This is a genomic window from Fibrobacter intestinalis, from assembly GCF_900167415.1.
GTDB classification, from domain to species: domain Bacteria; phylum Fibrobacterota; class Fibrobacteria; order Fibrobacterales; family Fibrobacteraceae; genus Hallerella; species Hallerella intestinalis.
In genome coordinates, this window is sequence record NZ_FUWU01000010.1 from 1 (window position 1) to 57,671 (window position 57,671).

General features: G+C 46.9%; 45 protein-coding genes and 3 pseudogenes (1 of these 48 running past the window's edge). 25 read left to right on the plus strand and 23 right to left on the minus strand.

Features of this window, described 5'->3' with window-relative positions; genetic code table 11:
- Positions 1–701: 701 nt before the first annotated feature.
- On the minus strand, positions 702–1,085 hold the full coding sequence (locus tag B5D40_RS04010; RefSeq protein WP_078775913.1) for a VOC family protein: 384 nt from the start codon (positions 1,083–1,085) through the stop codon (positions 702–704).
- Positions 1,086–1,456: 371 nt separating this feature from the next.
- Here B5D40_RS04010 and rnc point away from each other — a divergent pair, with 371 nt between their 5' ends.
- The 9 genes from rnc to B5D40_RS04055 all read left to right on the plus strand — a co-directional run bounded on the left by rnc (position 1,457) and on the right by B5D40_RS04055 (position 11,655).
- Positions 1,457–2,314 carry a ribonuclease III gene (gene rnc, locus B5D40_RS04015; protein WP_095849644.1) on the plus strand — a complete coding sequence of 286 codons (858 nt, stop codon included), beginning with the start codon at positions 1,457–1,459 and terminating at the stop codon, positions 2,312–2,314.
- A complete protein-coding gene (locus B5D40_RS04020; RefSeq protein ID WP_078775868.1) occupies positions 2,311–4,149 on the plus strand; it encodes an extracellular solute-binding protein in 1,839 nt (612 codons plus the stop codon). Before rnc ends, B5D40_RS04020 begins: the two co-directional genes overlap by 4 nt.
- Complete coding sequence (locus tag B5D40_RS04025) at positions 4,139–5,032, plus strand: NAD(P)/FAD-dependent oxidoreductase (RefSeq protein WP_078775869.1); 894 nt, start codon at positions 4,139–4,141, stop codon at positions 5,030–5,032. Before B5D40_RS04020 ends, B5D40_RS04025 begins: the two co-directional genes overlap by 11 nt.
- A 3-nt stretch (positions 5,033–5,035) precedes the next feature.
- Positions 5,036–6,244: a bifunctional phosphopantothenoylcysteine decarboxylase/phosphopantothenate--cysteine ligase CoaBC gene (coaBC, locus tag B5D40_RS04030; protein WP_078775870.1), complete on the plus strand. Its 1,209-nt coding sequence runs from the start codon at positions 5,036–5,038 to the stop codon at positions 6,242–6,244.
- On the plus strand, positions 6,237–7,046 hold the full coding sequence (locus tag B5D40_RS04035; RefSeq protein WP_078775871.1) for a uracil-DNA glycosylase family protein: 810 nt from the start codon (positions 6,237–6,239) through the stop codon (positions 7,044–7,046). Before coaBC ends, B5D40_RS04035 begins: the two co-directional genes overlap by 8 nt.
- Before the next feature lie 191 nt (positions 7,047–7,237).
- Positions 7,238–8,644 carry a replicative DNA helicase gene (gene dnaB / locus B5D40_RS04040; RefSeq protein WP_078775872.1) on the plus strand — a complete coding sequence of 469 codons (1,407 nt, stop codon included), beginning with the start codon at positions 7,238–7,240 and terminating at the stop codon, positions 8,642–8,644.
- Positions 8,645–8,653: 9 nt separating this feature from the next.
- Complete coding sequence (locus tag B5D40_RS04045) at positions 8,654–9,436, plus strand: MlaE family ABC transporter permease (protein WP_073305802.1); 783 nt, start codon at positions 8,654–8,656, stop codon at positions 9,434–9,436.
- A 9-nt stretch (positions 9,437–9,445) separates the two neighbouring features.
- Positions 9,446–10,249: an ABC transporter ATP-binding protein gene (locus B5D40_RS04050; RefSeq protein WP_073305803.1), complete on the plus strand. Its 804-nt coding sequence runs from the start codon at positions 9,446–9,448 to the stop codon at positions 10,247–10,249.
- A 155-nt stretch (positions 10,250–10,404) separates the two neighbouring features.
- Entirely contained in the window at positions 10,405–11,655 is a 1,251-nt protein-coding gene (locus B5D40_RS04055) for a hypothetical protein (RefSeq protein WP_078775873.1), read from the plus strand.
- Positions 11,656–11,778: 123 nt separating this feature from the next.
- On the opposite strand, the gene B5D40_RS04060 is transcribed toward B5D40_RS04055, so the two are convergent.
- From B5D40_RS04060 to B5D40_RS04070, 3 genes are all read right to left on the minus strand, one after another.
- Positions 11,779–11,979, minus strand: a complete 201-nt coding sequence (locus tag B5D40_RS04060; RefSeq protein WP_078775874.1) for a hypothetical protein — start codon at positions 11,977–11,979, stop codon at positions 11,779–11,781.
- A 100-nt stretch (positions 11,980–12,079) separates the two neighbouring features.
- Entirely contained in the window at positions 12,080–13,069 is a 990-nt protein-coding gene (locus B5D40_RS04065) for an Rpn family recombination-promoting nuclease/putative transposase (RefSeq protein WP_078775875.1), read from the minus strand.
- A 390-nt stretch (positions 13,070–13,459) separates the two neighbouring features.
- Complete coding sequence (locus tag B5D40_RS04070) at positions 13,460–16,033, minus strand: efflux RND transporter permease subunit (RefSeq protein ID WP_078775876.1); 2,574 nt, start codon at positions 16,031–16,033, stop codon at positions 13,460–13,462.
- A 318-nt stretch (positions 16,034–16,351) separates the two neighbouring features.
- Between B5D40_RS04070 and B5D40_RS04075 the strand changes: the two genes are divergently transcribed.
- The 6 genes and pseudogenes from B5D40_RS04075 (at position 16,352) to B5D40_RS04105 (ending at position 25,502) form a co-directional block, all read left to right on the plus strand.
- Positions 16,352–17,983: an N-6 DNA methylase gene (locus B5D40_RS04075; RefSeq protein ID WP_078775877.1), complete on the plus strand. Its 1,632-nt coding sequence runs from the start codon at positions 16,352–16,354 to the stop codon at positions 17,981–17,983.
- Positions 17,980–19,027, plus strand: a pseudogene (locus B5D40_RS16300) (virulence RhuM family protein). The gene B5D40_RS04075 and the pseudogene B5D40_RS16300 overlap by 4 nt, the downstream one beginning before the upstream one ends.
- The gene (locus B5D40_RS04090; protein ID WP_078775879.1) at positions 19,011–20,162 is read left to right on the plus strand and encodes a restriction endonuclease subunit S; all 1,152 of its coding nucleotides are present in this window, start codon (positions 19,011–19,013) and stop codon (positions 20,160–20,162) included. The pseudogene B5D40_RS16300 and the gene B5D40_RS04090 overlap by 17 nt, the downstream one beginning before the upstream one ends.
- Before the next feature lie 22 nt (positions 20,163–20,184).
- The gene (locus B5D40_RS04095; protein ID WP_078775880.1) at positions 20,185–21,096 is read left to right on the plus strand and encodes a putative phage abortive infection protein; all 912 of its coding nucleotides are present in this window, start codon (positions 20,185–20,187) and stop codon (positions 21,094–21,096) included.
- A gap of 30 nt (positions 21,097–21,126) precedes the next feature.
- A complete protein-coding gene (locus B5D40_RS04100; protein WP_078775881.1) occupies positions 21,127–22,167 on the plus strand; it encodes a virulence RhuM family protein in 1,041 nt (346 codons plus the stop codon).
- A gap of 11 nt (positions 22,168–22,178) precedes the next feature.
- The gene (locus tag B5D40_RS04105; protein ID WP_078775882.1) at positions 22,179–25,502 is read left to right on the plus strand and encodes a type I restriction endonuclease subunit R; all 3,324 of its coding nucleotides are present in this window, start codon (positions 22,179–22,181) and stop codon (positions 25,500–25,502) included.
- A gap of 65 nt (positions 25,503–25,567) precedes the next feature.
- On the opposite strand, the gene B5D40_RS04110 is transcribed toward B5D40_RS04105, so the two are convergent.
- Together B5D40_RS04110 and B5D40_RS04115 are read right to left on the minus strand one after the other, a co-directional pair.
- Positions 25,568–27,517 carry an LTA synthase family protein gene (locus B5D40_RS04110; protein ID WP_233134285.1) on the minus strand — a complete coding sequence of 650 codons (1,950 nt, stop codon included), beginning with the start codon at positions 27,515–27,517 and terminating at the stop codon, positions 25,568–25,570.
- The gene (locus B5D40_RS04115) at positions 27,518–28,678 is read right to left on the minus strand and encodes a glycosyltransferase (protein WP_078775916.1); all 1,161 of its coding nucleotides are present in this window, start codon (positions 28,676–28,678) and stop codon (positions 27,518–27,520) included.
- A 663-nt stretch (positions 28,679–29,341) separates the two neighbouring features.
- On the opposite strand from B5D40_RS04115, the gene B5D40_RS04125 reads away from it, so the two are divergent.
- The 3 genes from B5D40_RS04125 to B5D40_RS04135 are packed head-to-tail and all read left to right on the plus strand — an operon-like array spanning position 29,342 to position 30,241.
- Entirely contained in the window at positions 29,342–29,581 is a 240-nt protein-coding gene (locus B5D40_RS04125) for a hypothetical protein (RefSeq protein WP_078775884.1), read from the plus strand.
- Between the two features lie 47 nt (positions 29,582–29,628).
- Positions 29,629–29,910: a type II toxin-antitoxin system Phd/YefM family antitoxin gene (locus B5D40_RS04130; protein ID WP_198951038.1), complete on the plus strand. Its 282-nt coding sequence runs from the start codon at positions 29,629–29,631 to the stop codon at positions 29,908–29,910.
- The gene (locus B5D40_RS04135; protein ID WP_078775885.1) at positions 29,897–30,241 is read left to right on the plus strand and encodes a type II toxin-antitoxin system RelE/ParE family toxin; all 345 of its coding nucleotides are present in this window, start codon (positions 29,897–29,899) and stop codon (positions 30,239–30,241) included. The genes B5D40_RS04130 and B5D40_RS04135 overlap by 14 nt, the downstream gene beginning before the upstream one ends.
- 86 nt (positions 30,242–30,327) lie before the next feature.
- Here the strand turns inward: B5D40_RS04135 and B5D40_RS04140 are convergent.
- The 6 genes and pseudogenes from B5D40_RS04140 to B5D40_RS04170 all read right to left on the minus strand — a co-directional run.
- Positions 30,328–30,805, minus strand: a pseudogene (locus B5D40_RS04140) (His/Gly/Thr/Pro-type tRNA ligase C-terminal domain-containing protein); the annotation flags it as partial.
- A gap of 132 nt (positions 30,806–30,937) precedes the next feature.
- Positions 30,938–31,174, minus strand: a pseudogene (locus B5D40_RS04145) (aminoacyl--tRNA ligase-related protein); the annotation flags it as partial.
- A gap of 586 nt (positions 31,175–31,760) precedes the next feature.
- Positions 31,761–32,303: a hypothetical protein gene (locus B5D40_RS04155; RefSeq protein WP_078775887.1), complete on the minus strand. Its 543-nt coding sequence runs from the start codon at positions 32,301–32,303 to the stop codon at positions 31,761–31,763.
- Between the two features lie 6 nt (positions 32,304–32,309).
- Positions 32,310–34,592: a hypothetical protein gene (locus B5D40_RS04160; RefSeq protein WP_095849556.1), complete on the minus strand. Its 2,283-nt coding sequence runs from the start codon at positions 34,590–34,592 to the stop codon at positions 32,310–32,312.
- A gap of 14 nt (positions 34,593–34,606) precedes the next feature.
- The gene (locus B5D40_RS04165) at positions 34,607–35,041 is read right to left on the minus strand and encodes a hypothetical protein (protein WP_078775889.1); all 435 of its coding nucleotides are present in this window, start codon (positions 35,039–35,041) and stop codon (positions 34,607–34,609) included.
- A 29-nt stretch (positions 35,042–35,070) separates the two neighbouring features.
- Positions 35,071–35,610, minus strand: coding sequence for an FISUMP domain-containing protein (locus B5D40_RS04170; RefSeq protein WP_158222139.1), 540 nt, complete (start codon positions 35,608–35,610; stop codon positions 35,071–35,073).
- A gap of 570 nt (positions 35,611–36,180) precedes the next feature.
- Here B5D40_RS04170 and B5D40_RS04180 point away from each other — a divergent pair.
- Positions 36,181–36,705, plus strand: a complete 525-nt coding sequence (locus B5D40_RS04180; RefSeq protein ID WP_078775892.1) for a hypothetical protein — start codon at positions 36,181–36,183, stop codon at positions 36,703–36,705.
- A 1-nt stretch (position 36,706) separates the two neighbouring features.
- Entirely contained in the window at positions 36,707–36,919 is a 213-nt protein-coding gene (locus B5D40_RS04185) for a hypothetical protein (protein ID WP_078775893.1), read from the plus strand.
- A gap of 391 nt (positions 36,920–37,310) precedes the next feature.
- Here B5D40_RS04185 and thrS read toward each other — a convergent pair whose 3' ends face one another.
- The 7 genes from thrS to B5D40_RS04220 form a co-directional block, all read right to left on the minus strand.
- On the minus strand, positions 37,311–39,248 hold the full coding sequence (thrS, locus tag B5D40_RS04190) for a threonine--tRNA ligase (protein ID WP_078775894.1): 1,938 nt from the start codon (positions 39,246–39,248) through the stop codon (positions 37,311–37,313).
- 96 nt (positions 39,249–39,344) lie between these two features.
- Entirely contained in the window at positions 39,345–40,226 is an 882-nt protein-coding gene (gene ribF, locus B5D40_RS04195; protein WP_073305394.1) for a riboflavin biosynthesis protein RibF, read from the minus strand.
- Positions 40,219–41,145 (minus strand): tRNA pseudouridine(55) synthase TruB, encoded by a 927-nt coding sequence (truB, locus tag B5D40_RS04200; RefSeq protein WP_078775895.1) that lies wholly within the window; start codon positions 41,143–41,145, stop codon positions 40,219–40,221. The genes ribF and truB overlap by 8 nt, the downstream gene beginning before the upstream one ends.
- Positions 41,135–41,515 (minus strand): 30S ribosome-binding factor RbfA, encoded by a 381-nt coding sequence (gene rbfA, locus B5D40_RS04205; protein WP_073305398.1) that lies wholly within the window; start codon positions 41,513–41,515, stop codon positions 41,135–41,137. The genes truB and rbfA overlap by 11 nt, the downstream gene beginning before the upstream one ends.
- Positions 41,508–44,456 carry a translation initiation factor IF-2 gene (gene infB, locus B5D40_RS04210; RefSeq protein WP_078775896.1) on the minus strand — a complete coding sequence of 983 codons (2,949 nt, stop codon included), beginning with the start codon at positions 44,454–44,456 and terminating at the stop codon, positions 41,508–41,510. Before infB ends, rbfA begins: the two co-directional genes overlap by 8 nt.
- 28 nt (positions 44,457–44,484) lie before the next feature.
- The gene (gene nusA / locus B5D40_RS04215) at positions 44,485–45,789 is read right to left on the minus strand and encodes a transcription termination factor NusA (RefSeq protein ID WP_078775897.1); all 1,305 of its coding nucleotides are present in this window, start codon (positions 45,787–45,789) and stop codon (positions 44,485–44,487) included.
- 13 nt (positions 45,790–45,802) lie between these two features.
- Positions 45,803–46,285: a ribosome maturation factor RimP gene (locus tag B5D40_RS04220; RefSeq protein ID WP_073305404.1), complete on the minus strand. Its 483-nt coding sequence runs from the start codon at positions 46,283–46,285 to the stop codon at positions 45,803–45,805.
- 91 nt (positions 46,286–46,376) lie between these two features.
- Here B5D40_RS04220 and B5D40_RS04225 point away from each other — a divergent pair, with 91 nt between their 5' ends.
- Entirely contained in the window at positions 46,377–46,592 is a 216-nt protein-coding gene (locus B5D40_RS04225) for a hypothetical protein (RefSeq protein ID WP_078775898.1), read from the plus strand.
- Here B5D40_RS04225 and mazG read toward each other — a convergent pair.
- Positions 46,570–47,391 carry a nucleoside triphosphate pyrophosphohydrolase gene (gene mazG, locus B5D40_RS04230; RefSeq protein ID WP_078775899.1) on the minus strand — a complete coding sequence of 274 codons (822 nt, stop codon included), beginning with the start codon at positions 47,389–47,391 and terminating at the stop codon, positions 46,570–46,572. The genes B5D40_RS04225 and mazG overlap by 23 nt on opposite strands.
- Between mazG and B5D40_RS04235 the strand changes: the two genes are divergently transcribed.
- Both B5D40_RS04235 and B5D40_RS04240 read left to right on the plus strand, forming a co-directional pair.
- Positions 47,390–48,289: a DNA-protecting protein DprA gene (locus B5D40_RS04235; RefSeq protein WP_078775900.1), complete on the plus strand. Its 900-nt coding sequence runs from the start codon at positions 47,390–47,392 to the stop codon at positions 48,287–48,289. The genes mazG and B5D40_RS04235 overlap by 2 nt on opposite strands.
- A gap of 4 nt (positions 48,290–48,293) precedes the next feature.
- Entirely contained in the window at positions 48,294–48,593 is a 300-nt protein-coding gene (locus B5D40_RS04240; RefSeq protein ID WP_158222140.1) for an FtsB family cell division protein, read from the plus strand.
- Between the two features lie 12 nt (positions 48,594–48,605).
- Here the strand turns inward: B5D40_RS04240 and B5D40_RS04245 are convergent, their stop codons facing one another.
- The 3 genes from B5D40_RS04245 to B5D40_RS04255 form a co-directional block, all read right to left on the minus strand.
- Positions 48,606–49,979, minus strand: coding sequence for a hypothetical protein (locus B5D40_RS04245; RefSeq protein WP_078775902.1), 1,374 nt, complete (start codon positions 49,977–49,979; stop codon positions 48,606–48,608).
- Between the two features lie 169 nt (positions 49,980–50,148).
- Positions 50,149–50,976 (minus strand): TIGR02147 family protein, encoded by an 828-nt coding sequence (locus B5D40_RS04250; RefSeq protein ID WP_078775903.1) that lies wholly within the window; start codon positions 50,974–50,976, stop codon positions 50,149–50,151.
- A gap of 375 nt (positions 50,977–51,351) precedes the next feature.
- Positions 51,352–52,665, minus strand: a complete 1,314-nt coding sequence (locus B5D40_RS04255) for a hypothetical protein (protein WP_143394445.1) — start codon at positions 52,663–52,665, stop codon at positions 51,352–51,354.
- Between the two features lie 97 nt (positions 52,666–52,762).
- Here B5D40_RS04255 and mutL point away from each other — a divergent pair, with 97 nt between their 5' ends.
- Entirely contained in the window at positions 52,763–54,655 is a 1,893-nt protein-coding gene (mutL, locus tag B5D40_RS04260; protein ID WP_078775905.1) for a DNA mismatch repair endonuclease MutL, read from the plus strand.
- A 32-nt stretch (positions 54,656–54,687) separates the two neighbouring features.
- Positions 54,688–57,671, plus strand: partial view of a TolB family protein gene (locus B5D40_RS04265; protein ID WP_078775906.1) — the 5' portion only. It continues 523 nt past the right edge of the window; only the first 2,984 of its 3,507 coding nucleotides appear in the window; the start codon lies at positions 54,688–54,690; the stop codon falls past the right edge of the window.

The following is a 57,671-nucleotide window of genomic DNA, read 5'->3' on the forward strand; positions in this document are numbered from 1 at the left end:
TTGCAGGCATTATCTTCGAGGAGACTAGTAGTATTCGTCATTGCGTACCCACCAAGGAGAAAATCAGTCATATTTGAAAGCGACCGTCATTGCGAAACCCGGAGGGGTGAAGCAATCCTTTCCCGCTGACAAGATTGCCACGTCGCTACGCTCCTCGCAATGACGAGGTGCCAGCACAGATTGCTTCGGCTTTGCATCCCTGAAACTTGGAATCTTTGATTCCATAGTTGAAGTATCCCTGAAAGGGACAATTCATCTAAGGGAACAAGTTCCCAAGGCTCATGGGCCGCTTTGTTCCTCGCTGGGACGGATTGTGTACGGGACTGCCTGCTCGCTTGCGTTCCTTGAGCGGGCGGTTGTTTTTACGTCATTGCGAAACCCGGAGGGGTGAAGCAATCCTTTCCCGCAGCCAGGATTGCCACGTCGCTACGCTCCTCGCAATGACGAGGAGCCCATATGAATTGCTATGGCTTTGCATCCCTGAAACTTGGAATCTCCGATTCCATAGTTGAAGTATCCCTGGAAGGGACAATTCGCCTAAAGGAAGCGGAGCTTCCAAGGCTCATGGGCGTAAGCGAGCACCTCGCAGTCTGCGAGAAGAAATTTTCCTTGTGAAAAAGAAATCCACGCTTTGGAAAAAAATTATTTGAGGAAATTTGGAGGAAGATTGTGAACAATTCCCTTATTTTTCCATCCGTTTCTCATTCCGTAATTTCTATTTGATTTCCTTCAAAACCGACAATACAACTTTCATAATATCCATCGCCGGTAATTCTTGGCCCGCTGACAACTTGATAGCCATCGTTTTTTAATTTATCCGTAAGTTCGTTTACCGATTTTTGACTCCCTAGACGAAAAGCGACATGCGTATATCCCGTTTTGGCCAAAGGCTTTTCTTCGTCAATCATATTGGGTCTGTTCATTATTTCAAGCCTTGCGCCATCGTCAAAAGATAAAAAGTACGATCGAAAATTTGTTTGTTCGTTATGATATAGCGCATTCGAAGATGCGTTGAAATATTTTATGAAAAAGTCCTTTGCTTTTTCTAAATCATTTACATACATAGCGATATGTTCTATTTGCATACAAACCTCAATTTTCATTTTGAAAAATGGCAGCTTGTCATTTTCAATTCTCCTTTCAAAATATAATTTTCTCCGGCATCTTCATTTATAAAAATGGATCTCGCCATAAAAATTTATATTCGACGTATTTCTTAATTTGTACAAACGCATTTTAGACTGCGACTCAAAACAGCTTTGGTAATGCTTCGACAAGCTCAGCAACCATGGTTCAGCAACCGGTCCCTGAGTTTATCAAAGGGCGGCAAGCTCACCAACCACTAACCACTGACAACAGATAACTGACAACGAACCACTCTAATGCAACCGATTTTTTGAAAATGAATTTTTAAAGGCGAACTTCAAATGAAATTCAAATTTCTATGTTTTCCACCATGGAAAAGAAAGAAAAAAATGTAATCCGCCGTCTTTTTTTGTGGTTCCGCAAAAAATCAGGAAATGATTTAGAAAACAGTTTGGGATATGAATTTAAAAATCCAGAGTATCTGGCGCACGCCTTGGTGCATCGTTCTTGGCTTTCCGGAAAAGAAATTCCCTATTGGGAAAATAATGAACGCCTTGAATTTTTAGGCGATTCCGTATTGAATATGCTGGTCACGGAATATCTGTATAAGACTTATCCGCATTTGCCGGAAGGCGACCTTTCCAAAATGAAAAGCGTTATTGTTTCTGGTCAGGCTCTCACCAAAATCGCTCGAAGCTGGAACTTGGGTGCTTATCTTCGCGTGGGCAAAGGCGAAGCAAAAACCGGTGGACGACAAAGAGACAGCTTATTAGAAGACGCTTTTGAAGCGATTCTTGGCGCAATGTATCTGGACAGCGATATTAAACAATGCCGAAAATTTTTGGAAAAGCACATTTTCCCGAATGTGCAAGAAGTCATTTCAGAAGCGGATTTTATAAACTACAAGAGCGCACTGCTCGAATATATGCAAGCGCGTTCATTGCCTTCGCCCGATTACGAAGTGATTTCGGAAACCGGACCGGAACACTGCAAAATTTTTGAAATAGCGGTGATGTTCGATGGAAAAGAATACGGCAAAGGAAAAGGCGCGTCTAAAAAGAAAGCGGAACAGGAAGCCGCAAAAATTGCCCTCGCTGAATTTCAGAAAGAAGAAAAAGAAAAAACGAATGCGGCGTTTTTGAATGTGAAACCGCCCAAAGTGACAAAACGTTCTATTGCCCGCGCAGAAAAAGACGCGCAAGACATTGTAAAAGGGAAAAAGAAATGAAAAAAATTGCATCAAGCTTTGCTCGTTTTCAAGTAGCGTCGTCGTTCTTTAAACTCATACTGTCGTCGCTCGTCATCGGGATTTCCCTCGTCGGCTGTAAAACAGAAAAGCAAAGCCATAAAACGGCAAATCCAGAAGTGTGCCCGGAAACAAGCACCTACCCGGCAGATGCCGATGGAGAATTCGATCCGATGGCCGACTTGTCCGCGGTTCCCTGCGGAACGATTCGCCTCTGGGGTTCGGCGATGCCCAAATCTTTTAACATGTGGGAAGATTACAACAGCTTTAGTGCCGGCCTCATGAGCCTCATGTTCGAGCCGCTGGTCTCTTTGCATTCAACAGAAGACCGTCCTATCGGCATTTTAGCGGATCGCTGGGAAATTTCTGCAGACAGCATGACATTTACGTTCCATATCGACCCTCGGGCACGCTGGAGCGATGGCGTGCAAATCACGGCGGAAGACGTTCAATTTTATTACGATGTCATTATGAATCCCCAGAACTTGACACCGATTTTCAAAGTTGGCCTTTCTCGTTTTGAACGCCCCAAAATCATTGATTCACTCACCCTTTCTATTACGGCAAAAGATGTGCATTGGGCAAATTTCTGGGAAGCGGCAGGACTTGTCGCCTTTCCCAAACACGTATGGAAAGACGCCGACTTTAATCAAATCCGCTATCGTTTTTCCGTCGTTGAAGGCCCATATCAAATTTCCGATTTTCGAGAAGAACGCTATGTGGAACTTTCTCGTAATGCAAACTGGTGGGGCTTTCACAAAAACTGGAATCGAGGAAAATACAATTTTGAAAAAATCCGCTATCGTTTTATGGAAGACCGAACCAAAGCTTTGGAAGCTTTCAAAAAAGGCGACTTGGATGTTTACGCCGTGTACACCTCTTCCATTTGGATGAAGCAGACCGATTTTGACGCCGTACAAAAAGGCTGGGCAGTAAAACAACAAATCTTTAACCGCGAACCCATCGGTTTCCAAGGTATGGCGATGAATTTGCGCCGGGATAAATTCAAAGACGTACGAGTTCGCAAAGCACTTTCCTATTTAATGAACCGCCAGCTGATGAATGAGAAATACATGTATAACCAATACTTTCTACTGAATAGTTACTATCCGGATCAATGGCCTTCGCACGATAATCCCCATGCAGAAAACTATCCGTTCGACATGGACAAGGCACGCGCCCTCTTGACCGAAGCAGGTTATATTCCGGGCAACAAAGGAATGTTAGAAAAAGACGGAATTCCATTCACCATCTCTTTTATCACCGCCAGCGAAGATATGCGGCACTTGACTTTTTATCAGGAGACTCTACAAAAAGCAGGCATTCAGATTTCTATAGAACAAATTTCACAAAGTACGCTTCGAAAACGTTTGGACGAAGCCGATTTTGACATGTATTGGATCGCATGGGGAAGTTCCCGTTTGAACGATCCCGAAGCCTCTTGGTCTAGCGCAACGGCAAATGACCCGGGAACGAATAATTTGACAGGAGTTCAAGACCCGATAATCGACAGCCTTATCCATTTACAGAAAACGGAATTCGATTTAAAAAAACGCAACGAAATTTTACGCGCACTTGATACGCGCTTGACCGAAATCGTTCCCTATGTGCTCATGTGGCAATGCGATTTTCATCGGGTTCTCTATTGGAACCGCTTTGGCATGCCTAAAAATGTCTATGCAAAATTCGGACGCGAAGACGAAAGCATTCCGGTTTACTGGTGGCTATCCACAGAAAAAAGACAAAAACTGGACGCAGCCATGGCAGAAGGAAAGGAGTTGCCTTTAGAAGCTTCGGAGGTTCATTATGCGGAATGAATTTGACGTGATCATTGTGGGCAAAGGACCTGCGGGAATTTCAGCTGCCCTGTATGTATTGAGATCCGGCCTGTCTGTTTTACTTTTGGCGAAAGACGCTGGGGCACTTTCCCGTGCGCACCAAATTGCCAATTACTATGGACTAGAAAGCACCATTTCGGGGCAAGAACTCGCACACCGAGGAGAAGAGCAAGCGAAAAAACTCGGCGCGGAAGTAGTGACGGGCGAAGTCGTCGATTTAATGTTCGCAGAAAAATTTCATGCGACCATTAAGAAATCCGACGGGACCGAACAAACTTTTTTTTCAAAAGCGGTCATCATCGCTGCAGGAACAGTCCGTTCCAAAGTTCCTATTCCTGGACTGGATTCTTTTGAAGGTAAAGGCGTTAGCTACTGCGCCGTTTGCGATGGATTTTTTTACCGCAAAAAAAATGTGGCCGTCCTGGGCAATGGCGCATACGCGCTCGCCGAAGCAAAAGAATTGTTACCGCTAGCCTCCAAAGTCACCCTGTGCACTCTTGGTAAAGATCCCGCTGTAGAAATTCCCGAAACCTACGCCGTAGAAAAAGAAAACATCGCTGAAATCGCGGGCAATGATAAAGTCCAAAAAATTCGATTTGCAAGCGGCAAAGAAATCCCTGTAGATGGCATTTTTGTTGCCATCGGAACAGCAAGTGCGGCAGATCTGGCCCGCAAAACAGGAGCCTCTGTTCAACAAAACAAATTGATTATAGATGAAAAACAGATGACGACGGTTCCGGGCCTTTTCGCTGCCGGCGATTGCCTTGGCGGTGTTTTGCAGGTCGCCGTTGCAGTAGGCGAAGGCGCAAAAGCAGGACTCGGTGCTGTAGAATTTGTCCGAAAATCCAAAGCAAAGGAATAAACCATGTTTTTAAAAGGAAAGAAAATTTTGCTGGGCGTTACGGGAAGCATCGCCGCATATAAAGCTTGCGAACTCTTGCGTCTGCTGCAAAAAGAAGGCGCAGAAGTGCGAGTCGCGATGACGGACGCAGCGACAAAATTCGTATCGCCTTTGACCTTCGCCTCCCTTTCCAAATGTCCGGTTTATACTTCGGACGGCAATCCAGAAGGGCGGCCTTTTCAACATATCGATTTTCCCCGTTGGGCGGATATTTTTTTAGCCGCCCCCGCATCGGCGGATTCCATCGGTAAAATGGCAAATGGCATCGCCGACGATCCCGTTTCTTTGTGCTATATGTCTAGCGGCCATGAAAAATGGATTGCTCCGGCGATGAATTCCACCATGTATCTTTCTTGCGCTGTCCAAAAAAATTTGCAAACTCTCCGTTCCTTTGCCGACACGACCGTTCTGGAATCTCCGTCGGGAAAACTCGCTTGCGGCGAAAATGGTCCGGGACGCTTCATGGAACCCGCCGAAATCGTTGCAGCTCTGAAACAATTCCGTTCCAAAGAAAATGATTTCGCAAAATCCGTTCTAATTACAGCGGGCCGCACCGAAGAAGCCATCGATCCCGTCCGCTACATTTCCAATCGTTCCAGTGGGAAAACCGCCGTCGCACTAGCCGAAGCCTTTTGGAATGCGGGATTTCAAGTCATTTTAGTCCACGGACCGATGGATGTAAAAATCCCCAACGGCATTTTGGAAGTCGCCGTCCAAAGCGCACAAGAAATGTACGAATCGGTACTTTCTCGACAGGCAGAAGTAAACGCCATCGTCCACTGCGCAGCCGTAGCGGATTACCGACCCAAAAATATCTCCACTTCAAAAATCAAAGACAGCCGTTCCCAATTCGTCTTGGAACTGGAGCCCAACCCCAATATCTTGCGGGATTCGGTCAAAAATAAAACGGAAAAACAAGTCATTGTTGGATTCGGATTAGAGACCGACGATGTGCAAAAGCATGGCAAAGAAAAATTGGAAAAAAGCGGTGCCGATTTTTTGGTACTCAACACTCCTGTCATGCCCAATGCGGGATTCGGTTTCGATCAAGTTCCTTTTACCATTTTGGAACAAGGAAAATCTGTGCCAGAATTGACAATGCGTTCAAAGCGGGAACTCGCCGCAGAAATTGTAAACAAAGTTCGTCAAAAGCTGGAGGATTTAGGTGCCTGATTTTTCGGAACTTGCAAAGTATTTGTCAGAACAAATAGACTTAGGCGACAGCATTGTTCTTTTAGATGAACCTTGGTCGCCCCCAAAACAACCGCGCCCGATGATTTCTTCAACGGCAACACCAATAAACCCTCCCGTAAAAACGGCGGCATACACACCAAAACCGCCATCCGAGCCGCCTAAAAAAATTGCGCCATTACAGCCTAAAGCCACTCAAATTGTCATTCCCGAATCGGCAAAATCGACAATTCCCTCGGCATACGAATCCGCACAGACTCTTGACGAATTTTACCATCTCGTTTCAACGGAAAAAATCTACGCTAAAACACCTTTCGCCAAAGGTGAAGGAAATCTCGCATCTCCCAGAATTTTGCTGGTCATCTATTCTCCCCAAGAAAAATATCTTGCAGACGGCTATCTCCATTCGGATGTAGGGCAAATGGTCTCCCGAATGTTTGGCAGTTTGAACATTCCTCCCGAAGAAATCGCCATCACATATTTTTGCAAAAAACAAACCGCAAGAATAGTACTTCCGCAGGTCGCCCAGGTTTTGAAAAAAATGCTGGAAAAAGAAGTATCGCTGATTCACCCGAAAACAGTCGTATTTTTTGGCGACAAACTTTTAAAACAGGCGCTTTCCCAAAATTCGGCAAAGATGTTCGACTTTGGTGGCACGCCCTTGGAATTCGCCCAAACACAGGCGACGGCGCTTATTGAACCCGAAGAAATGTTCACAGACAAACAATTAAAATTACTGACATGGAAAATTCACGTTCCCAAATGCGGATTCTTTGCGGGGTGATATACTCTCCATAAAAATCCAAAATAAAAAGCATTATCGAAACAATTTACCAACTCATCCTTTTCCGTTTTGCCCAGCAGCAATAGCGCCTTTCCGCATTCCTTGTAGAATTGTCCATCGACGTTTCCATACGCTCCGAATTTTGTCTATATTAAAAGTCGGATAATCAATACGGATTTTTATCATCGCTTATGGTTCAAGATCAAGAAAATTACGCCTATAGCGGAAGAGCCGCTCCACAGGCATCCGATGCCGAAGTGTTTTTGCTCGGCGGGGTTATGCAGGACGTGAATGTCCTATCGGAAGTCATTTCCCTTCTTTCGCCGGACGATTTTTATCAAGAACGGCACCGCATTATTTGGGAAACATTACAAAAACTTTCGCAGAACAATACCCCAATCGATGTCGTCACTCTTCGCGCAGCCTTGGAACAAGAAAACAAACTGGAATCCGTGGGCGGAGTGGATTACCTGCTCAAACTGATTGAATCCGTAGCCAGTGGTGCGAACGCAGCCTATCACGCCGAAATCATCCGAAAGAAAGCGCTTTTACGCCGAGTGATCAACGTATCCACAAAAGCGATTCGGGATGCCGAAGACCCGACCGCGGAACCAGACAAAGTCATCGCCGACGCCGAAGGTTCTTTCATGACGCTTGCCGAAAAGCAAGTCAAAAATTCTCTGCGTTCCGCCAGCGATGTAGTAAACGAAGTCCTTCGAGGAATCGACAACAGAAAACAAGGACTCTCCGGATGCCCAACGGGATTTTTGGAACTGGACAATCTGACAAGCGGCTTGCAGCCTTCCAATTTGATTATTCTAGCGGCGCGCCCCGGCATGGGAAAATCGGCATTCGCCCTAAACCTGGCTTCAAACGCCAGCATCAATTACGGTAAAAAAGTCGCCTTTTTCAGTTTGGAAATGAGTGCCGAAGAACTGATGAAGCGCATCCTCTGCTCTTTGGCCGAAGTTCGACTTTCCTCCGTCCAAAACGGAAATTTGAGCAGAGATGAATTGGCGAAGCTCCCCGGAGTAGCCAGCCGCATCATCCAGTCCAATTCCCTGTATGTCGATGACAATTTGGATTTGGGAATTATGGAACTGCTTTCCAAATGCCGGAGTCTAAAACGCCAAGTCGGACTGGATTTGGTCATCGTAGATTACTTGCAGCTGATGAAAACGCAAAAAGCAGAAAACCGCGCCGTTGAAGTCGGAGCGCTTTCCCGCGGATTGAAAATTCTGGCAAAAGATTTGAAAATTCCCGTTATCGCTCTGGCCCAGCTCTCCCGTAAATCCGAAGACCGCGCCGATATGAAAAACGGAAAGACCCGACCACAACTTTCGGACTTGCGTGAATCCGGATCCATCGAACAGGATGCCGACATGGTCTGGTTTATTGAACGCCCTTTTTACCGCACCCAAAGCGAAGAGGACAAAAACAAGGCGCAGCTTCTGGTGGCCAAACACCGCAACGGCTCCACTCGGGATATAAATCTCACCTGGCGTGGAGAGTTCACCAAATTCGACAATTACATCGCCGAAGAAGATCCGGACGCCGGGCTGGCGAACTCATTCGGCTCTTTGGGCGATAGTCTCTGAGGCCAGACAATGAAATTTCTCTTGGCGCCATTTCAATTTTTGGGAAAAATCGTTGTAAACGGAATTTCCAGCGTCGGAGAGCTGTGTTGCATTCTGTATTGGACGCTTCGCCAAGTTCCCTACGTTTTCCGAACCTGGGGATTGGTTTTAAAGCAGATGGTTTCCATTGGCGTATCTTCGATGCCGCTGCTTTTTGTCACGTCCATTTTTACGGGAATGGTAGCCACCGTTCAAGCGTCATTTCAATTTCGAGGGCTTGTTGCCGACAAATGGGTGGGAACCGCCGCCTGTAAAATGGTGCTGATAGAACTCGGGCCGCTCCTTACAGCCTTGGTTTTAGCCGGACGGGTAGGCAGCGCCCTTGCCGCAGAAATCGCCTCTATGCGAGAAAAAGAAGAACTGGACGCCCACGAAGTTTTAGGGCTTGATCCTTACCGCTTTCTGGCAATGCCCCGCTTTGTCGCTTTCTTTACGATGGTGCCGTGCCTAACCATCATATCCAATTGTCTGGCGTTAATCGGCGGCTGGATAGTCGCTGTTCTGGCTCTGGATATTTCATCCTATACATTTTACACGGGTATGCAATACCTGTTCAATCCGATGGATCTTTTCGGCGGAGCCATTAAATCTTTTGTTTTTGGCGTTGTCATTTTTCTGCTCGGCTGGTTCCACGGCATCAATGCAGCACCGGGAGCGCGCGGCGTGGGACTGGCGACAAAAGACGCGGTTGTCTCCTGCTGCCTGATGATTTTAATTTTGGATCTGGCAACAGATGCGATGCTTTTTCAATAGGAACGGACTATGCCCAATGTGAACATCGATTCCAACGACATCATGATCCAGCTTCGCGGACTCAAAAAAAGCTTTGGAACCCAGACGGTTTTAGCGGATGTCAATCTGGATATTCGCCGAGGCGAAACCATGGTGATTATCGGACAATCCGGCGGCGGCAAGTCGGTGATACTCAAACACATGATAGGCCTTTTGCAACCGGACGAAGGCGAAGTCGTAGTCGATGGGGTCACTATCAGCACGCCAAAATTTTTCGACACGCGTACGATTCGCAAAAAAATGGGAATGCTCTTTCAAAGCGGTGCCCTCTTCGATAGCATGGACACGGGCGAAAACATCGCATTTGCGCTGCGGGAACATCACCCGGAACTCTCGGAAAAGCGGGTGCAAGAAATCGTTACGGAAAAATTAAAACTGATCAATCTCGTTCCGGAATTTCGCACCAAAATGCCCAGCGAACTTTCGGGCGGTATGCGGAAACGCGTCGCCTTGGCGCGAGCCATTGCCTTAAACCCCGAAATTCTCCTTTATGACGAACCGACGACAGGCCTTGACCCCATTACGAGCGACGTCATCAACGATTTGATTTTGGATATGCAAAGCAAGCTCGGCGTGACCTCCGTCGTGGTAACGCATGACATGGTGAGTGCCTTCAAAGTGGCGGACAGAATCGCCATGCTGTATAAAGGGCGAATCATCGAAGTCGGCACGGTAGAAGAAATCAAGAACACGTCGAACCCCTTTGTGCAGCAGTTCATCACCGGCAAGCGGAAAATCAACCCGGAAGAAACCAGGCCCGTTTCTGGCCAATAGTTGCTAAATTAGCCCATTTCAACGCCAAAAGAGGAAATTCCGTATCAAATATCACGCAAATTCCCCTTTGGTATGCCATAAATATGTTACGATGCGGCCAAAAATGTTTAAATTCACTGTGAGTATTTGTCCTTTACAAGAAAGAGGTCTTTCTTATGCAAAAGAAGTTGGTTTTTGGCTTTGCGGCAGCCGCGCTGGCAGGTAGCCTTTTCATTGCTTGCGGCGATGGGGATGTATCCAGCACTTCTGCGGATGACGAGAGCAGCGCCTTTTTAAACGATCCGGATTATTATAAAACACTGATCGAATCCGCAACGACAGCCTGCAACGACGACCCCAAGTGCGCGGCGAATATCGGCAACATTGTCGTAGAACCCTCTTCAAGCTCGGCAAGCGAAATTACCGAACCGAGTTCGGCTTCCGTTTCTTCCGCATCCATGTCCTCGGCATCAGTCGTGCCTCCGCTGAGTTCCTCCTCTCCCATTGTGAACCTTTCTTCAGCCAGCGTCATCACGTCAAGTGCGAGCGTCATCGTATCCAGTTCTTCGGTTGAAATCAAAGACGATGGAACCGTCAATGGGACCTGCGACCCCGTTCCCGCTAAAATTGAAAAGGGAGCAAGCACAAAGTGGACATTTAAACGGGTTACGCCGCCTGGGATGGCGGGGATGACTGCCCAGCAAAATGCGCTGTTCGACTGGACAATGCCCAACTCCACGGAGGGGACGTTTAGCGAACTTGGCAAAAATGGAGGCAATGCCGCTACCGCAACTTATACGGCTTCGGGTTCTTTCGGGGCAACTCTCCAAGTGGACGGCAATACCATTCAGTGTTCAGAGCTTCAAGTCAACGGTGCTCCGATTACGGGCTGCGTCTGCACGCCGGATGTAGCCAACCCAGATGTCGCCAGCGGTCCCGCCACGGTAACCTGGACGGTTTCCGGCTGTCAAACAACCGGAGCCACCATTACAGGATACGCATGGACCGATGCAACGGGAACAGGCGAAACGGCAACCGCTTCGTTTACGGAAAAGGGTCAAGAAATTACGCCAGTTGTAACCGTTTCGAACGACGACAATACCCAAGAGCAATTCACTTGCGCCGCAGCCAAGGCGGTGAACAGCAGTGCTCCAGAGTATGAAATTTTGAAAGCCAATGACACGGTAATCTTGCCGGGTGCAGGAACTTATACAATTGCCATGGGTGCGACGAATCCTGGCGGTTGCCAGATTTACTGCAAGAGTGCTACTGGTGAATCTTGGAGTGCTTCTGTTAACGGAGGTGCGTCAACTTCCGGAACTTATCACGCGTCTCTAACGACGAAAACTTCGGACTGCGCCGGTTCTATGACTCTCGAATTGACGGGAGCAACATCCAATGTTGAATGTGGTGCTAACTGGTGGTGATAACTGCTAGTGCCAGCATCGTGAACTTCAAAAAAAAAGCCTCTCCCCGGAGAGGCTTTTTCATCCTTTAAAGTTTGCATTTTGAGTGTAGTAAAATTCAAAAGTACAGCAATCTCTAGTATTTTATAGGGAATGCATTCTTCCATAAAATTTTGCAATCCAAGCGAGGACATAATTCCAGCGGAAGGCTCTCTTGTCTATGGCCAAGACTGCAAACAGAAACCAGCAGAAAGCAAAGCCCTCTGTATGGACAACCTCTCCCCGTTTTTGAAATCCTCTATCTCTTCTTTCAGGAGCAGTTTCTTCAAATATAGAAAAGTCCATGAGGAAATTCTCCGCCTCTTCGCGGGGGAAATCGGCTCAATTAATGAGATATGTTACAAAAAAGCCCCGCATAAAGCGAGGCCTAAGTTGGAAATAGAAATTACAAATTTTGGATTTCTTCTTCGGAAAAACCGGAAACATTCGCGATAAGGTCTAGAGATGCTCCATTGTTTTTAAGAGCTTTCGCCATTTCCCTGCGGGCATTCAAGTCGCCCCTTTCCATGCCGATTCCGATGCCTTCGTCGCGCCCTTCCTCGTATCTTGCAGCGAGGGCCTTCTCTTCGGCGTCGGCGATGGTCTCGTAGCCGTAGGCTTCGGATGTCTTGATGAAGTCCATTTTGAATTCCTCTTTCTCTTCCTTCGGGAGCAGTTTCTTCAAATATAGAAAAGTCTGCGTGAGGAAATTCTCCGCTTCGTCCCGGGGCAGTTCCTTCAGCATTTTGACGGCGGCGCGCAAGTGCCTCTGCATCTTTTCGCCGTGGAACACGTATTTCATCGCCACGAGTGCCAGTGCAATTTTCGGGGAGATGTCCCGGATTTCGTTTGTGCTGAAACTATCGCCGATGTCCACCAGCTCCAGGACGAACGGCAGGCCGATGCGGTGGTAGTATTCCGGGTAGTCCGGGAACATGGTTTTGTTTTCCAAGTCCCAGCTTTCCCTGCCGTTGTAGAAGACGATGGCGACGGTGGGGATGCTCCTTTGGTTCTTGACCATGATGTGGTACCAATATTTGACGAGCTGAGCAGTGATGTTCGGGTCTTTCGAGGACTTGTGTTCCTCGAGGATGCCGACGAGGAGATCTGCGGAGCGCTTCGCATTCTCTCTATCTTTTACATCGTTGCTTTCGCCTCCGTCCCCGGCGATCTTGACGGTGAACGCCAGGTCCGCGTAGCCGAAGCTTTCCGTGTCGCTGAAGGATTCGGAGATTTCCGTGAGGGTCGAGAGGTCCACGGTCTTCAGGAATTCGGAAAGGCTCCTGTTGTTTCGGGCGACGAGGCGCAAAAGTTCCGCGGCCCGGTCGGGAGCCTTGAAGACGGAGCGGAAATAGGAGTCGTGCCCAGTGCGGGCGTTAGCGTTGTTTTCTTTCATGGATTTCCTCTTTAGAATGCGGAATTTCCCTATTGAAAGTCCAATTCCTTTAAACGTTTTTGCAGGCCTTTTTTCTACCGCAATTTGTGTAAAATGTTGCTTGCAGGGATAGGGGCGGCTTTTAAGTCAAACCTTGGTTTTGTGCGGCTGCTTGTCCCCCCAAGGCAACCGGCCTTTCAAACGATGAAGCGCACATCGTAGCAAGCCACAAGCAACGTAAAATCGTCATTCAAATGGGTAAAACGCATACCATCATAGCAAGGAGTACCGCGGCGGAAGCTGTCGTTTTCGCCCATTCGGGGCTCTCTTTTAAGAAAAGTTCCAGTTATTTTGCCTTTTTCTTTCGTTCAAACAAGTCTTAAACGGAGAAAAGCGTTTGCCCCAAAAGATTTAATCACGCTTCTTCAGCCAATTCCCGCAAAGACTCATGGAAAAGACAACGCTCGTCACTAAAAATACCGCAATGCCGATGCACGCCAAATGCCCGATTCCCTGCAGACCGCGATGCGTCGTAAAGAGAAAGCCGACAAAACCCGCGATCGTCGTTGTCGAACTCGCCATCACATTGCGCCCCGTCGTGTCCAAGAGGGTGCGCAACGTCAGATTTTTATCGGAAACCCACGCCGAAATAAAGTGAATCGTCGCATCGATTCCAATTCCCAAAGTCATCGGAATCACTATCACGTTATAAATACTGATTTTTCCAAATTCAAAAAAGTGCGTCAAAAAACCGAGCAAGCCCATCGTAATCAAAAATCCCATTCCAAAAGAAATGCCGCCGGTAAGGAACAGTTTCGGTTTGCGGAAAGAAATCGCGAGTGTCCCCATGATGACAATAATAATTGCTCCCGCCAATTTAAAGCTGTCCGCTTTGACCGATTCTATCACGTCGGAAAGGATGAACTGCGAAGAGAACGTGCGAAGATTTTCGCCGTCAAAATTCCAATGGCCGTAGCGTTCCTGAAATTTATGCAAAGCTTTGGCGTCCCAACTGGGGAAATCCCCATAGATAAATCCAATCTTTCCATAGGATCCGTCCTTTTCCCTCAGCAAATCCAAAGTCCACGACGGAATGTCTTCGGCGGTGAACGGATTTTCCACTTGAGAAAGTTTGCGGAGGCTGGCGATGTTTGCCGAATCCTCGCCCATTGCCCGATCAAAAACTCTGGCATTCGCCAAATCCCGAATTTCTTCGATGATTTCTAAGCGCAATTCCTGCGAATCCTGTGGAGGAACCAGGCTTTTCAGTGTTAAAAAGCTGCCGAGCATCGAGTCCTTTTCCACCAATAGGCGGACCATCAAAGTATCGTAGAGCAGATCGAGCTGTTCTGGTTTGGAACCCATAACCGCAGCCGGTGTCGAAGAAACCGCCTTGTTCGATTCCCGCGTGACCTTCGTCGAAATTTTATTTTTCTTCTGCGTTTTTTCCGTTGAAACACGACGAAGATTTTTCAAATTGTGTTCAAAATCCACATACTGGCAGAAATACAGAGCGAACGCACCTAAAGCAAATCCCACAATCGAAGCCGTTCTGAAGAATCGGGCGATTTTCTGTTCGCTCCAGGATTTGGGCAAAAGGCTGTTTTGCGGAGCTGCGGGAATGCCGCCGAGACATTTGACAAAAACGGGAAGCACCAGCACCGAAGTCAGCATACTGAACAGGACGCCCGTCGAAGCCACAATGCCAAATTCATAAAATCCCCGGAAGTTCGATGCAAGAAGGGTCAAAAAGGCCGCGATCGTCGTGATGCTCGCCAAAATAAACGGTTTGATCATCTTGCTTTGTGCGGCTTCCAAAACCTCTTCCAGCGTCGCATATTTGTGTTTTAATTTTTGTGCCGTTCCCAAAATATGAATGGAATAGTCAATGCCAATTCCCAAAATGATAGAAGCGACAAAAACCGTAAACGGATTGAACTTGCCGTAAAAAAGAGCGGTAAACGCCAACGTCGGGAGGCACGCATACAGCACCGAACCCGTCACGAGAATCGGGCCTTTCACGCTGCGGAAAAAGAACATCGTCAGCAAGAAAATAAGAACCAGACTGATTCCGAACGAGAAGATACTGTCGTTTGCCACATCATCCACTTCTTTCAAACCTTCATAAGTTCCTTCCACTGTAAAACGAGTGGGCACAGCATAAGTCCGGCTGTTGAAATTCTGCAACAGCGTATCGGTTTTGGCCAAAATGCGCGTGACAAATTCATAATCCGTCGAAGGTTTTAAAAGCTTCGCATTGACCACGCCATTATAAAGGATTTTTCCCGTGCTATCGGGCTGCGGACTGCCGATTAAACGAGTTCTCAAATGCGCAGGAATCGTCGATTTGGGATTCCATTCCGCCGAAGCGTTTTCCGTTTTCGAGGAATCTTTTTTGAAAAAAGAATCGAATGCACTCAACGCTTCTTCGGGAAGTCCCAGCTCTTGAGGAATGCTGGCGTCGAACCAAACCCTTTCTTTTTTCTCTGCCAGGTCTTCGCCCAAAAGGTCCACGACGAGAGGACCATTTTGTCTGCCGATTTCCTGCTGGACATCTTCCAGATTGTCGCGAAGGGATTCCAGATGTTTTAACGGAAGGTAGAGCAGCGCGTTATCTTTGAAAAATTGATTTTCGTTATCGATTTGCGTCGAAACGTAATCACCCTGCCAATTCCGATGAATGTAATCGGCGATAGAATCCTGCAATGCCGCGACCAATTCCACGTCTTCGCTCTGGATGGCAATCATAAACCGGTCCGTACTTCCAAAGCGCTCGTAAGATTCGTTCAAAGCGATAACGCTGGGAGTTTTTTCCGGAAGCAAGTGCGCCAAGTCGGCATCCAACTTCAACCCCGGATAAACAAGAATCGGAAAAGCAAAGGCCAGCGCCAAAAGAATATAAAAAAGCAGAGCCTTGTATTGATGTTTGCAAATAAGTGGAATGTACCAAGCAGAAAATCTTTCTATCAACGATTTTTTTTCCATACGCTAAATATATAAATATTCCTTTTTCAGCCCATCCTAAAACCCGATTTGACCGATAAGCGGTAAAAAAACGGCAGCGACTATCGGCTTATTTCGCAGGCATCATCTTGTCGTTGCGAAGCAGCGAGCGCAGAACCTGACTTGCGCCTATCGCCCGCTTTCTCCAAAGTCTAGAAAGGGAATCAACATTCTGATTATCCATGTACAAACAAAATCAATTAGTCAAATCTACAAATTTAAGAGTATTATTTTTTACATCTTAAAAAACTATTTTTAAAAACAAAATATTTAACAATCACTAAAAATTGTTTAAGACTCATGGCAAAGGCAAAAAAATCGGAAATCGAAACGCTCAACTTGGATTCGCTTCTTTTTAAGTGCCGAGACATTCTTCGGCAGGCGCGGAATTCCGGCTCGTTCTTTGAAAAGCGCGACATGATGCTCACGCTCGTCTTCCTGCGCTTTATCGGCGAAAAATACGAGGACGGAATCGAAAAACTCCGCGCGGACATTGCGGCGCAGGGTTTGAATCCCGACGACCTGGAAATTCAAAGGGCGTTCTTTGAGGACGCAACGTTTACGGACGGAACCTACAATCTTGAGAGCGATGCGTGCTGGTCAACAATCATCAACACGCCCGCGCCCAAACTGAACGTCGCGCTCGACACCGCGCTCCACAGCATCGCGTCGCATTCCGCCGCGCTCAAAGGCTGCTTTGTGGAAGGCACGTTCACCCAGCGCAATCTCGGCGCGAACGACATCAAAAAAATCGTGGACGAAGTGAACAAAATTAGCCACAAGACGTTCGGGCAGGAAAAGGATTTGATTGGGCGCGTGTATGAATATTTTCTGAAGGAATTCGCCGTGAACGCCACAAAGGAAGAGGGCGAATTCTACACGCCGCATGATGTCGTCCAGCTGATTGCCGCAATGATTGAGCCGTTCGACGGAACGCTCTACGACCCGTGCTGCGGCTCCGGCGGAATGTTCATCCAGAGCGCCGCGCTCGTCAAAGCCCGGCAAGGCGACATCAGCGCAGTCAACGTGTTCGGGCAGGAAAAGGAGGCGGCGACGTGGCGGCTTGCCAAGATGAATCTCGCGCTCCGGGGAATCAGCCATCACTTGGGTGAAACAAGCGACTCCACTTTTTTGAACGACCAGCACCGCGGAATCTACTTTGACTACATTATGGCAAATCCGCCGTTCAACCTGAAAGGCTGGTGGAACGAAAACTTGCGGAGCGACCCGCGCTGGGCGGATTATCCTGTGCCGCCGGAAAGCAACGCAAACTACGCGTGGATTCTGCACATCCTTTCGCACCTCAAAAAGCAGTCGGGCGTGGCGGGATTCCTTTTGGCGAACGGCGCGCTCGGCGACGGCGACGCGTTTGAAATCAGAAAGAAACTCATTCAGAATGACAAAATTGAAGCAATCATCGTTTTGCCGCGCGAACTTTTTATCACCACCGACATCAGCGTTACGCTCTGGATTTTGAACGCGAACAAAACAGGCGGCGCATACCACAAACGCACGCTTCGGAACCGCACCGGCGAGATTCTCTTTATGGACTTGCGCACTTGGCAGGAAAATCCAGTCAAAAACGAAAACAAAAAGAAAGTGCTTTTGTCGCCGGAGCAGATTCAAAAGGCGGCGGACATTTACCACACGTGGCAGAACGAAGGCACGGACGGCGCGCACTACGAAGTGCCGGAACTTTACCGCAGCGTAAAACTTTCTGAAATCGAAGAGAAAAACTTTTCGCTCGTCCCGTCAAAATACATCGAGTTCATCGACCACGACTTGGAGATTGATTTTCCGGCGGAAATGAAACGCATTCAATCTGAAATGACCGCACTCCTTGCGCGTGAGGAAAAAAGCCGCGCGCTTCTAAAAGACGCGTTCGCAGGAATCGGCTACGGGATTGACGGCACAGACGGAGGCGAATCATGACAGAAAACAACACGAACCTCATCATGTATACAACGCAGGACGGCGTTACAAAAATTCAGGCGACGTTTGACAACGACACTGTTTGGCTGAGCCTTGACCAGATGGCGCAGTTGTTTCAGCGCGACAAATCTACGATTTCACGGCACATCAAAAACGTGTTCGATGAGGGCGAACTTGAGAAAAATCGAGTTGTTGCAAATTTTGCAACAACTGCCGCCGACGGAAAAAACTATCAGGTTGATTATTACAATCTCGACGTTATCATTTCCGTAGGCTACCGCGTGAAATCTTTGCGCGGAACACAGTTCAGAATCTGGGCGATGAATATTCTGAAAGAATATATGCAGAAAGGATTCGCCCTTGACGACGAACGCTTAAAGGAACTTGGCGGCGGAAATTATTTCGATGAGCTTCTGGCACGAATCCGCGACATTCGCTCAAGCGAAAAAGTATTCTGGCGCAAAGTCCTTGAGATTTATTCGACAAGCATCGATTACGACCCGTGCGCCGAAAGTTCCGTCAGATTTTTCAAGGAAGTGCAGAACAAAATGCACTGGGCGGCGCATAAGCACACCGCTGCGGAAATCATCTACGACCGGGCGGACGCGCAGAAACAGAACATGGGGCTTACAAGCTGGAGCGGCAGGCAGATAAAAAAGTCAGACGTGGAAATCGCAAAAAATTACCGTTTCCGAAACGGAACTTGACGCGCTGAACAAGATTGTCGCCGCTTACCTCGACATTGCGGAAGTCCGCGCCCTAAACCATGAGCCGATGTATATGAAAGACTGGCTCGAAACAATCGACGATTATCTGAAAATGACGCGCCGCGAAATCCTCACGGCTGCCGGACGTATTTCCCACGAGAAAGCAATCGAAAAGGCGCATTCCGAATACGAAAAATACAAGGCAATCCAGCCGGAAACATTGTCCGCCGTGGAAACGCATTTTTTGAGCAACATAAGCGAACTGGAACACCGAGAGGAAAATGCGGTGAAGCGGAGAAACGGAGAAACGGAGACAAATCATGACAGAAGAAAATAAAACATACCGCTTGGGAGAATTGATAGAACTCTGCGACGAACGCAACACCGCCGGAAAATACACGCTTGCCGACGTGAAGGGAATTTCCACAGAAAAAACTTTTATTGACACGAAAGCGAATATGGACGGCGTTCCTCTTAATTCATATAAAATTATAAAGCCAGATGAATTTGCGTATGTTGCTGACACTTCCCGGCGTGGCGATAAAATTGCCCTCGCTTATAATGACGAAGAAAAAAACGTGCTTGTTTCCTCAATATATACTGTGTTCCGCGTGAGCCGCCCGAATGAAATCGATTCCGACTATCTTTTCATGTTCTTCAACCGCCCGGAGTTTGACCGCTATGCCCGCTTCAATTCGTGGGGAAGCGCGCGCGAAACATTTTCATGGGAAGATTTTTGCGACACGCCGATTACCCTTCCGCCGCTTGCCGCGCAGAAAAACGCCGTCGCTGTATACCGCGCGCTCAAAGAAAACCTCGCCGCTTACGAGCACGGCTTGCAGGACTTGAAACTCGTCTGCGACGGATTCATCGACCGGATAAAAAACGGCAGCCCGGAAATCAAAGACGTTGCTCACTTTTGCCTCGGCGACCTTGTGGAAGAAGTGGACGAACAGAACACCGCCGGGAAATACACACTTTCCGACGTGAAAGGAATTTCCACAGAAAAAAAATTCATCGAAACAAAAGCCGATATGAACGGAGTTTCATTGCAGTCTTATAAAATCGTAAAGTCCGATGAATTTGCGTATGTTGCCGACACTTCCCGGCGCGGTGATAAAATCGCCCTTGCTTACAATGACGGCGGCAATTCGCTGTTGATTTCATCGATTTACACGACATTCCGCGTAAGCCGCCCTGATGTGATTCTTTCGGAATATCTTTCGCTGTTTTTCAACCGCGCGGAATTCGACCGCTACGCGCGCTACTGCTCGTGGGGCTCGGCGCGTGAAACATTCGACTGGAATGAGATGTGCGATGTGCAAATCCCCGTGCCGCCGCTTGACGTTCAGCAAAACATCGTGAACATCTACAAATGCTACATCGAACGCCAGCGCATTGCCGCCGCGCTCAAAGCACAAATCAAAGCCGCCTGCCCGGTTCTCGTCAAAGGCAGCTTGGAGTGGGAATAATTTTTTATAGGAGATAAGAAAGATGAGTATAGAAAAAATTCTGAAAAAAGTGATTTTAATTGTTAGTTGTTTATTTCTAATCCTTAGTGTAGTGCTTTTCTTTGTATTCCTATTTAATAGGAATTATTTCAATTCAAGTTTTCAACTTGATGTTGATTTGGCGGAGAAATTTGGAGCATTTTTCTCTGGATTGGTTGGCACTTCTGCTACGATAGCAGGTTCTTTGTTGGTTGTATTGGTATTTTTGTATCAAAATCAACAATTTAGAGTTTCCAAAATTGAAAATACATTTTATAAAATGGTCGATTATCATAGAGAAAATTTGAGAAACATGGAATTTTCAACAAAAAATGAAACCTTTTCTGGGCAAAAAGCCTTTGTCAACTTCAAATTATATTTGTTCAAATGTCAAAATCTTGTTAAGCAGGCAAACCAAAAACTAACTAATCAAGAAAGTGATAATCAAGGGCTGCCCAAAGAAGAAATATTGGACTTGAGTTTTATGATATTTTTCTTTGGAATTGATTTAAAATGGAAATCGTTTTCTGACGAACTTTTGGCAAAATATAAAAAATATCCGCATCTATTAGATGAACTGTATAGACTTGCCCAGAAAGATTTTAATTTACCAAATCAAACTGCATTAAGCACCTATTTTAGAAATTTATATAATGCTATATCCTTGATTGACGGTAATAATGATTTATCGCAAAAAGAAAAATACAATTATATAAAATCATTGCGGGCGCAATTATCAAACAATGAACTTTGCCTTTTGTATTTCGACATTATGTCGCGTTATGGAACAAAGTGGAGGAAAAAACACCTTGTTGAAAAATATAAATTCTTAAAAAATCTTCCTCCTAAATTTTGTAATGGATTTGAGCCAAAAGATGATTTTAAGTTGGAATATGAAAGTGAGGAATACAACTAAAGAAAAATTCGTTTAATAAGGAGGTACGCCATGCACGACAAACCACAGGCAGCGCCGCTCAAGCAATTCAATTTTCTTCTCTACAAATCCGCGCAGGAAGAAGTGAGCGTGAATGCGCTTCTCAAGGACGACACCATCTGGCTTACGCAAAAGGCAATGGCGCAGCTGTTCGGCGTAGACAGAACGTCTATTGGAAAACATTTGAAAAACATTTTTGAAAGCGGCGAACTGGATGAAAAAGTGGTATGTGAAAAAATTGCACTACCCACTCAACACGGCGCAATAGAGGGGAAAATTCAAATTAACGATGTTACTTTGTACAACCTCGACGCAATCATTTCCGTGGGCTACCGCGTGAACAGCCGCCGTGCGACGGCATTCCGAATCTGGGCGACGGGCGTTCTGCGCGAATACATCACCAAAGGTTTTGTGCTGGACGATGAGCGGCTCAAGCAGGGACAGAGTGCGTTCGGCAAGGATTATTTCCGCGAGCTTTTGGAGCGCATCCGTTCCATCCGCGCAAGCGAGCGGCGAATCTGGCAGCAGATTACCGATATTTTTGCCGAATGCTCAATCGACTACGACAAGAACGCGCGGACGACCCACGACTTTTATGCGATGGTCCAGAACAAATTCCACTATGCCATCACCGGAAGCACCGCCACAGAAATCATCTACAACTCCGCTGACAGGAACAAGGAGCACATGGGGCTTGCCACGTGGAAGAACGCGCCGGACGGACGGATTTTGAAATCCGATGTTACGGTCGCCAAAAACTACCTCGATGAAAAGCAAATCCGCCGACTGGAACGCGCGGTGACAGGATTTTTTGACTACATCGAAGACTTGATTGAGAATGAGACCGCGTTCACGATGGAGGAATTCGCCGAAAGCGTGAATGCGTTCCTGGAATTCCGCAGGTTCAAGATTCTTGACGGCAAGGGAAAAATCTCGAAGGAAGCCGCCGACAAGAAGGCGGAGGAAGAATATGCCGAATTCAACAAGCACCAGAAAATCACGAGCGACTTTGACAAGGCGGTAAAGAAAATGCTTGAAGAAAAAAAACGATAAGGACGGAATCTATGCAGAAACCGAACAACCACCACGGTCGCTTTTGCGAGTCCGATTTTGAGGCCGCATTCATTTCTTTTTTGGAACGCGCGGGCTGGACGTATTGCGCCGGGAACGACATTGCGCGTGAAAGTCCGCGGGACGTGCTTGCGCTCGGCGACTTGGCTGATTTTCTCTTGCGGACGAGCCCGGATCTTTCGGCGGAGGAAATTGGCGCGCTGTGCGACACGGTGCGGCTTGCCGGCGCGGAAAGCGACTTTGCGGTGCTGCACAAAGTGTATGGCTGGATGGTGAACGGCATCCAGTTCACGCCGAAAAACGGACGTGCAAAAATGATTTCGCTCATCGACTTTGAAACGCCTGAAAACAACACGTTCTGCGTGACAAATCAGTTTTCCGTGGACTATGTGAACAACGGCCAGACAAAAACGCGCCGTCCCGACATTCTGCTTTTTGTGAACGGGCTTCCGCTGTGCATTTTGGAACTGAAAAATCCCGCCGATGCGAACGCGACAATCCACGACGCGTGGGAGCAGATTTATTTCCGTTACTGGCGCGACATTCCGCACCTGCTGCATTTTTGCCCGCTCGCCTGCATTTCCGACGGAGCAAAGACGCGGCTTGGAACGGTGCGCACGCCCTACGAGCATTTTTACGCATGGCGGCGCGTAAACGACGGCGACAAGATTTCCACCTCGCCTTTTGACGAAGTGCAGACGATGGTGGACGGCGTGTATGCGCCCGCGCGATTCCTTGAGATTTTCCGCGACTACATTTATTTTCAGGACTCCGAATACGACCGCGACGAGTTTGAAATCGTGTGCCGCTACCCGCAGTTTTTTGCCGCGCGTCTTTTGAAAAAGAGCATCATCAAATCGGTGCATGAAAAGTCCGGCAAGGGCGGAACGTATTTCGGTGCGACCGGCTGCGGAAAAACATACACGATGGCATTTTTGGCGCGGCAGCTTTCGCTCCGTTGCGCAGAGCAAATCGGTTCGCCCACGGTCATCATGATTGTGGACCGCGACGACTTGCAGAAGCAGGGCGCACAGCTTTTTACCAAAAGCATGGAATTTTTAGGTCTTGGAGAAGTGCGCGTGGTGCCGACGCGGAACATTCTGCGTGAGGAACTGGGCGCACGGCAAAGCGGCGGTTTTTATATCTGCACGATTCAAAAATTCTGCGACCGCACCGACGACCCCATCGGGCTTATCAACGACCGCGCGAACATCATCTGTTTTTCCGACGAGGCGCACCGCACCCAGCTTGAAAACGCAAAGCGCATCAAGTTTTCAGGCGACAACAGCGAGAACATGAAGGCGCTTCTTTCAAAGCCCTATGCCGCAGTTTTGCGCGACGCGCTTCCGCACGCGACATTCGTCGGCTTTACCGGCACGCCGATTGCGGAAACCTACCAGACGTTCGGCGAGGAAATCGACCGCTACACGATGGACCAGGCGGTTGCGGACGGGCTGACCGTTCCCATCAAATATCATCCGCGCATTGCAAAAGTCCTGCTCGACACGGAAAAAGTCCGCCTCATTGAGCAGTATTACGGAAAGTGCGCCGAGGACGGTTCCACAAAAGAGGACATTGAGGCAAGCAAAAAAGCGATGAGTTCCATGGAAGTGATTTTGGGCGAACGCTCGCGCCTTGAGCGGCTCGCCGTTGACATCCACGACCACTTCACCGCCGCGTGTGAAAACGACCCGGAGCGCGTCCAAAAAGCGATGGTTGTTTCTTCCAAGCGCGAGACGGCGTTCGACCTTCTGTGCATTTTCCGTGAGAAATATCCTGAATGGTTCGAGGAGAAAAAGATTCCCGACGGCGTTCAGGCAACGGACGAGGAGCTGAAAAAACTTCCGCGCGTGCCTGCAATCGCGATGGTGGCAAGCGTGGGCAAAAACGACCGGGCGGAAATGTATGAATATCTGGGCGGTGTAAAGAACGATTCGCGCTCCGACAAACTGGCGGCGGCGTTCAAAATGGAAAAATCGAACTTCCGAATCGTCATTGTCGTGGATATGTGGATTACCGGATTCGATGTGCCGTGCCTCACGTTCCTTTACAACGACAAGCCACTTCAAAAGCACACGCTCATCCAGACAATCAGCCGCGTGAACCGCAAGTTTCTCGGAAAGGACTACGGCTTTATCATCGATTACATCGGAATCCGCGACAATATGCGCGAGGCGATGAAAATTTACGGCGGCGGAAATTCGATTGCGCCCACCGAAGACGACGTGGCACAGGCGACGGAAGTGTTTCGCGAGGAGCTTTCGATTCTCATCGACTTGTTTGAAGGATTCGACCTTGCGCCGTTCTTGAATCCTGACGCAGACCCGGCGGAACGCTATTCGCTTTTGTGCAGTGCGGCAGAATTCGTATTCAATTCGATTTCCGTGCTGAACGCAAAGCGGAACGGCGGAAAGGACATCGCGAAAGTTTCGTTCAAAACGTATTTTTTGGAAACGGTGAAGCGGATGCGGCTTGCCTACGATGTCTGCCAGCCGTCCGGCGGCTTGGGCGAAGAAGAAAATGCGCTTGCCCAGTGCTTTATGGCAATCGCGGGATTTGTGCGCAAGCGCAGCGGAACCGATGCGCCCGACACCGACGTGATGAACCGCGCTGTTTCAAAAATGGTGGAGGAGGCGCTCAAATACAGCAAGGTGGAAAGCGTCCTTGAAAACGGCGAAGCGGAAGACTTGTTCAGCCCGGAATTCATCGAGCGGCTTTCCGACATAAAAATGCCCGCCACAAAACTGGAGCTGCTCGTAAAACTTCTGCGCCGCCAGATTGCCGAATACAAAAAGACGAATCTTGCCGCCGCAAAAAAATACCAGGAAATGCTTGAGCAAACAATCACCCTGTATCACGAGCGGCGCAAGCATTTGAGCGAGGAAGAAGCCGGCACAACGCAGGAAGAGGCTTCCGAAGAAATCATTCGGAACGCGACAAAACAGGCGCTACGGATTCTAAGCGAATTGCAGGAAGACCGCGAGAGTTTCCGCAAGATGGGACTGACGTTCGAGGAAAAGGCGTTCTATGATATTCTGATTGATTTGCGCAACGAGCACGACTTTGAATACGGCACAGACGAGATTTGCGACGGCATTCTCGTGAACAAAAAGTGCCTCGCGCTCGCCAAAAAAGTGAAGGAAATCATCGATGCAAAATCCTCGTTCGCCGACTGGCTCAACAACCAGAACGTCCGCGACCAGCTCAAATTCGACATCAAAATCTGCCTCGTAAAAAACGGCTACCCGCCAAAATACAGCCCGGAAGTCTTCCGCCAAATGATGGAGCAGGTGGAGAATTTCAAGGAGAACGAGTGATTGGTTGCCCATCCTAAAACCCGATTTGACCGATAAGCGGTAAAAAAACGGCAGCGACTATCGGCTTATTTCGCAGGCATCATCTTGTCGTTGCGAAGCAGCGAGCGCAGAACCTGACTTGCGCCTATCGCCCGCTTTCTCCAAAGTCTAGAAAGGGAATCATTTGTTCGAGAAAAAATGTAGTCCTTGCCTACGAATACATCGTCATTATCCAACCCGCCCGTAATCACAGAATCCCGAAAGCCCAAGTAATAAGCGTTCTGCGTGTAAAAAAGCGAAGGCTGTTCTGCCGGGCGTTCTTCGGCGAGCAAGTCATAGCCCCAAAAATGGCTTGGAGCGCGAACCTGCGAAAGATCCAGAATCGTCGGTCCCAAATCGAGTTGGGAAGCGACATCTTCACGAATGTTCAAACCTTGCACCAAAAGCGAATCCGCCGAAAAAATACCGATAAAAATTTGCGACGCGGCGACTCCCAGCGGTTGCGGAACGCGATAATCCACGGAATCCACCGGCGTATCGTGATCGCCGACGATAATGACCACCGTTCTTTCTAAATCTTCCCGTTTGGAAAGCGCATCCAAAAAACGCCCGAGCTGGATATCTGTATAGCGCAGCGCAGTGCGATAGCGTTTCATCGCATCGTCCGATTTCTCGGCAAAAGCTTCGGGGTAATTGCGAAATGGGATATGAGTCGCAATCGTATTGAATATCAAAAGCCAATTCTTGTCTGTCGGCAATTTTTCCAGAGTTTGAATCGCCTTGTCGGCACCCAGACTATCCATCGATCCTGCAATCTCCGGATCCGAAAGCGATTCCCACGAATCAAAAAATCTTTCCACAAAAGGCAACGTGTGATCGAAAATCGGATTGGAAATCGTCACATAAGCCCGCGTGTAATCCGTCAGATATTCCGGAAATCCCTTGAAATGATTGGACGCATAAAAGCTCGGCAAATCTCGATTGGGATGCGAAGGAAAACCGAGGTAAGTCGCCATGGTTCCCCGCACCGTCGGATAGCTCCCGCTAAACGCATTTTTAAACCAAAGCGTGCCGCCATGCGAAAAATACCCGCCGTTCGCCAGCTTCCAAATGTGAGGAGCCAAAGTCGTATCGCCTTCGAGCATCTGGTTGAAAATCCGGCCTTTAAAAGATTCGCCGAAAATAAAAACGATGTTGTAGGGATGCGTAGCTTTAAAAGTTCCCGAAAATTCCTTGCGAAATCCCGGATAGTCCGCATCCACACGATTTTCCGCAAACGACCGCGGCAAGAACGCGTCTAAATCCGCAATTCGCTCCGGCGTCACCTTATAATTGTCCCGCACAAATTCAAAAGTCTCTTCGGCGGCAATATGCAAAATCGGAGCGGTAATCGTGTGCTTTCCCAACGTGAATCGCATATCGACAGGAAATTGGACAAGGGGAATTGTCTTCACGCCCCGCGTGCCCGCCAAAAACAAAACCAGCGGAATCACCGAAAGCACAAGTCCCGAAACCAGCATGGCTATCGGCAGCTTTTTGCTGAAAACCAGGCGTGTGGAAATTCCAGCCTTCTTCTTTTTTCGATTCCGGAGCGTCCAAAAAATGCAAAAGGCAGTCGCCGCCGCTATCGTTATAAAAAGAGCGGACAAATACAGAACCGTTCCCGGTTCACCTCCCAAAGTCGATGTCGTCGTGGAATCCGAAATGTTCGAAAAATGAAAATAGGTACGAATGTAAGAATAAGAAAGGCGCTGGTGCGTCCAGCGGAACACTTCATAATCCACAATCGCAAAGAAGAAATAGAAAACGTAAAAAACGGACAGGGCGCGCGGAGCCTTGGCAAAAGCGAAAAGAGCGGAAAGGACGAGTATCGCGCCGTAGGTCATGGAAAATTGCCAAAGCATTTTCCCCGAAAACATTTCCAGCATGGAAAGCCCGAGCGGATCAGGCAGCGCATAGAAAAGGACAAACAGAACTGTCTGCAAAAGAAAGGCGAAACTCGTGATAAGAACAAACGGATTTTTGAATAGAGGCATTTAATTCCCCACAATAAAATCAACCGCTTTTTCCAAATCCGCCACTTGCCGTTCGTGAACTTGCGCATAGCGAATGCGAGCGCGTTCGGCGTAACGATTATAAATCGCCGGATTCAAAAGCTGCGCAAATCGATTCCGGATTTCGCTCTCGGAATAAGGATCAAAATAAATCGCCGCATCGCCGCACACTTCGGGAATCGAAGACGTTCCGCTTGCCGCCACAGGAACGCCGTAGCGCATCGACTGCATGGGCGGATAGCCAAATCCCTCATTCAAACTGGGGAAAATAAAAGCGTAGGCGTTCTGGTGCAAAAGTTCCAGCGTTTCCGTTTCGACATAACCCAAAAAGATGAATTTTTCAGGATGCTTCAAACGCCTGCGATAAACCTTCTCGTTCGTCACTCCCGTCACCACGACGCGATACGGCGTCTCGGGAATGGAATCGACGAGGGAATCAAAAGCCCGAACCGCCCGCAGATTATTCTTTTCCCAGCGCGCACCACTCGTGAGCAAAAAATAGTTCTGGGGCAAAACGCCGTCGGGAAGTTCTCCTTGCGGATTCACCTCTTGCATCGGGCTGTAAAAGACGGGAATATCCGTGCGCATCAACTGCGGAAAGAATGTCTGGATAGAAGCCTTGCTGTGTTCGCTCACCGTCATCGTCTGAACGTTTCCGGCAGCAATGCGATTCGCCAAATCGTCGTATTTGGGCTTGTAAAAAAGTTCCTTCCAATTTTTCCGGTAACGCACAAGCGCTTCGGCTTTTTGCGAAAACGTCTTGGCAAAAGAAATGCCCTGCGGACTGTAATTCATTTCCAACGCCCGAACGCCGTGCCATGTGAACACAAAACGCTTCACCTGCACCGCCCATTTTTTTTCCAGCGAAAAAAGCGGCGTATAAAAAGTGTCAATCGCATTCGCATCAATGATCGATTGCGGAGAATTTTCCCGGATGTCGCACAGCGGAATGGCAAGTTCCTTGCAAGCTTCCTGGATTTTTGAATCCAGATACTTTTGGGAATCATAAGCGCAGAAAATTTGGATTGTCGTATGAAAACGCTTAACAAGCGCCCAGAACAGGACTTCTCCATAAGAGCCGCCGCCATGAAATTTGGCACTGTGAATCGGCTGCACCGCAACCAAATTGAATAAAAGCTTCATCGGGTCAAATATAATTTTTGTTTTGACCGGCAAAGTCGTCAAAAATGAGGGAACAGTTGTAGCGGGATATGGAAAGAAAGACTTCGGCATGATGCCGCGACCCATTTTTTGCTCGGGACGGCAAATGGCACGATGCCGCGACCCGTTTTTTGCTCGGGACGGCAAATGGCACGATGCCGCGACCCGTTTTTTGCTCGGGACGGCGAACGGCACGATGCCGCGACCCGTTTTTTGCTCGGGACGGCAAATGGCACGATGCCGATTGCATTTAAAAGCTTACTGTTCCTAATGAAAAAAGGCGCGAGTCGTTGCATTTACCAAAGCGAGGCTCTCGAATGCCCATATTCGATAAACGCAAACGACCCACGCCCCGAAAGGGCTGTTGCCCAATCAGCTTAAAGCCGATACGACAAACCGAGATATGCTGCAATACGGCCTGCCTGCGTGAGCGTTCGCCTTGTTCCCGAATATGAGAAATTTTCGAGATTTCGCTTTGAGAACAAGAGCTAAACTCTTTTATTTCTTAAAATAATAACTTACAATTCAACGAAAAGTCTTGAATCCACAAAAGAAATGATAAAATAGGCTGAAAAGTCACTTTTTTAGGAATTCTCGGATCGTCCAACTTGGAACGAGAAATATAATTTATAGATGAGGATTACTATGGAAGATTTAGTTCTAACAATTCCGACCCAGGATTTGGGTATTATGGAAACTTTGGCGGCTCGCATGGGCTGGACTGTGCGGTCTAAACGGAGCATTGTCCAGAAATTTGTCGATTCTTGCCCCAAGACTCCGATGATGACTGACGAAGAAATCGCCGCTGAAGTCAACGCTGTTCGATACGGGAAGTCGTATAAAAGCCCAGATTGTTTTTATAACCCCCTTAAAACTTGCCTTTGATAGGCGAAAAAGGTATATTTAGGGAAGTTTATCGACAGGAGTCAATCATGCTTGATGTGTGCGAATGCATAAAGCCCGATTCTTACGTCAGTTCCAACATCGACGATGTGATGAATTTTGTGAACGATCGCAGGGAACCGATGGTAATAACCCAGGATGGAAAATCTCGGGCGGTTCTTGTTGATGTCGAGACATACCAAGACATGAAGAAAGCCTTCGGCCTTCTAAAAATCATTCAACTTTCGGAAAAGGATGTCCAGGCAGGACGGACAGAACCGGCGACGATGGTTTTTCAGGATTTAAGGCGGAAGTACAATGTCGGAAAATGATTTTTACAACGTTGTCGTTTCACAATTCGCAAAAGAAGATTTGAACGAAATCATTGCTTACTATGAGTCGTTAAACAAATCTTATGTTGAATCTGTCATTACTCAATTTGAAGACAACATCCTCTCCTTGTCGCATTTTCCCGAAAGCGGAAGAATCGTTCCCGAATTATACAGACAAGGTATTGAACGGTATAGAGAAATCATTCAGGGTTTGTATCGTATTGTGTATGAAATTCGAGAAAAAGATGTCGTCATCCATACAATTATCGACAGCCGAAGAAATTTTGATGAAGTGTTAATCGCAAAGCTGATGCGATATATAAAGAAATAGAAAATAAAACGCAGGCTCGGGGAGAGTCTGCGTTTCAAATTTAAAAGGCGATGCCGAAACGGTGTCCGGCATGACATATTGGGCGATTAGCGAATAACCTTGCGGTCTTCGGCCGTCATTTCGAGGAACTGGGCAACGGTCATCTGACCCTTGTCGCCTTCCTTTCTCTTGTTGACAGCGATAACGCCTTCAGCCTGTTCCTTTTCACCGACAATAATCTTGTAAGGCACCCTCTGGAGTTCGCACTGGCGGATCTTGTAGCCGAGCTTCTCATTGGACTCATCCACTTCCACACGGACGCCGGCGTTCACGAGTTCCTTTTCCACCTGCTTGGCGTAGTCGGCGAACTTTTCAGAAATCGGGAGCACACGGGCCTGAACCGGAGCGAGCCACAGCGGGAAATCGCCCATGAATTGGGCTTCGCCCCAGATGATGCGTCTCGGTCATGGTCAAACAAGTTTGACCGCGACACTCGACTTGTCATCTGTCTTCGATAAGAATACCGAGGAAGCGTTCGATGGAACCCACGGCTGCGCGGTGCAGCATCACCGGAACGTGCTTTTGACGCCTTTTCCCCAAAGGGGATAACTCAACTAGGCCACTAAAGTGGCGAGTTTCGTATAGGCGTCTATGGCTGCGGCTCACCAATAAAAATACGCAAGCGTATTTTTGCTGGATTCGCCTTGCGCATTACTGGTTGTCCTTGCCGACATATTCCGCACCGAGACGCATAGGCAAGTTGAAGTCCACCTGAATCGTTCCGCATTGCCAGTCACGACCGAGGCTGTCCTTCAGCGTGAATTCGAGCTTCGGGCCATAGAAGGCGCCTTCACCCGGGTTCAGAATGTAGTCGAGGCCGGCGAGCTTCGTCGCTTCGGCGAGGGCGGCTTCCGCCTTGTCCCAGATTTCGTTGGAACCCACGCGCTTTGGACGCCTGCGGCGTCTGCGCTACGCCTCAGCAATGAAAACAAACGAGTGGGACGCTTTGCGTCCGTGGCTGCATTTATCAAATACAAGTTCATTAATGACTTGTGCCTGAATAAATTTGCTCACTTTTGTTTTCGCTGCATTCGGCTTGTACGCTACTCCGGGCGGGTGGAGAACTTCACCACGATATCGTCAAAACCGAAGGGCGCAAGCGCCTCTCTTTTCGCCTCGGTAATGACAGTCTGCAAGCAGCCTGTCGCAACGCTCGGCTCTTGGATAGTCGTGGTAGATTTGACGCCTTTGGCGTCCGCGGCGGCGCCTCGGTCATGCCAAAATAGCGAAGCGCAAGCATTTTGTCGCGACGCGCGGCTTGCACGCTTTTCCTTCACGAGGGCGCAGAAGTCTGCCACTTCGCATATTAGTCCTTTGGGCGTTCCCCGCACTATCGTGTGGGTCGGGCTATATTGCAAGGCCACACGTGCGCACCTGCGGCACGCCTGCGCGGCTCATGCAACCAAGCCTCGCTCTGCGAGTCTTGTCCCCAAGGGGTCACGCTTCGCAAGCTCGCTATCCCTAACGCGAAATTACACAACTACTTCTTTGTCATTTGAGAAAAACATTTCTTCACCTCGCATTTTTTTATTGAAACCAATAAATTTCTGGCATCATCCCACAAAATGACATCAGGGACATTAATCAACGGATGCAATCGCCTCGCTCTCTTATTACCTTTTTTATCAAACCAACAATTAATAACTCCGCAGGCATTCTTCGGCTCACTAATCGACTTTACGTTCATAAGGTCTATTTCTGATTTCGAAGCGTACTTTTTCAAATAATGAACTAATATTTTTTCCGCTTTAGAAATTGCAGAGGCGTCTTTTTTCGCGCTATTACTCCATTTGATTTTTCCAATCCAAAACAAGCGATTCTTTTCTCGAATATGCGTATAAAATTTATGCGTGCTAGTAAATCTACCCTTGCAGTTCTTACTTGTTTTTCCAATATAACGAAGTTTTATACTTTCCTTGCCTGCTATTCGAGATCCTGTTATAAGATAAAGAATGTTTGCTTGATTTGTTTGATTAGGGTCTTCATAGGGACCGCTCCACTCAATTATAAATGTTGGAATCATAATTCCTCATTTAATATTATTCCAATCCAAAATGTCAACAAGAAAAACCGGGATAAACGCTGAATATGTATATGTATGGGAAATCATGGGTTCAAGAAGAATATTCATTCCAACCTCATCTGCAACTGATTCACATTGCTTAGAGAACTTCTCATAAATTGCCGATTTGCCCCATTTATGCTTTTCATAACCGATGATTTTCCTTGGCGGTGTAAATGTACATCCCCTTATTTTTACTTTGGAAACCTTTGTATTTCCCTTATCATCAACTCGCGGTTTATTTGCTTGTACCGACATTTCCACTTCACCTACATTTGAATCCCAATACTTAATAATACCGTTTATTTCGCCTTGATTGTTTAAAGGAAGAGTTATTTTTCTGTTTTTAGAAACAGAAGAAACGGCTGTTATTTTCCCTTTAGTGAAGGAAATTTTTTCCTTTCCTTCTTCATCTAATAAAGAATTTGGACTTAAATGTTTTAATTTACGCGTATTTTTTCCTAAAAGATAAAACATATTTTGAACATCAAGCAATGTCATTTCCTTATCTTCATCATCTAAAAATTCAATTACATAGTTTTCATTGTTATAATTGATCTCGATTAGATTATTCAATTTAAAATAACCCTTTTTCTTACCATTTTCATAAGATGAATTATAATTAAGTTTATATTCAACCGGATCAAATCCGTATTCAATTCCCGATGATATCTTTTTATTTTTTATCGTCGCTTCCAGATTAACAACTGAAAAAATTTCTTCTACATCATAGTCTTCATCATATAACGGACGCTTTCTTTCTCCTGTATAACTGAATAAGGGATAATAACATGACAAGGATCCATTCTTTTCAGGAAGTTTACTTAAATCGTTCATCTCAACCGAATAACTATTAGATGATGTTTTGAAATAGCAATTCGGCAAAATATCACGACCTTGATGATAGTTATAAGTCCAATTCTTATACAAAACAGCAACAGAGTCCATTATGGATTGATATTTTTTAACACACTCATTCAATTTAACATCATCTTCTTTTTTATAAATCTCCTGATATTCCCTAATATTACGAATTATCTCTACAAGAGAATACCCATTTTCATATTGTCTTTCTATCTTTTTTATGAAATCGGGAATCGGCAAAAAAAGTTCCTGCAATTTTCGTTCTGCATCTACTTTATGTTTTCCTGCAGGGAAATCTTTTAGATAATTTCCGTAAAGTTCATAAATTCTTGCGGTCTCCCAATAGGAATTTTCTAAAGAATCTTGGAACAGCGAGTAATCCTTTTCTAATAAAGTTTTTTCATTACACACCTCTTTTAAATATGTTAATCCTTTTCTTACTGCATCACTACTCACGAAACCTTGCATTATCCCTTTACAATCGTTATGAATTTGCTTATGTATTTGAATTTCTTTATCTATCGTTGTAATCCATTTAGGTGATAATATTTTCATATCCTCTTTTAGTTTATTCAAGTACTTTATATACTCATCCAAACCAATATCAGTTATAGCATTGGTTGTTAAAATGAAATTTTTCTTTCGTACAGATCCTGTATAACAATCTGATTTTAGGTCGGATTCTTTTCCTATTTTTTTATGTTCTTTGTTTATTCGATTATATTCTGCATCTATTTTTTCCCCAAGTTTTTCAAAGTAGCTTCTTTTTTCTGAAAACATAAACGACCAAAATAGTTCTTTTTTTGACCATCCCTCAAATTGTTTACTTTGCTTTATTCCAAAAAGATTTTCTGCAACAAGTGATGGCTGACCTATTTTTTCACCGTCAATAACCATTCTGTTGCGGGGAGCTGCAAAAAATGATCTAATCGCCTCATCTTGCCACGTGCTTATATCTACATTACTCTCACAGAAAAAAATAAAATCACGATACTTGTCCCAAAAAAGCAATGCGGCAAACAATTCATTCAAATCATTTTTCACTATAGAAAAATCATCCTGTTCAAAGGCTGAATCTACACTAGATTGTAAAAACATACAATAGTTCTTTTCATAATCTCTTATCGGATAGGTTGATTTATTTTCAACAAATTTATTATACCATTCTTTAAAATAATCTCCACGAATCTTTTGATAGCCAAAAAAACACGCAGGAATTTTTTCGTAGGAATTATAAGAACTAGGTTCCCCGCAAGCTTTTTTACAATCGCCCCAACTTCCTGAATTTACAACAATACTATCAGAATTAATTTTAAAACAATCGTCCTGTGCGGATAATACAAAAGACACACAAGACAATAGAATTAATAAAAAATGATTTTTCATACTAAAAGCCTCCTTCAAATTCTATTGTTAATCAACTGTAAAGAATCGTGGTTTATACATCCTTTCTCATCAAGAAACTCATCCCATGTGAGGAAATCAAAAACCTCGGCAAAAGCTTCCTTGAACGAATCGTCTATCTCGAATAATTTTTCATTTGATGTTACACAATTTAGCGAGCTATCTTCATTAATTCGCATAATTTGTATCCACGAAAGATTGATATTTTGAGCAATTTCACGATCTCTATGTTTTACATCAGGTGCAATAAGACCATCTGCTTTTGTATGTACAATTAAAACAGGCGCAACAGGAATTTCTCCACATACTGAATAAAAGCGCTTTAAATCAGGCTCAATTTTCAATTTTGAAACGTCCGTATTCCGTTGCCAAGATGTTAAGACGCGAATCGGCGTTTTTTCTGCAGAAGTGATGTAATCAAGAAAATTCATGTTGTACCTCTTGTTGATTGTTTAAACTTTTAATCTTTCATGCACCGCACATTGAAGTAATAGCCGTCCTTAAGAAAAGAGTGTGGTGGATTGATAAAAATCCCCTGCACGGCTTCAAAGCGAACAGCAAACGCCTTTTGCCTTCGTGGAACCATACTTTTTAGAAAACTATCGCTTCGTCTTCCATTCGTCCAAGAATTATTGTCATCGCTAGAAGTCCAAAAAACAGCCGTTTTATCCGTATCAAAGCAGCGATCTTCTTCATAACAATGTCCTAGAAGAACTATGCCAAAGTTTCTATCAACGTTATCAAAAATATCGTTCCATTCCTTTTTAGAGGGAAGGTGCCAACCTCTTGGACAAGCCTGTTCAGCCATATCAAAATTGTAATACCGTCCTAATCCACACAATTTCTGTATGTCATTGATACAACGGCTCCCGCGAACTTTATATCGCAAATTTTCCGCCATCCATTCGCTACGACCTATCTTAACCGTAGTGTAATGTTCGCCATCTCTGGAATCAGCGAATGAGCCTGCATAAACGCAAGCACACGAAATAGTCAGCATAAAAAGCAAAAGTTGCTTTATGCAATTTTGAAACACATACCTAGCTATTCCCATAGAACCAAGCCTCTTTCATTACAAGAGGTTTACTCCCATTCTGCAAGGATATCACACCAAATTTTGTGGGGGCACAAAAAAAGGCGCAGATCGTTGCATTTACCACCTTGAGGCTCAGCATGCCTAATGAACGATAAATACAAACGACCCACGCCCCAAACGGGCTGTTGCCCTTGGTCATACGACCAAAGACCGACTAAAAAGTCGGTATGACAAACTGAAGCATACCGCAAAACGGCATACCTGCGTGAGCGTTCGTCTTGTTCCCGTTCATTCGAAATTTGCTGATTTCAAGGTGAGAACAAGAGCAAAAACTCCTTTACTCTTTAAAAATAACATAAAATTATGCGGAATGACCAAAAAGTCTACAAAAAGGAGCAATTTTGTGTAGAAAACGGCGAATTTGTGCCATTTTGTAAAGCAAACGGGCTATTCCTACTTGAAATGGACCTCCCTAAAACTTGCCTTTATGGGGCGAAAAAGGTATATTTAAGATGATAAGGATAATGCAACCCAATGGAAATTGACATCCAAATAGATTCCCTAACGAATTGCCTAGTGTGCCGAGAAACTGGAGAGCAACTCGATACCGAATTTCGACTTGTCCTAAAAACTATTTCAAAAAAGGATGCAGCAGCACTACAACGAAAAGGATGGAAATTCGATTGGAGCATTCCCCATCAACATAATTATGAGGTTTACGAGCTACTGTTAAAAGGCGACCCACAAGTGCAGGGGATGATCGCCCTAAAACACATCCGCGATCAATTCTATACGCATGTAGATATCGTAGAAGCAGCTCCAGAGAATATCGGACATTTAGGGAAATACAAAGGTGTAGGAGCGCACCTCTTTGCAATAGCCTGCAAACTAAGCTGGGATGTCGGTAACGAGGGCTATGTTCAGTTTACTGCGAAAACGAACCTTGTAGAACATTATCGTGAAACTTTAGGAGCGCGAAACATCGATTCTCAAAAAATGTACATAGACAGCTATGGAGCATTAAAACTAATCAAAACCTATTTCCCCGAGGAGGCATAATATGATTGTAGCAGAACTCGAACCCGTCGTTGCTTCACGCAAGAGTAATACGCTGCGAGAAAATTTTGACCGCTTCGGAGAAGAGTTTTCTGACGGTCGTTTAACCGAACAGTCTCCAACCGAGCGTCATTTCCGTTTGCATGAAGCAATTGCCTATTCAAACAGTTTGGGACGTCCGCTTACAGAGCAGGAAATGAAACTGTTTGAAATTTAAACGTTGGACATATTTTTCAGAAGACCATTGTTGATAAAGCAATGGTCTTCTGTTTTGGGCGGATGGGCGGGGTAAGTCTGGGTGTTGCCCCGGAACGAGTCCGGGGCAGGCTCTGGCGGCGTCTGATCACCCGCTAGAAGGGCTGGTGTGCAACGAAGTGCGAACCAGGGGACAACTGCATAAGGCGAGCATCGCGACAGACCGCTAGCGGGCTGGCATGATTGAGCCGAGCAGTTGGGACTTTAGTACCAGGCTTTCTCCTCCATACACAAAAAAGACCGCAGCATTTATTGCTACGGTCTTTAATGTTCTGGATCCTTCGACTTCACGCCTTACGGCGTTCCGCTCAGGAAGACTCGCTGATGCGTTCCCTTCGACAGGCTCAGGGAACTTAGCGAACAACCTTGCGGTCGTCTTCCGTCATCTTGAGGAAGTCTGCGACCTTCATGTTGCCCTTGTCGCCGTCCTTACGCTTACGCACGGACACGACACCATCGGCAACTTCCTTCTCACCCACGATGAGGAGGTACGGCACCTTCTGCAATTCGCACTGGCGGATCTTGTAGCCGAGTTTCTCGTTGCTTTCGTCGACTTCCACGCGGACGCCGGCGTTCACGAGTTCCTTCTCGACCTGCTTGGCATAGTCAACAAACTTCTCGGAAATCGGGAGCACGCGGGCCTGCACCGGAGCGAGCCACAGCGGAAAATCGCCCATGAACTCTTCGATGAGGATGCCGAGGAAACGTTCAATGGAACCGACTGCCGCACGGTGGAGCATCACAGGAACGTGTTTCTGGTTGTCCTTGCCGACATATTCCGCACCGAGACGCATAGGCAAGTTGAAGTCCACCTGAATCGTTCCGCATTGCCAGTCACGACCGAGAGAATCCTTCAAAGTGAATTCCAGTTTCGGGCCATAGAAAGCGCCTTCGCCCGGATTCAGTTCATAGTCGAGTCCAGCCAGCTTTGTCGCCTGTTCCAGCGAGGCTTCCGCCTTGTCCCAAAGTTCGTCCGAACCCACGCGTTTTGCCGGACGGGTCGAGAACTTGACCTTGACATCGTCAAACCCAAAGTCGTGGTAGATTTCCTTGACTAGGGCGCAGAAGTTGGCGACTTCGCTTGCAATCTGGTCTTCGGTGCAGAAAATGTGTGCGTCATCCTGAACAAATCCGCGGACGCGCATCAAACCATGCATGGTTCCTGCGGGTTCGTAGCGATGGCACTTGCCAAATTCCGCAAGGCGCATAGGCAAATCCCGCCAGCTGCGAAGCTGGGAATTGAAAATCAAAATGTGGCAGGGGCAATTCATCGGCTTCACCGCCATTTCCACGTCGCCCGCCATCGTTTTGAACATGTTCTCGTTGTATTTGTCGGCGTGCCCGGATTTCAACCACAAAACCTTGTTCACGATTTCCGGCGTAATCACTTCCTGGTAGCCGCGATTGTCGATTTTCCCACGGATATAATCCTTGAGGGCATTGACCATCTTGGTTCCCTTCGGATGCCAGAACACCATTCCCGGAGAGTGGTCTTCGATGTGGTAAAGGTCCATTTCCTTGCCGATTTTCCGATGGTCGCGCTTGGCGGCTTCTTCCAGCTGCTTGACATAGATTTCAAGGCCTTCCTTGTCGGCAAAGCAGGTTCCGTAAACGCGGGTCAGCTGGTCGCTTTTCTGATCGCCGTGCCAGTAAGCGCCGGAGAGGGAAAGAATTTTGAAACTTTTGAGTTTTCCCGTACTCGGCACATGGGGACCCGCACACAAGTCTTCCCAATTTTTTCCCGGTTCGCCTGTAACATAAAAACTCAACGTGCCATCCGAATTTTCGCGGGCAAGGGCGCGCTCCGCATTGTCTGTCTTGTATTTATCGCCTTCGGTACGCTTCAAGCCTTCTTCGCCGCTGACTTCGATACGAGTAAACGGGCGATCTTCCTTGATGATTTCCTTCATGCGCTTTTCGATTTTCGGGAAATCTTCTTCCTTAATCGGCGTCGGCGTCATCAAATCGTAATAGAAACCTTTTTCGATGGCGGGGCCATACGCCAACTTTGTCCCCGGAAACAAATCGCAGATGGCTTCGGCGAGCACATGGCTGCAGCTGTGGCGCAGGAGCATTAAGGCATCCGGGTCGTCATTGTTCGGCGTGATAATTTTGATGGTGCCGCTTTCGGTCAGCGGACGGGAAAGGTCCAGAACCTTGTTCCCCAATTTGACGCCAAGAGCTTTACGGGCGAGTCCTTCGGAAAGGCCTTTCGCGATTTCAAGGCCGGTGGTGCCCGATGCTACGGAACGTACGGAGCCATCGGGGAAAGTGAGTTCGATTTGAGACATAATATTTTCCTTTGGTGGGCGGTTCTCGCCCGGTTCCCCAGAAATACGACATCTGGTGGTGCGCTGTAAGATAATAAAATCTGAAAGTCCCAGCAACTAGATATTCCGAGCGAAATCCGCGTCCATCCCAATCTGGCGTTTTAAATCGTCAAGGGAATCGAACTTTTGCTCCGGTCGGATAAATGCGACCAAGTCCACATCCATCGACTGTCCATAGATATTTTGGTTAAAATCCAAAATGTGCGCTTCAATAGCGAGCGGTAAATCCCCGATAGACGGCTGGCGACCGATATTGACCACCGCCCGATGCGCCGTTGAATTTTGCAAGCGAACGACCGCGGCGTAAGAGCCGTATTTGGGAATCAATTTGAATGCGCCCGTTTGCACATTCGCCGTAGGGAAGCCGATAGTCCGGCCAAGATGCTTGCCATCTACGACAATCCCGTGGATTCGATATGGCCGACCGAGAAAAGTCGTCGCACGTTCAACAGCCCCGTTTTCCAGAGCATTCCGGATTCGAGACGAACTGAGAATTTCTCCGTCTTTATATTTTGCCGAAACCTGAATGGCAGAAACATCGGGAAATGCGGCGATGATGGCGTCAAAAGTGCCTTTGCCCGCTGCACCAAAACGATGGTCGTGTCCTAGCACCAAAAATTTCGTATTCAGTTCGCCCAGAATTTTTTCTTGGAAAAATTGCTGAAATGGCTGTTCAGCAACTTGACGGGAAAATGGCAACGCCACAAAATCCAATCCTAAAGAGCGCACAAAAAAAGATTTTTCTTCGGTCGTCGTCAGCAGAGCCGGATGCCCGGGAATGCCCAGAACATGACGCGTATGCGGTTCAAAGGAAACGACCGTCGGCACCAAACCACGAGCCTTTGCTTCGGTTCGCAAAATCTGGAACACTTCCTGATGCCCCAAATGACAGCCGTCAAAATTGCCGACCGTTACCGCACGCGCAACCAAATCAAGCATCGTCACTTCCCAAATAAAACTTCGGGGCAAGCTTGCCGTTTTCAAAGGAACAGCCCGCTTTCAATTCGCCGTCCCGACCGACAGCCAAAATCATATTGGGAGCATCTTTCTCTAAAACGATCTCCGAACCGTTCCAAGTGATTAAACGCCCGTTCCGCAAGGCGACAACTTGCCTGTCCGTCAATTCCACGACTGGAAATTTCATACAGTCCTGAGGTTTTAAAAGGGAACCCGCATTCAAATTTTCCGGCAGAACCGCCTGTTCGATGGACAAGTGCCCAATGCGCAAGCGTCGAATGCCCGAAACCGCGCCAAATGTCCCCAGAGCGTTCGCCATATCTCGCACCAGCGAACGGATATAGGTGCCTTTTGAACAATCGCAAGTAAATCGATACGAAGAACGAACCCGCCCGGAAACACCATCAGGCGCTTCGGCAACTCCATCCAAATTCAAATGGCGAATGAAAATTTTCCGCGCTTTCAATTCAACTTGTCGCCCTTTGCGTTTCAAATCCGAAGCCCGATGGCCGTTCAGTTTGACCGCGCTGTAATCCGGGGGAATCTGTTCGATTTCGCCGATGAATTGAGGCAATATGCATTGCACTTGTTCCGTTGAAATCGGCGACGTGTCCGGATCTTGATGGACTAAAGCGCCATCCCATTCATCCGTTTGCGTGGAATAGCCAAAATGGGCGACAAAAGAATAAGTCTTTTCGGCGGCTTCCACAAACGGCAGCAAACGCGTTGCCCTTCCCACCGCTGCAACAATCAAGCCAGAAGCCCGCATATCCAGCGATCCCGCATGGCCAACGCGCCGCGTTTGAAAAATTTTGCGAATCGGAAAAAGGGCGTTACAAGAAGTAACGCCCGCCGCTTTATCGAGCAAAATCAAGCCGGAAGCAGAATTTTCAGAGTTCACCTGAGTCCTTCAATTCCGCAAGGATTTCTTCAATGTGCATCGCATGATCCAGACTTTCATCCAAAATAAAGGAAAGCTGCGGAATCTTGCGAATTTTAAGAGCCTTGCCCAGATAAGTGCGAATGAATCCGGCAGAATTTCGGAGAGCGATTAACGAGGAAGCTTTTTCCCTGTCCGAACCAAGGACAGAGACAAAAACTTTTGCATAGCTCAAGTCATTCGTAATCTCCACGCGATTGATCGTAACAAAACCGATTCGCGGATCTTTCAGCCCCTTCATCAGGAGCTTCGCGATCTCTTCACGAAATTGTTCGTCCAAGCGCGTGGTGCGAGGTACTCGCCGATTGCTATGGCTATGTGATTTACGCATCGGAATCCTTTTCCGCGTCTTTCTTCTCGGCAGCAGCGGCTTTGGCAGCAGCTTCATCCCGAGCGACATCCGCAAGAGTTCGAGCCACGGTCACTTCCTTGAAGAACATCAGCGTATCGCCTTCCTTCATGTTGTCATAGCCCTTCAATCCGATACCGCATTCAAAGCCACGAGAAACCGACTTGACATCGTCCTTGAGGCGTTTCAGCGACTGCACCACGGTCTGTCCAAGTTCTACGCCATCGCGATAGACATGCACACGGCTGTTGCGGTCCACTTCGCCGTCCGTAACCATACAGCCGGCAATAATTCCCACTTTGGGAATCTTGAACAGCTGGCGGATTTCGGCTTCGCCCGTCAGTTCTTCGCGAGTCGTCGGCTTCAAAAGGCCTTCGACCGTATTCTTGATGTCGTCAATAATTTCGTAGATAATCCGGTAGTTCTTAATCTGAACGCCTTCTTTCTGCGCCATTTCACGAATGGAGAAGGACGGCATCAGATGGAACGCGATGATTACCGCCTGAGAAGTCGAAGCGAGCAGGATATCGGAATCCGTAATGGCACCGACACCCTTACGAATGATATTGACTTTGACTTCGCTATTCGACAGTTTTTCCAGGCTAGCGGCAATCGCTTCGGAAGATCCGCCCACGTCCGCCTTAATAATCAAATTGAGTTCGGAAATCGTTCCGTTCTTGACGCCTTCATAAGTGGATTCTAGAGAAATGGACTTGCGAGCACGCAAATCGCGTTCACGGGCCGCCATACGACGCTTCGATGCAATTTCACGCGCGGTCTTTTCGTCTTCGACCACGGTAAGCTCATCGCCAGCCTGCGGAGTTCCATCAAAGCCCAAGACCTGGCACGGAGCCGAAGGCCCGGCGCTCTTCATCTGCTTGCCGCGATCGTCAAACATCGCACGGACACGGCCAGCGTAAACACCGCAAACAAACGGGTCGCCAATATGGAGGGTTCCATTCTGAACAAGAATTGTCGCCATAGAGCCTTTGCCCGCATCCAATTTGGATTCGACAACGGCACCTCGGGCATGAGCGGATTTGGACGCTTTCAGTTCCAACACTTCCGCTTCCAGGGCCAGAGTTTCCAAAAGCTGCGGCATTCCCTCGCCTGTGCGAGCAGAAACTTCAATACAGCTGACGTTACCGCCCCACTGTTCCACTTCGACACCGCGTTCCGCGAGTTGCGCACGGATTTTGTCCGGGTTGGCGGTCGGCAAATCCATTTTGGTAATCGCGACAACCAGCGGGACTTTTTCACGCTTGGCAAGTTCAATGGATTCCACCGTCTGCGGCATCACCATCGAGTCTGCAGCAACAACCAGAACGATTACGTCGGTAACTTGAGAACCGCGAGCACGCATCGCGCTAAACGCTTCGTGACCCGGCGTATCCAAGAAAGTCACCTTACCAACAGAAGTCGTTACTTCATAAGCGCCAATGTGCTGGGTAATGCCGCCCGATTCTCCAGAAACGACATGAGTCTTACGAATCCAGTCCAAGAGCGAAGTCTTACCATGGTCCACGTGTCCCATTACCGTCACAACAGGATGCCGCGGTTCCAAATCCTCGGCCTGGCTGTCGTCAACGCCAAGAACTTCCTCTTCATATTCTTCCATCAACTGGGCGTCGTAGCCAAATTCATCGGCAAGAACTTGAATCGTTTCAAAATCCAAGCGGGCGTTGATGGTCACCATCATACCCATTTCCATGCACTTCGCAATGACTCGCGCCGGCATCTGATCCATCATTCCAGCGAGTTCGCCGACAGTGATGAAATCCGACGTCTTCAAAATTTTCTTCTGTTCTCCGTCCGAAGAAGCCGCCTTGTCTTTGTGATAGACTTTTTTCACAGGATTCTTCGAAAGAGACGCCATCACGCGGGAAACATTCTGGCGAATGGAATCTTGCTGTTCGCGCTGTTCAAAACGACCGTCTTTATTGTCTCGGCCATTTTTACCGCGCTTGTTTTTATCATTACGCCCCGCAGAAGAACCACCAAAACGATTGGAACCGGCATTGGGATTGTTTTGCGCATTGGCAAAAACATCCTGCATATTCTGGCCCGGGAAATGCCCCCCGCGAGTCCCGCCGCCAAAAGAACGTCCCGTTCCCTGCTGACCGGCGTTTCCCCGATAATGCGAATTAGCACCCTGACCATTGCGATTATTTCCGTTTTGGCCAAAATGCCCCGCATTGTAGCCGCCCGAAGCGTTATTTCCACGACCGCGATGTTGAGCCGCAGCCTGCTGACGAGATTTTTCAATTCGAGCAAGAATTGCCGCATCTGGTTTAAATACCTGAGCTTTCATTCCGACTTGGCGAAGACCGCCCACCGGAACCGCATTGACTTTGGGAGCGACTGCCGGAGCTGCAGCCGGTTTTGCCACCGGAGCAGGAGTCGGAGCCGATTTTGCCGGTTCTGAAACGGACGGTTTAACAGGATCTGTTTTAACCTCATTCGTTTTAACCGCAGCCGGTTTTACCACAGGAGCAACGACAGGCTTGGGTGCCGAAATCGGAGCCGCCTTCGGAATAGACGGAACAGGCTTGGAAGGTTTGACTGTAGAACGAGCATCTCGTGTAACACGAATGCTACCACCCATAAATTTCCCGGTGATAGTTCTCCGACCGCTAGACGGAGCCGCAGGTTGCGACGGCGTGGCTGCGGGAGCTTCTTTTTCGTCCGGAGCGTTCTTTTTCACATTCTTGCGTAAACTGCTGGCCTTTGCCTTGCGCGCTTCCGCTTTCGCTTTTTCTTCCAGAACTTGAGCTTCTATCGAAGCAAAAGCCATTTGGGGAACCGGACTGAACGGAGTCAACACCTGCACGCCATTATCATGCAGCAACGCAACAACTCGGCTGGGATCTACGCCGCGTTTTTTAGCCCATTCACCCGGGGTGATTTTGATTTCATTACTCATCTATGCTTTTGCTCCAATAGGCTATTCCTTAAACCTGTGATTCGTCTGCCTCTTGAGACTCATCCACCTGTGCCGGTTCACTCTTTTCGGTTTCAGGCGTTTCTTCAGGCGATTCGGAAACATTTTCGGAATTTTCCTTGAACGGAGAATTTTCCGCAGAATGGAAGTCCTCGGATTCCACGAGTTCTTTCTGGCGAGGCGTCAAAATTTTCTGTTTTTCTTCATCGCTTTTTTCGGACCATTCTTTTTCGCCAAACACGTCCAAATCATGTTCCACCAGCCTAGTCGCCAGCGTTACATTCTGCCCATTGCGACCTATCGCCTGAGCGAGATCTTCATCCGCAATCACAATCACAATGCGACGAGTTCCAGGCACTTCAAAATACTTGACGATATTCGCCGGAGAAAGGGCGTGGCGAATAAACGTGATCAAATCCGGATTCCAATGTACAATATCAATCCGTTCATTGCCCAATTCACGGACAATCGCTTTTACTCGGGCGCCCTGCATTCCGACACACGCACCGACCGGATCAATCCGAGCATCGCGCGCCGAAACAGAAATTTTTGCACGGAAACCCGGATCCCGGACAACGCCTTTAACTTCCACGGTGCCATCAAAAATTTCGGGGACTTCCTGACGGAACAGTTCATAAAGGAACATGTCGCTTGTACGGGAAAGAATCACCTGCGCACCATTTTTGGCGGACTCGGCGACATCTTTGATCACAGCCTTGACAGAACTGCCCTGCTGGAATCGCTCCTTGGGCAACTGGTCTCTGTAAGGGAGCACCGCTTCCGTCTGACGACCGATGGACACGATCGCATTGCGGGATTCAATCCGCAAGACTTCGCCATTCACAATAGAGCCGATACGATTGCGATAGGTATCCACAATTTTGCTGCGTTCTGCATCGCGAATGCGCTGAATTAAGTACTGCTTGGCGGTCTGAATCGCTTGGCGACCAAAAGCAGAAACGGGAAGTTCCATTTCCAAATGGTCTCCCGGCTGAACATCCGGATTCAAATCACGGGCTTGTTCAATCAGCATATAATGCTCGTCCATTTCCTGAACGGCTTCTGCAGAAAGCGACGGGTCGTAGTCCGGATAATCATCCACAATATCGACAACCAGCGCTATCGAAATTTCATTCGTTTCTTCATCGATATTGACATCAAAATGTTTATCGATATTCAGATATTTGCGAGCCGCCGTAATCAGAGCGTCTTTGAGAGCTCCTTCTACAATGGAATCGTCAATGTTTTTGGTATCGACGACTGTTTTTAAAGCCTCGAGCAGATTGATTTTGGGTTCCTTAGTCTTCGTTGTCATAAGAGCCTTTATTTTAGAATTGAACTTCTACTTTCGCGGAGAGGATCTCGGACCGCGGAACCAAGACCGCATCCGTCACGCCTTTCACCGAGAGGGTTAAATTTTGTTCATCTGCAGCAATCAGAATTCCCGTAATCGGCTTGCCCGTTTCCCGGGTTATACGCAGCAGGCTATTCAGATTGCGTTCAAAATCCCGCATAGACTTGAGGGGACGGTCGATCCCCGGAGAGGAGACTTCCAGCGTAAACGCTCCTTCGATAAGCGTTTCATCCTCATCGAGAGCTTCTGAAAGCCGACGGCTGACATTTGCGCAGTCCTCCACATCGACTCCGCCCTCTTTATCAATGTAAATCCGAAGAATTTCACGCTTTCCCGCCTTAAATCTGTCGCATTCGACAAATTCCACCTGGACGGCATCGCAAGCCGCAGCAATCAGCGCATTCAATTTTTCTTGTGTATCCAAATACACCTCATTAAAAGAAAGGATCGTTTCCATAAACGAACCGTCAACGACATCAAATAGAGAAAAAATAATGAAAACGGGCAACCGGATTCCCAAAATCCGCGGCGATTTTTATCTTTAATTCATGCTTTCCATCTTTTTGCTCATTCTCGCAAGCCTTATCGGCACCGCTGGAACCTTCTTTTTCCTGAAACGGAATCTGATTCGTATCGCCGAAAAGAACAAGGCCATCGAAAGCAAAACCAAGCGGATGCTGGATTACCCGCTCACCATTCTCTGGTACGGCTATCTGTTCGTCTTCTTTGTAGGTCTTTCCGTCAATAATCTGATTTTTGACTAGTCGCCGTTTTGGCCTCGCTCCACAGGGCGAGCAACTCCCCGGGAGAATATTCCTTGAGGGATTTTTGCGGGTGTTTTTTCCGAGCGATGCTTTCCAGCATTCGAAAGCGAATGTCAAATTTTCGAGTCGCCCGAAGCAGCGCCATTTCCGCATTCAATCCCAAATGACGCGCCAAATGGCAAAGAGTGAACAGCAAGTCGCCGAATTCATCCTCCATGCGTTCCAGACGCCCAGACTCTTCCGGAGCCTTTTGATATTCGGCCAAAAACTCATTCCATTCCTCGTGCACTTTATCCAATACTTCTGCATTTTCCTTCCAATCAAATCCATTCTTGGCGGCACGGCGGCCCATCTCTTGCGCACGGGAAAGTGTCGGCATGCTGCGGGAAACCTTGTCCATCGCCGACATCTCCGTCCTGCTCGCATCCATGACTTCCTTCGCTTTGATTTCTTCCCAGCGAGCGGAAACTTCTTTCGCATTTTCCGCATGGGCATTTCCAAATACGTGAGGGTGCCGACGAATCATTTTCCGGCAAATCGCATCCGTCACGTCATCGCTTTTAAAATCCCCGTTTTCTTCGGCCACCTGCGCATGAAACACGACCTGCAACAAAACGTCGCCCAATTCTTCGCACATTTGGGATTTGTCATGAGCTTGAGCCGCGTCGATAAATTCCGAAGTTTCTTCCACCAAATAAGGCAAAAGCGTTTGTGTGGTCTGCGCACGATCCCAGGGACAACCCTCCGAAGAACGTAAACGTTTCATTATCCGAACTAAATCATCAAAGGAGTATTTCATGACAAGCAAAATTAATTATTTCCCCGTCCATACGCTGGAGCGCAAAAATTTTCCCGACGACTTTCGTCAAATCCCTCACTTGCCCGAAGTTTTATACTACCGAGGTTCTCTACCCGATTTTCATCTTTCGTGGATAGCGATGGTCGGCACACGAAGGCCAAGCCCAAATGCAGAAACCATCTGTCAAAAACTGATTCGCAATCTCCAAGGCACAGATGCCGTCGTTCTCTCCGGTCTTGCGCAAGGCATTGACAGCTACTGTCATCAATCCGCGCTTTTTTACAAAATTCCAACCGTGGCTGTCATCGCCCAAGGAATCGAACTGGAAATCGGCGGTTCCCGAAAAATCGTCGCCGAAAAAATTCTGGAAAGCGGCGGCGCTATTATTTCGGAATATCCCGGAAGAACTCCACCGCTGGCTTTTATGTTTCCGCAAAGGAACCGGATCATTGCGGGACTTTCCAAAAGCGTTACGCTCATCGAAAGCAAGGATCGCGGCGGCGGCATGCTGACTGTAGAATACGCACAAAAACTGAAGCGAAAAATTCTAGCCGTTCCTGGCAGTCTTCTTTCTGAAACGGCGCAAGGGCCTAATCGGCTGATCTCTCAAAAAATTGCAGAACCCGTATGGAATCCAAATGATTTTTCCGACCTCTGTGGCGCACGACGCTTGACAGACATTTCTCCCCAAAATCTACCCGGCATGGGAATTCGCCTTTCGGAAAGTGCCCAAAAATTATTCGACCAAAATGCGGGCTTCACCCACTCGTTAAACGATTTATGCGCAAACAGCTCTTTTCCGATTTCTCAGATTTTAGCTATATTGACTGAACTAGAAATCGCCGGACTGGTTCATTCCAAAGACGGCGATGCTTTTCATTTTTCTATTCCGGAGTAAACCGTTGAACCTGCAAAAGAAAATTTTTCTTTTTATCGCCGTCGGCCTCATTGTGGTAACAGCGTCTTTGGCCTGGACATTTTCCTTTGGAAAAATCGGTTTATGGCGGCAGCAAAAAATGAAAAATCAAGTGATTCGGCTAGAAGCGGAAATCGACTCGTTAAAAACGGAGCTGGAAATTCGCAAACACGAAGAAGAGCGGCTGCTTAAAGATTCTTTTTATATCGAATCCATCGCCCGAAAAAATTACGGACTTTCTAAAAAAGGCGAAATAAGCTATCAATTTACAAGCGAGAAAGAATAACAATTTTCAACGCTACCAGATGAAAAATCCGACACCGGCCTGTACTTTATGCGACAGGCCTTCCATTTTTTGATAACCGAAATCATGCTCCAAGAAACTAGCGGTATATTTGACTCGAAGCGAAATGGAATTTAGCGGAGCTTCCACGTCGCGCCTACAAATCGTCACCAGCCTAACTTCTCCGGCAATGCCCGCTAAAAAAGCCAACGAGTTATTGGTTTCAATATGATCCCGCAACAAGTGATAATTATTATTCGGCTTATTGGCGTAGTAATAGTAATCATAACTATTTTCCGGCAAAGAGGCGCTTGCCGTAGCAATCCCAACAAACGGTTCCAATTTGATATAACGGCTATCCCAAGCCACAACACCGACAGACACTCCGCCTTCATAAACCAGCAATTCACTATCCTTTTCCCACAGTACGTCAGAAAATTTCCGGTTATTTCGCGTTTCTATCCAACCAAAGGAAATAAACGGCGTAAATACGACACGATAAATTTGAATGGGAACCGCAAAAGCGTAATCCCAAAATCGATGATGAAACTCGTCTTTCAAATCTCCCGTCAAAAAGCCGATGCCGGATAAAAATTCAAAGCCTACGCTTTTACCATATAAATGATTTTGAATCGGGTCTTGCGTCGTCGATGGCGTTTTCTGAAAACGCTTCTCAAATGGTTCCAAAAAATAGCGTTCCAACCAGCGTCCATTTTCATCCATCGGGTATTTTTGCACAAATGCCGTTCCAGAATGCAGCAGATGGCGAATCGCACGGTCTTCGGCGTTTCCCCATGAAATGGTGAAAATCACCGGCAAAAAAGCAGGAGCCGCTTCTTTAAAAAACACATCAACAGTAGATTCCTGAATAACGGACACGAGGCTATCTTGCTTTTGCGATTGCCGTGCATAAAATTGATTCAAATACAAAAACAGTTCATCTTGAATGATACTCGCCGTTTTCCAATTAGCGTTTAAAACTTCTGCGACACAGCGTTCTTCCCGCGATTCCGCCCGTCTAGAACCCGATCCCAAAAGTCGGCGTTCCTGAACAAGCAAAGTCAAAGCGGCATCATATACGCCCAAATGCAAAAATACGAGTCCCTTTTCCATTCCCGAAAAAGAACAAACATTATCCGAATACTGGCCGTCTAAAAAATGCACAAAACGAGTGGCTCGTTCTTTGTCCTTTTCCTGCAAAGCTCGCAAAAGCAACGTTCTAGCTCGGCGAACCATTTCAGTAGCAGGAACCGGTTCCGCCAAAATTTCTTGTTCAACACTCAACGGCGAAACCGAATCGCTAGAAGCCGAAGAAATCTCCACCGTAGAATCTTCTTGAGCCAAAAGAGACGCCGTAAAAAGTAAAAGGAACAAAAATATTTTTCTCATGTCTCAAAAATAATTTTTATTCTTTTTGAAAGCAGGCTTCTAAAATTCTCCAGCAAAGAAAAACTCTATTTCCGCCGAAGAACATTTTCATGTTCGCTAGTTCCTCCAAAATATTCCGCCCAAACGGCAATCGTAAAAATTTCCACTCCTATTTCTGAATTCAAGTTTTTCATTTTCCTTTCCCTCCAACAATACCAACAGGAAATATCTGCATCGACAAATTCATCACCCTATCGCTTTGAGAATCATTTTGAACAAGTGCCGCAACACAATTCTTGAACTTTTTAAATTCCGCTAAAATCATTTGATAACAATCTTTAGAAACTCCCATTGTCATTCCCGACACCAGACGTTCTTCTTTATTGCAATGAGTTAAAGATTGCGCCGCTTTTTCCAACATCCACTGATGGTATCGCAATAAACACGAACTTTCACAAGAAGTTCCACTGCGAAGAGCCTTTTCCGTCTGCACCCATTTCCCTTTTTCATCTTTCACAATAAAATGAAATTTTTCCAAGACCTGAACAGCATAACGAGCTTCCCTTTCCAAAATCGGCGGAACCAGCGATAGTCCGAGCAATTCAAAATCATCCCGAAAATCGTACAAAGCAATCAACTCTCGAATAACGGGAATATACCAACGCCCATAATACTCGGCCAACCCCGAAGAAATTTGTACCGGACGAATAGAACCTTTCATTTTGGCGAGTTCCAAACGGAGCCTTTCTCGATTTTCACCGGGTTCAGACTGACAGTAATTGACCAACTCAAACCAGTATGCTAATTCTTCACCGCGAAGACCAAGAGCCTTTCCCACCGGTTCTATCGTTTTCAGACTCAAATTTTTCCCGCCCAGCATAACTTGCCGCAAAAAATTCGGATTGTTGATTTTAGCGCGATGCGAAATCGCCCTCCAAGAAAAACAAGCACGATTTTTGACATCATGCGAATCTCTCAAAAAATCCCGATAATTATCGTAATAAAAAATCGTCTCCATACAAGCCCAAATCTAAAATGTTCCGCTTCATTTGTTCGTAAACTTTAAGAAACGCGAATAGGATTTTACATAAAATCCGTCCACAAAAACTCTTTCGGCACTTTTTGGTTTCAATAAATGCAATCCAAATGGCATCGACGCTTATTCTTTTTCTCTTGACAGCCAAAAGACTTTTACAGAACTACCGGCGAGTCAATCGTTTTCAGCTTATACAAAAAGTTCCGTGATGAACACGGAACTCTTAAAAGCTGGCGGATTGAACCCCGAACTTACCAGGAGGGGAGCAATGATAGAGTTGTTAGAGGATTTACCTTTCCGCCAAATTTCTATTCCCAATATAGAAATGGAACCTCAAGCAGAACCATTACTTATTGCTTATTTTTTCGATTTGCGAACAATTGCAGGTTCTTCGCGGAACTCAATATGGCAATGCGGCTCAAACCGGAAGCCTCCGCGGCGATGACGGTTCAAACCCATCACGTCAGCGATTTTTTCCAGATGATCAACGACTCGATTCAAGCGGCTTTCAAAGTTCGGATTCACCGAATCGATGCAAATTTCCGGATCGCGCTTGAATTCACGGTTTTCAAATTCTTCACGACCAGTGCTTTTATATTCCCGCAAGATATTACGCAAAATTCGAGCAGGAACATTACGCATCAAATGCTTGCCATTGACCGAAATAGAATCGTCCGCTTCATAATAGATGATTTCCGCGACATGATTGATTTTATGCAAAAGTTCATCATGCGCTTTTTGTACCGGAGTCCACGCATTGTATTCATCTTGAACCAGTGCAGAAATCAGACCGGCAAAAGGATCTTTAACGTGGGCATCTTTTGCATAAACAAATTCAGCCAAAGTAACCGGCGCACTATAATAGCGATCTTTATAGAGCAAATGCGTTCCCGTAAACGTGTCAATGACATCCGTATCCGCACGAACACAAAGGCAGTCCGCATATTTCGAAAGGTCCCTATTAATTGGATGCTTTTCCAAGCATTCCGAAAACTTCACCAACTTGCCGACAGCGATTCCGCTTACATAGAAAATATCGCCTTCCAAGCCGCCGCCTAGACGTCCGAGCAAAGCTTCGTCCGCAGGGTATTCACAGGCATAAACCTGCATTTTTTCAAACGCGGGGAGATCCAGCAAGCGCGGAGAGTTCTGCATAAAACGCAAAAGCCACGAAGAATATATCGACGACGGCTGACCGCCAGCCTTATGGCCTTGATTTACCAAGAAATCGTGACGTTCGTTACCTTCGGCAGCCCCTTCCACAAATACGAAATTTTCGTGGAACATATTCCGTTTTTCTATCAAACGCAAAATACCTTGACGCTGATCCTGCATTTCATAAAAATCACGGATATAAGGCAAATAAGAACGCAAGATCGCCCTCTTGGGAACGGAATTCAAATGATTCAACTTCCCAAACATGGAATCGGCGAAGGCGTCCAAATTCCGCCCTTTAGAGAGAAGCCAATTTGAAAATCCCGACAAGATCAACGCATTGTCACTTGCACTGATCAATTCGTCATCGCGCCAGGCGTTTTCAATCAGCTTGCGGCTCGAAATGTTTGAACTCTGTACCAAAGGAACAAGTTCTTCGGTACTAAAGGAAAGAAGAAGTTCGCTGTAGGCCAACTTCAAAAAAACATTAGGGATTTTATTTTCTTTTTCCGACATGGCCATAATTTAGATTTTTTATTTAAATTTTGGCCACCTTCTAGGACTAATCATCCTCTTTTTGGGGCTTTTTAGCAAGTTTTCTATATTTCAATACATGGAAACAACCCGAATTCACCCCCTTCCCGAAGAAGTTGTAAACCAAATTGCAGCCGGAGAAGTTGTCGAACGCCCGGCATCCGCCATCAAAGAACTCATCGAAAACGCATTGGATGCCAAAGCAACCCGAATCGAAATTCAAATTACGGACGGCGGAAAAAAGTCCATTTTAGTTCGAGACAATGGCGAAGGAATGAATGAAGCCGACCTGAACATCTGCTATCTTCCCCATACAACATCCAAGCTGAAATCGGCAGAAGACCTTTTTCATTTAGCAACCAATGGGTTTCGGGGCGAAGCTATCGCATCGATTGCCGCGGTTTCCAAACTGACCATCACAAGTCGTACAGCAGATAGCGCCGAAGCGCATTCCGTCCATTTAATCGGAGGCGTTCCCGACTCCCATTACACCGACGCGTCCCCTCGAGGAACGTCTTTTTTCATCGAAGATCTTTTTTTTAACGCTCCAGTCCGAAAGACATTTTTAGGAAGCGATACGTTAGAAGCATCCCGCATTTTGGACACCGTAACCCGACTCGCCATCGCCAACCCCAACGTGAGGCTCGATTATAAAGTAAACGGGCGAGATGTTTTTACAGGCGTAGAAGGAAACGACTTGCGCAGCCGGATCGCAGAAGCTCTTGGCGCAGGAATCGCCAAAGACATGGTTCCTGTTGATTATGAAGAAGCGGGAATCCGTGTGTCCGGCTTTGCTATGCCTCCAGGAATTCAAAAGAACAAACGGAGCAAGTTGTATTTCCACGTTCAAAAGCGTCCGATTTGGAATCCGATTATGACAAAGGCTGTCAATCGAGCTTATGAACCCTACGGAACGACCAGTTCCCCCATCGCCGTACTTTTCTTGGAAATGGCAGACTTGGATTTCGACGTAAACGTCCATCCCAATAAAAGAGAAGTCCGCTTCGCAAACGAAAACGATGTTTTTTTGGCCGTACACCACGCCGTTCGAGACGCTTTTCAAAAACCGGACGAAGAGCATCCGATAATCCGGTTAGAAGATATTCCCGCCGTTCCGTTTCACACGGGCACTTCCCCTGAAGCTCCTGTTGTCGGAATCAAAAATTTCAAGACCGAGCGCGACTTTCCCTTGCCAACGTCTGAACTGATTAATGAAAGCAAACCGACATCTTTTGCAGCTCCCGTTCAAAAAACTCCCCCCAAGACCATTCAAGAGCCCCCTAAAAAATATCGGACACCTGACCCCGACGACATCATTCAAGATCTCTTTTCCCTGCCGGAGAACGGAAACATTATTCCGCTAACTCCGCAAAACCTGCGACCGCCCACTCGGATAGATAAAACGCCTCCGCCCCAATTTTTTCAACTGGCAAATACCTATCTGGTCTGTGAAGACAGCGAAGGGCTGCTGCTTATCGATCAGAATGCGGCGCATCAACGCATTCTTTATGAACAAGCGTTGGACTCTTTAAAGTCCGAAGTCGCCTTAGAAAGCCAAGAACTGCTTTTTCCAGAAATGATAGACGTCTCTGCAGCGGAAGCCAGCGTTATTCCTCATTTGTTGCCGATTTTAGATAAATTGGGCTTTCATCTAGAGTTATTCGGAAAAAATACATACCAACTTCGCGGAATTCCTCGAGACCTTCCCTTTTCCCGAGCCGTTGAGGCTTTGCACAATCTTTTTGCAGACGTTTTTGAAGGCGAAAATCCCGAAAATCCTTCCCAAGAACTTTGGGCCAAAGCTTGGGCAAAAAGCAACGCCATTCATGCCGGAGACAAATTGAGCGTCGAGGAGATGACCATGATGATGGCGTCCCTTCTGGCGACGCAAGACCCCATGAGTTCCCCTTGCGGCAGACCGACTTTAATGAGGCTTCCCCTGACCGAAATTCACAAACGATTTAAGCGCTGACAAAGCACCGAGTTTGTATATTTAAATCTATTGTGAAAATCATACGGACAATCTTCGCCTCTCTTCTCTTTTGCAGTTTCGCCGCATCCGCCGAACTTTCCTTTTCTGGCAATCAGAGCGAAATCCGATGGAAAACTGCAACGTCTGAACACTTCCATTATATTTATCCAGCGGAATACAGCACTCACGCAGGACGCGTCGCTTCGGCGGCAGAAGCCGTTTACGATTCCGTCGTTTCCCGTTATCATATCGATATGCCGCTTCGCATTCACGTTTCCATTCAAAACGCCTTGTATGCGAATGGTTCCGCAGTTCCCAACGAAAACGCCGTCAATCTTTTTTTGTCTAACTGGGATTTTAAATTGCGGAGCACGCACCCATGGGTCACAGACGTAATCACTCATGAATTTTCGCATCTCGTCAGCATCGAAAGCGGAAGCAAACTTCCCCATTTTCTTTACGGACTGCAATTTTCTTATATCGACTATTACAATGAACGCCGTACCGAAAACGCATCTTTGACCATTCCATTTACATTACAGCCTCTTTGGTTTGCCGAAGGAACTGCGCAATTTGAATCGGCGCGTATGGGTTTTGACAGCTGGGATTCCCACCGGGACATGATTCTTCGCACGGCTGTTTTGAACGACAGCTTGCTCGATTTGAATTACATGCATGATTTTGCAGACAATTCCCTGAAAGCGGAACTCGGTCCCTACACTCAAGGTTTTTCGCTGGTTCGCTACATCGATGCCAAATACGGTCCCAAAGCTGTTCCCGACATTTGGTTTGAACTTTCTAGACCCTACCGCGCAACTCTTTCCGCTGCGCTCCAAAAAGTGATAGGCATTGACGAAGATTCCCTCTATAAAAATTGGAAAGAAGATATAACCCGCCATTATACCAAACAAAAAGAAGAATTGGGAGTTTTAATTTCCGGGAAAAAATGGACTCAAGATGCTTTTTACCACGACTTTCCTGTCGTATCGGGCGGACATATTTACGGCATTTCCAATTTTGGAGGAGCCTGGTTTGACGGAGACGTTTTTAAAATTCCCGTTCACGCCCAAGATTCCATAACGGCAACAGATTCCGCAAGCGGCATTTCCATTACCTTGCAAGATTCCATTTTAGACATTTCCCAATTTTCAGACAATGGATTTCATCCTGAAAAGCCTTGGTTTGACAAAGGAATCTCCGTCCGACAAATCGAAGGACGAGGACCCATTCTTACTTATACGACTTTCAAAAAACGCGATCGCCACGGGCACGCCCATTTTGACATAGCCATCGCCGACACCAACGGAAATAATCAACTCGTGACCACTCTCGCCGATGCCGTATATCCAGATATTTCGCCCGACGGCAAAGAAATCGTCTTCGCAAGAAGGGAACCCCATTCAACGCGATTCGTCTTGAGTAAAGCCGCCATCCCCGATTCTGGAGTTCAAAAAAATGAAGAAATTCAAGACATTTTTATCCCCGACGAAAATTTTCTTTACTACAACATCTACACGCCCAAATTCAGCCCCGACGGGAAAAAAATCGCCTTCAGCTATTTTGACGATGCAGAACGAGGCATTGCGATTATTCACGCCGACGGTTCCAACCGAATCGACTTAAAAATTCCCGGAGTCGATTTACGAGATCCGAATTGGATAGATAATGAAACCCTCATCTATTCCAGCAACCAAACCGGAATTTTCAATCTCTACACAAAGAAAATTTCTGGCGGAACAGAACACGCCATCACAAATGTTTTAGGCGGAGCATTTAGTCCGGCCGTCGATTCCAGCATCGTTTACTATATCAATTATGATCAAGACGGTTTTTCCCTGTATTCCATTCCTCTTACCGACTATGATGCCACCCAAGATTCCATCATCGTCCTTTACGACACCACCTATACATCGTGCCCCGATACGGTAATTCCTACGACATCGCTTATTCCCGATTCCTTAACCGAGGCGGATTCTTCCAAAGGCATCGATTTTCAGCCGACGCCGGATTCTCTAAATGTTTCTAAAGACAGTTTGAATTTCGCCCTTTCCGATTCTACCTTAAAACCGCTTCCTTGCAAAATAGATACCATCATTACAAAACGGGATTCTATCATCCAAAAAATGAAAAATCCTCCCCTTGTACTCGCCGGAGAACTTCCTTCCAAAAACAATGTTCATTTGGAATTTGCCGACATTGAATACGCCGGATCCGAGAAGAATTACAAACCCATTCCTACTGTTTTACTACTAGCGCCGCTCTTCATCATCCAAGAACGTTCTCCGGATTTCACCGTTAAAGGCGATGGTCAAGCCGCAGCGAAAATCGGAATCGCCATGAGCCTTTCAGATCCGCTAAAGAAAAACATTCTTTCTGCCGGGCTTCTTTTAGAAGTGGGGACTGGTTTCGATTATATCAACGGCGACGGAATCAATCCCAAAATGGAAAGAGAGTTCAGCATTGAACTGGAAAATCATTCCACACCGATTACTCTGGGACTTTCCTATACCAATATGAATTATCGATCTAAAGATACCGTGCGCTATGAAGACCCCCGCAGCTACGAAGATTCCATTGGCACTTCTTATTATTCCGTTCCTCTAAACGCATTTGAGGCTTCGGCTAAATACAGCGTTTTTAAAGCAGGAGACAGCTTGTTCGCTTCTGTCGGATACGATTGGGCGAATTTCAACTTATACGAAGACAATTTGGAATGGACTTATCAAAAACGCATCGCCGCATCGATTGGCGTTTCATTAGACGGAGGCGACGACAACACAACAAGCACCAATACCGCAGGCATTGGAAATGGCATTTCTGCGGTGTATCAATTCGCCAATTCCGATCTTTATCGGCCAGGCACCTTTTCAGAAAGTTTTACCATAAGCCCTTCAGGAAAAATCGAACCGATTTATCGCAATTACACACTCCATTCTTTCTATTTCAATATGCACGGCAGCATCGCTTCGCCGCTTTTCCAAGGTTCTCGATTTGCCTTTGGAGCAACTGTTGCCGG

Excerpts from the sequence above, each read along its gene's own strand:
- mutL (WP_078775905.1), top strand. The coding sequence starts at position 52,763 with ATGGAAACAACCCGAATTCACCCCCTTCCCGAAGAAGTTGTAAACCAA.
- B5D40_RS04060 (WP_078775874.1), bottom strand. The coding sequence starts at position 11,979 with ATGGACTTTTCTATATTTGAAGAAACTGCTCCTGAAAGAAGAGATAGA.
- B5D40_RS04235 (WP_078775900.1), top strand. The coding sequence starts at position 47,390 with ATGACAAGCAAAATTAATTATTTCCCCGTCCATACGCTGGAGCGCAAA.
- B5D40_RS04170 (WP_158222139.1), bottom strand. The coding sequence starts at position 35,610 with ATGCTGACTATTTCGTGTGCTTGCGTTTATGCAGGCTCATTCGCTGAT.
- B5D40_RS04255 (WP_143394445.1), bottom strand. The coding sequence starts at position 52,665 with ATGTCGGAAAAAGAAAATAAAATCCCTAATGTTTTTTTGAAGTTGGCC.
- B5D40_RS04010 (WP_078775913.1), bottom strand. The coding sequence starts at position 1,085 with ATGCAAATAGAACATATCGCTATGTATGTAAATGATTTAGAAAAAGCA.
- nusA (WP_078775897.1), bottom strand. The coding sequence starts at position 45,789 with ATGACAACGAAGACTAAGGAACCCAAAATCAATCTGCTCGAGGCTTTA.
- B5D40_RS04110 (WP_233134285.1), bottom strand. The coding sequence starts at position 27,517 with ATGCCTCTATTCAAAAATCCGTTTGTTCTTATCACGAGTTTCGCCTTT.
- B5D40_RS04065 (WP_078775875.1), bottom strand. The coding sequence starts at position 13,069 with ATGAAAGAAAACAACGCTAACGCCCGCACTGGGCACGACTCCTATTTC.
- B5D40_RS04075 (WP_078775877.1), top strand. The coding sequence starts at position 16,352 with ATGGCAAAGGCAAAAAAATCGGAAATCGAAACGCTCAACTTGGATTCG.
- B5D40_RS04090 (WP_078775879.1), top strand. The coding sequence starts at position 19,011 with ATGACAGAAGAAAATAAAACATACCGCTTGGGAGAATTGATAGAACTC.
- B5D40_RS04115 (WP_078775916.1), bottom strand. The coding sequence starts at position 28,678 with ATGAAGCTTTTATTCAATTTGGTTGCGGTGCAGCCGATTCACAGTGCC.
- B5D40_RS04185 (WP_078775893.1), top strand. The coding sequence starts at position 36,707 with ATGATTGTAGCAGAACTCGAACCCGTCGTTGCTTCACGCAAGAGTAAT.
- B5D40_RS04155 (WP_078775887.1), bottom strand. The coding sequence starts at position 32,303 with ATGATTCCAACATTTATAATTGAGTGGAGCGGTCCCTATGAAGACCCT.
- B5D40_RS04095 (WP_078775880.1), top strand. The coding sequence starts at position 20,185 with ATGAGTATAGAAAAAATTCTGAAAAAAGTGATTTTAATTGTTAGTTGT.
- B5D40_RS04070 (WP_078775876.1), bottom strand. The coding sequence starts at position 16,033 with ATGGAAAAAAAATCGTTGATAGAAAGATTTTCTGCTTGGTACATTCCA.
- B5D40_RS04020 (WP_078775868.1), top strand. The coding sequence starts at position 2,311 with ATGAAAAAAATTGCATCAAGCTTTGCTCGTTTTCAAGTAGCGTCGTCG.
- infB (WP_078775896.1), bottom strand. The coding sequence starts at position 44,456 with ATGAGTAATGAAATCAAAATCACCCCGGGTGAATGGGCTAAAAAACGC.
- B5D40_RS04250 (WP_078775903.1), bottom strand. The coding sequence starts at position 50,976 with ATGGAGACGATTTTTTATTACGATAATTATCGGGATTTTTTGAGAGAT.
- B5D40_RS04225 (WP_078775898.1), top strand. The coding sequence starts at position 46,377 with ATGCTTTCCATCTTTTTGCTCATTCTCGCAAGCCTTATCGGCACCGCT.
- B5D40_RS04180 (WP_078775892.1), top strand. The coding sequence starts at position 36,181 with ATGGAAATTGACATCCAAATAGATTCCCTAACGAATTGCCTAGTGTGC.
- ribF (WP_073305394.1), bottom strand. The coding sequence starts at position 40,226 with ATGCTTGATTTGGTTGCGCGTGCGGTAACGGTCGGCAATTTTGACGGC.
- thrS (WP_078775894.1), bottom strand. The coding sequence starts at position 39,248 with ATGTCTCAAATCGAACTCACTTTCCCCGATGGCTCCGTACGTTCCGTA.
- B5D40_RS04100 (WP_078775881.1), top strand. The coding sequence starts at position 21,127 with ATGCACGACAAACCACAGGCAGCGCCGCTCAAGCAATTCAATTTTCTT.
- B5D40_RS04055 (WP_078775873.1), top strand. The coding sequence starts at position 10,405 with ATGCAAAAGAAGTTGGTTTTTGGCTTTGCGGCAGCCGCGCTGGCAGGT.
- B5D40_RS04105 (WP_078775882.1), top strand. The coding sequence starts at position 22,179 with ATGCAGAAACCGAACAACCACCACGGTCGCTTTTGCGAGTCCGATTTT.
- B5D40_RS04125 (WP_078775884.1), top strand. The coding sequence starts at position 29,342 with ATGGAAGATTTAGTTCTAACAATTCCGACCCAGGATTTGGGTATTATG.
- B5D40_RS04135 (WP_078775885.1), top strand. The coding sequence starts at position 29,897 with ATGTCGGAAAATGATTTTTACAACGTTGTCGTTTCACAATTCGCAAAA.
- mazG (WP_078775899.1), bottom strand. The coding sequence starts at position 47,391 with ATGAAATACTCCTTTGATGATTTAGTTCGGATAATGAAACGTTTACGT.
- B5D40_RS04160 (WP_095849556.1), bottom strand. The coding sequence starts at position 34,592 with ATGAAAAATCATTTTTTATTAATTCTATTGTCTTGTGTGTCTTTTGTA.
- B5D40_RS04165 (WP_078775889.1), bottom strand. The coding sequence starts at position 35,041 with ATGAATTTTCTTGATTACATCACTTCTGCAGAAAAAACGCCGATTCGC.
- B5D40_RS04050 (WP_073305803.1), top strand. The coding sequence starts at position 9,446 with ATGCCCAATGTGAACATCGATTCCAACGACATCATGATCCAGCTTCGC.
- B5D40_RS04245 (WP_078775902.1), bottom strand. The coding sequence starts at position 49,979 with ATGAGAAAAATATTTTTGTTCCTTTTACTTTTTACGGCGTCTCTTTTG.
- B5D40_RS04045 (WP_073305802.1), top strand. The coding sequence starts at position 8,654 with ATGAAATTTCTCTTGGCGCCATTTCAATTTTTGGGAAAAATCGTTGTA.
- B5D40_RS04025 (WP_078775869.1), top strand. The coding sequence starts at position 4,139 with ATGCGGAATGAATTTGACGTGATCATTGTGGGCAAAGGACCTGCGGGA.
- rnc (WP_095849644.1), top strand. The coding sequence starts at position 1,457 with ATGGAAAAGAAAGAAAAAAATGTAATCCGCCGTCTTTTTTTGTGGTTC.
- dnaB (WP_078775872.1), top strand. The coding sequence starts at position 7,238 with ATGGTTCAAGATCAAGAAAATTACGCCTATAGCGGAAGAGCCGCTCCA.
- B5D40_RS04130 (WP_198951038.1), top strand. The coding sequence starts at position 29,629 with ATGCTTGATGTGTGCGAATGCATAAAGCCCGATTCTTACGTCAGTTCC.
- rbfA (WP_073305398.1), bottom strand. The coding sequence starts at position 41,515 with ATGCGTAAATCACATAGCCATAGCAATCGGCGAGTACCTCGCACCACG.
- coaBC (WP_078775870.1), top strand. The coding sequence starts at position 5,036 with ATGTTTTTAAAAGGAAAGAAAATTTTGCTGGGCGTTACGGGAAGCATC.
- B5D40_RS04220 (WP_073305404.1), bottom strand. The coding sequence starts at position 46,285 with ATGGAAACGATCCTTTCTTTTAATGAGGTGTATTTGGATACACAAGAA.